The organism is Allosphingosinicella sp. (genome assembly GCF_046295735.1).
Taxonomy (GTDB): Bacteria; Pseudomonadota; Alphaproteobacteria; order Sphingomonadales; family Sphingomonadaceae; genus Allosphingosinicella.
On record NZ_JBKBMQ010000011.1, the window covers coordinates 1 to 53847 of the forward strand.

General features: G+C 69.3%; 62 protein-coding genes (1 of these 62 only partly in view). 34 read left to right on the forward strand and 28 right to left on the reverse strand.

Annotated elements, in window-relative coordinates; genetic code table 11:
• The 7 genes from ACK4K7_RS11210 to ACK4K7_RS11240 form a co-directional block, all read left to right on the forward strand.
• Positions 1 to 1395 (forward strand): putative bifunctional diguanylate cyclase/phosphodiesterase (locus ACK4K7_RS11210; RefSeq protein WP_431866053.1); only part of this gene is annotated, 1395 nt, incomplete at its 5' end.
• 80 nt (positions 1396 to 1475) lie between these two features.
• Positions 1476 to 2267: a diaminopimelate epimerase gene (gene dapF / locus ACK4K7_RS11215; protein WP_431866054.1), complete on the forward strand. Its 792-nt coding sequence runs from the start codon at positions 1476 to 1478 to the stop codon at positions 2265 to 2267.
• Entirely contained in the window at positions 2264 to 3559 is a 1296-nt protein-coding gene (gene mtaB, locus ACK4K7_RS11220) for a tRNA (N(6)-L-threonylcarbamoyladenosine(37)-C(2))-methylthiotransferase MtaB (protein ID WP_431866056.1), read from the forward strand. Before dapF ends, mtaB begins: the two co-directional genes overlap by 4 nt.
• 23 nt (positions 3560 to 3582) lie before the next feature.
• The gene (ftsY, locus tag ACK4K7_RS11225; RefSeq protein WP_431866250.1) at positions 3583 to 4482 is read left to right on the forward strand and encodes a signal recognition particle-docking protein FtsY; all 900 of its coding nucleotides are present in this window, start codon (positions 3583 to 3585) and stop codon (positions 4480 to 4482) included.
• A gap of 67 nt (positions 4483 to 4549) precedes the next feature.
• Positions 4550 to 5155 carry a septation protein A gene (locus ACK4K7_RS11230; RefSeq protein WP_431866057.1) on the forward strand — a complete coding sequence of 202 codons (606 nt, stop codon included), beginning with the start codon at positions 4550 to 4552 and terminating at the stop codon, positions 5153 to 5155.
• Positions 5152 to 6099, forward strand: coding sequence for an ABC transporter ATP-binding protein (locus ACK4K7_RS11235; protein ID WP_431866059.1), 948 nt, complete (start codon positions 5152 to 5154; stop codon positions 6097 to 6099). Before ACK4K7_RS11230 ends, ACK4K7_RS11235 begins: the two co-directional genes overlap by 4 nt.
• The gene (locus ACK4K7_RS11240) at positions 6096 to 6872 is read left to right on the forward strand and encodes an ABC transporter permease (RefSeq protein WP_431866061.1); all 777 of its coding nucleotides are present in this window, start codon (positions 6096 to 6098) and stop codon (positions 6870 to 6872) included. The genes ACK4K7_RS11235 and ACK4K7_RS11240 overlap by 4 nt, the downstream gene beginning before the upstream one ends.
• Before the next feature lie 94 nt (positions 6873 to 6966).
• On the opposite strand, the gene ACK4K7_RS11245 is transcribed toward ACK4K7_RS11240, so the two are convergent.
• From ACK4K7_RS11245 to pspF, 3 genes are all read right to left on the reverse strand, one after another.
• Positions 6967 to 7593, reverse strand: coding sequence for a superoxide dismutase (locus tag ACK4K7_RS11245; protein WP_431866062.1), 627 nt, complete (start codon positions 7591 to 7593; stop codon positions 6967 to 6969).
• Between the two features lie 148 nt (positions 7594 to 7741).
• Entirely contained in the window at positions 7742 to 8302 is a 561-nt protein-coding gene (locus tag ACK4K7_RS11250; protein WP_431866064.1) for a tetratricopeptide repeat protein, read from the reverse strand.
• Positions 8303 to 8345: 43 nt separating this feature from the next.
• A complete protein-coding gene (gene pspF / locus ACK4K7_RS11255; RefSeq protein WP_431866066.1) occupies positions 8346 to 9404 on the reverse strand; it encodes a phage shock protein operon transcriptional activator in 1059 nt (352 codons plus the stop codon).
• Between the two features lie 185 nt (positions 9405 to 9589).
• Between pspF and ACK4K7_RS11260 the strand changes: the two genes are divergently transcribed.
• From ACK4K7_RS11260 to ACK4K7_RS11305, 10 genes are all read left to right on the forward strand, one after another.
• Positions 9590 to 9748 carry a hypothetical protein gene (locus tag ACK4K7_RS11260; RefSeq protein WP_431866068.1) on the forward strand — a complete coding sequence of 53 codons (159 nt, stop codon included), beginning with the start codon at positions 9590 to 9592 and terminating at the stop codon, positions 9746 to 9748.
• Between the two features lie 115 nt (positions 9749 to 9863).
• Complete coding sequence (gene pspA, locus ACK4K7_RS11265; RefSeq protein ID WP_431866070.1) at positions 9864 to 10562, forward strand: phage shock protein PspA; 699 nt, start codon at positions 9864 to 9866, stop codon at positions 10560 to 10562.
• A gap of 3 nt (positions 10563 to 10565) precedes the next feature.
• Entirely contained in the window at positions 10566 to 10880 is a 315-nt protein-coding gene (gene pspB / locus ACK4K7_RS11270; RefSeq protein ID WP_431866072.1) for an envelope stress response membrane protein PspB, read from the forward strand.
• Positions 10877 to 11263 carry an envelope stress response membrane protein PspC gene (gene pspC, locus ACK4K7_RS11275; protein WP_431866073.1) on the forward strand — a complete coding sequence of 129 codons (387 nt, stop codon included), beginning with the start codon at positions 10877 to 10879 and terminating at the stop codon, positions 11261 to 11263. Before pspB ends, pspC begins: the two co-directional genes overlap by 4 nt.
• 30 nt (positions 11264 to 11293) lie before the next feature.
• Positions 11294 to 11584 (forward strand): hypothetical protein, encoded by a 291-nt coding sequence (locus ACK4K7_RS11280; protein WP_431866074.1) that lies wholly within the window; start codon positions 11294 to 11296, stop codon positions 11582 to 11584.
• A 22-nt stretch (positions 11585 to 11606) separates the two neighbouring features.
• Positions 11607 to 11939 carry a hypothetical protein gene (locus tag ACK4K7_RS11285; RefSeq protein ID WP_431866076.1) on the forward strand — a complete coding sequence of 111 codons (333 nt, stop codon included), beginning with the start codon at positions 11607 to 11609 and terminating at the stop codon, positions 11937 to 11939.
• 48 nt (positions 11940 to 11987) lie between these two features.
• Positions 11988 to 12245, forward strand: a complete 258-nt coding sequence (locus tag ACK4K7_RS11290) for a hypothetical protein (RefSeq protein WP_431866077.1) — start codon at positions 11988 to 11990, stop codon at positions 12243 to 12245.
• A gap of 13 nt (positions 12246 to 12258) precedes the next feature.
• Entirely contained in the window at positions 12259 to 12471 is a 213-nt protein-coding gene (locus ACK4K7_RS11295; protein WP_431866079.1) for a hypothetical protein, read from the forward strand.
• A 40-nt stretch (positions 12472 to 12511) separates the two neighbouring features.
• On the forward strand, positions 12512 to 12925 hold the full coding sequence (locus tag ACK4K7_RS11300) for a SufE family protein (protein WP_431866081.1): 414 nt from the start codon (positions 12512 to 12514) through the stop codon (positions 12923 to 12925).
• On the forward strand, positions 12922 to 13365 hold the full coding sequence (locus ACK4K7_RS11305) for a PaaI family thioesterase (protein ID WP_431866083.1): 444 nt from the start codon (positions 12922 to 12924) through the stop codon (positions 13363 to 13365). Before ACK4K7_RS11300 ends, ACK4K7_RS11305 begins: the two co-directional genes overlap by 4 nt.
• Before the next feature lie 9 nt (positions 13366 to 13374).
• On the opposite strand, the gene ACK4K7_RS11310 is transcribed toward ACK4K7_RS11305, so the two are convergent.
• The 5 genes from ACK4K7_RS11310 to dapA are packed head-to-tail and all read right to left on the reverse strand — an operon-like array spanning position 13375 to position 18016.
• A complete protein-coding gene (locus ACK4K7_RS11310) occupies positions 13375 to 13734 on the reverse strand; it encodes a response regulator (protein ID WP_431866085.1) in 360 nt (119 codons plus the stop codon).
• Between the two features lie 38 nt (positions 13735 to 13772).
• Positions 13773 to 16118, reverse strand: a complete 2346-nt coding sequence (locus tag ACK4K7_RS11315; RefSeq protein ID WP_431866086.1) for a response regulator — start codon at positions 16116 to 16118, stop codon at positions 13773 to 13775.
• Positions 16115 to 16666, reverse strand: a complete 552-nt coding sequence (locus ACK4K7_RS11320; protein WP_431866088.1) for a DUF2062 domain-containing protein — start codon at positions 16664 to 16666, stop codon at positions 16115 to 16117. The genes ACK4K7_RS11315 and ACK4K7_RS11320 overlap by 4 nt, the downstream gene beginning before the upstream one ends.
• Positions 16659 to 17141 carry an SsrA-binding protein SmpB gene (gene smpB, locus ACK4K7_RS11325; protein WP_431866089.1) on the reverse strand — a complete coding sequence of 161 codons (483 nt, stop codon included), beginning with the start codon at positions 17139 to 17141 and terminating at the stop codon, positions 16659 to 16661. Before smpB ends, ACK4K7_RS11320 begins: the two co-directional genes overlap by 8 nt.
• Complete coding sequence (gene dapA / locus ACK4K7_RS11330; protein ID WP_431866091.1) at positions 17141 to 18016, reverse strand: 4-hydroxy-tetrahydrodipicolinate synthase; 876 nt, start codon at positions 18014 to 18016, stop codon at positions 17141 to 17143. Before dapA ends, smpB begins: the two co-directional genes overlap by 1 nt.
• Positions 18017 to 18205: 189 nt before the next feature.
• Between dapA and ACK4K7_RS11335 the strand changes: the two genes are divergently transcribed.
• The gene (locus tag ACK4K7_RS11335) at positions 18206 to 20179 is read left to right on the forward strand and encodes a lytic transglycosylase domain-containing protein (RefSeq protein ID WP_431866093.1); all 1974 of its coding nucleotides are present in this window, start codon (positions 18206 to 18208) and stop codon (positions 20177 to 20179) included.
• 204 nt (positions 20180 to 20383) lie between these two features.
• Positions 20384 to 20863, forward strand: coding sequence for a transcription elongation factor GreB (gene greB, locus ACK4K7_RS11340; RefSeq protein ID WP_431866095.1), 480 nt, complete (start codon positions 20384 to 20386; stop codon positions 20861 to 20863).
• Positions 20864 to 20872: 9 nt separating this feature from the next.
• Here the strand turns inward: greB and ACK4K7_RS11345 are convergent, their stop codons facing one another.
• The gene (locus ACK4K7_RS11345) at positions 20873 to 21286 is read right to left on the reverse strand and encodes a hypothetical protein (protein ID WP_431866096.1); all 414 of its coding nucleotides are present in this window, start codon (positions 21284 to 21286) and stop codon (positions 20873 to 20875) included.
• Between the two features lie 126 nt (positions 21287 to 21412).
• The gene (locus tag ACK4K7_RS11350; protein ID WP_431866098.1) at positions 21413 to 22192 is read right to left on the reverse strand and encodes a polyphosphate kinase 2 family protein; all 780 of its coding nucleotides are present in this window, start codon (positions 22190 to 22192) and stop codon (positions 21413 to 21415) included.
• A gap of 117 nt (positions 22193 to 22309) precedes the next feature.
• Here ACK4K7_RS11350 and ACK4K7_RS11355 point away from each other — a divergent pair, with 117 nt between their 5' ends.
• Positions 22310 to 22747, forward strand: a complete 438-nt coding sequence (locus tag ACK4K7_RS11355) for an MAPEG family protein (RefSeq protein WP_431866100.1) — start codon at positions 22310 to 22312, stop codon at positions 22745 to 22747.
• A 3-nt stretch (positions 22748 to 22750) separates the two neighbouring features.
• Here ACK4K7_RS11355 and ACK4K7_RS11360 read toward each other — a convergent pair whose 3' ends face one another.
• The 3 genes from ACK4K7_RS11360 to ACK4K7_RS11370 form a co-directional block, all read right to left on the reverse strand.
• The gene (locus tag ACK4K7_RS11360; RefSeq protein WP_431866102.1) at positions 22751 to 22900 is read right to left on the reverse strand and encodes a hypothetical protein; all 150 of its coding nucleotides are present in this window, start codon (positions 22898 to 22900) and stop codon (positions 22751 to 22753) included.
• Between the two features lie 53 nt (positions 22901 to 22953).
• Positions 22954 to 23835 carry a serine hydrolase gene (locus ACK4K7_RS11365; protein ID WP_431866103.1) on the reverse strand — a complete coding sequence of 294 codons (882 nt, stop codon included), beginning with the start codon at positions 23833 to 23835 and terminating at the stop codon, positions 22954 to 22956.
• Positions 23836 to 24017: 182 nt separating this feature from the next.
• Entirely contained in the window at positions 24018 to 25646 is a 1629-nt protein-coding gene (locus ACK4K7_RS11370; protein WP_431866105.1) for a phosphoenolpyruvate carboxykinase, read from the reverse strand.
• A gap of 159 nt (positions 25647 to 25805) precedes the next feature.
• On the opposite strand from ACK4K7_RS11370, the gene ACK4K7_RS11375 reads away from it, so the two are divergent.
• From ACK4K7_RS11375 to ACK4K7_RS11405, 7 genes are all read left to right on the forward strand, one after another.
• On the forward strand, positions 25806 to 26513 hold the full coding sequence (locus tag ACK4K7_RS11375) for a response regulator transcription factor (protein ID WP_431866107.1): 708 nt from the start codon (positions 25806 to 25808) through the stop codon (positions 26511 to 26513).
• Positions 26500 to 28053, forward strand: a complete 1554-nt coding sequence (locus tag ACK4K7_RS11380) for an ATP-binding protein (RefSeq protein WP_431866109.1) — start codon at positions 26500 to 26502, stop codon at positions 28051 to 28053. Before ACK4K7_RS11375 ends, ACK4K7_RS11380 begins: the two co-directional genes overlap by 14 nt.
• A complete protein-coding gene (locus tag ACK4K7_RS11385) occupies positions 28050 to 28493 on the forward strand; it encodes an HPr kinase/phosphorylase (RefSeq protein WP_431866110.1) in 444 nt (147 codons plus the stop codon). Before ACK4K7_RS11380 ends, ACK4K7_RS11385 begins: the two co-directional genes overlap by 4 nt.
• Positions 28490 to 29410, forward strand: a complete 921-nt coding sequence (rapZ, locus tag ACK4K7_RS11390; protein WP_431866112.1) for an RNase adapter RapZ — start codon at positions 28490 to 28492, stop codon at positions 29408 to 29410. The genes ACK4K7_RS11385 and rapZ overlap by 4 nt, the downstream gene beginning before the upstream one ends.
• A gap of 20 nt (positions 29411 to 29430) precedes the next feature.
• The gene (locus tag ACK4K7_RS11395) at positions 29431 to 29838 is read left to right on the forward strand and encodes a PTS sugar transporter subunit IIA (protein ID WP_431866113.1); all 408 of its coding nucleotides are present in this window, start codon (positions 29431 to 29433) and stop codon (positions 29836 to 29838) included.
• Between the two features lie 3 nt (positions 29839 to 29841).
• Complete coding sequence (locus ACK4K7_RS11400; protein ID WP_431866114.1) at positions 29842 to 30108, forward strand: HPr family phosphocarrier protein; 267 nt, start codon at positions 29842 to 29844, stop codon at positions 30106 to 30108.
• 193 nt (positions 30109 to 30301) lie between these two features.
• On the forward strand, positions 30302 to 31093 hold the full coding sequence (locus ACK4K7_RS11405; protein WP_431866116.1) for a TrmH family RNA methyltransferase: 792 nt from the start codon (positions 30302 to 30304) through the stop codon (positions 31091 to 31093).
• Positions 31094 to 31105: 12 nt separating this feature from the next.
• Here ACK4K7_RS11405 and ACK4K7_RS11410 read toward each other — a convergent pair whose 3' ends face one another.
• Entirely contained in the window at positions 31106 to 32626 is a 1521-nt protein-coding gene (locus ACK4K7_RS11410) for a DNA recombination protein RmuC (protein ID WP_431866252.1), read from the reverse strand.
• A gap of 120 nt (positions 32627 to 32746) precedes the next feature.
• Here ACK4K7_RS11410 and ACK4K7_RS11415 point away from each other — a divergent pair, with 120 nt between their 5' ends.
• Positions 32747 to 33187, forward strand: a complete 441-nt coding sequence (locus ACK4K7_RS11415; RefSeq protein ID WP_431866118.1) for an ion channel — start codon at positions 32747 to 32749, stop codon at positions 33185 to 33187.
• Between the two features lie 16 nt (positions 33188 to 33203).
• On the opposite strand, the gene def is transcribed toward ACK4K7_RS11415, so the two are convergent.
• Together def and recR are read right to left on the reverse strand one after the other, a co-directional pair.
• Positions 33204 to 33746 (reverse strand): peptide deformylase, encoded by a 543-nt coding sequence (gene def, locus ACK4K7_RS11420; protein ID WP_431866119.1) that lies wholly within the window; start codon positions 33744 to 33746, stop codon positions 33204 to 33206.
• Between the two features lie 44 nt (positions 33747 to 33790).
• The gene (gene recR / locus ACK4K7_RS11425) at positions 33791 to 34387 is read right to left on the reverse strand and encodes a recombination mediator RecR (protein WP_431866120.1); all 597 of its coding nucleotides are present in this window, start codon (positions 34385 to 34387) and stop codon (positions 33791 to 33793) included.
• A gap of 65 nt (positions 34388 to 34452) precedes the next feature.
• Here recR and fmt point away from each other — a divergent pair, with 65 nt between their 5' ends.
• A complete protein-coding gene (fmt, locus tag ACK4K7_RS11430; RefSeq protein ID WP_431866121.1) occupies positions 34453 to 35358 on the forward strand; it encodes a methionyl-tRNA formyltransferase in 906 nt (301 codons plus the stop codon).
• Positions 35355 to 36095 carry a tRNA pseudouridine(38-40) synthase TruA gene (truA, locus tag ACK4K7_RS11435; protein WP_431866122.1) on the forward strand — a complete coding sequence of 247 codons (741 nt, stop codon included), beginning with the start codon at positions 35355 to 35357 and terminating at the stop codon, positions 36093 to 36095. Before fmt ends, truA begins: the two co-directional genes overlap by 4 nt.
• Positions 36096 to 36098: 3 nt before the next feature.
• Here the strand turns inward: truA and ACK4K7_RS11440 are convergent, their stop codons facing one another.
• The 12 genes from ACK4K7_RS11440 to ACK4K7_RS11495 form a co-directional block, all read right to left on the reverse strand.
• On the reverse strand, positions 36099 to 38018 hold the full coding sequence (locus tag ACK4K7_RS11440) for an XrtA/PEP-CTERM system amidotransferase (protein ID WP_431866124.1): 1920 nt from the start codon (positions 38016 to 38018) through the stop codon (positions 36099 to 36101).
• A gap of 2 nt (positions 38019 to 38020) precedes the next feature.
• Positions 38021 to 39553, reverse strand: coding sequence for an exosortase A (xrtA, locus tag ACK4K7_RS11445; RefSeq protein WP_431866126.1), 1533 nt, complete (start codon positions 39551 to 39553; stop codon positions 38021 to 38023).
• On the reverse strand, positions 39550 to 40743 hold the full coding sequence (locus ACK4K7_RS11450; RefSeq protein WP_431866253.1) for a TIGR03087 family PEP-CTERM/XrtA system glycosyltransferase: 1194 nt from the start codon (positions 40741 to 40743) through the stop codon (positions 39550 to 39552). The genes xrtA and ACK4K7_RS11450 overlap by 4 nt, the downstream gene beginning before the upstream one ends.
• Positions 40740 to 41774: a FemAB family XrtA/PEP-CTERM system-associated protein gene (locus ACK4K7_RS11455; RefSeq protein ID WP_431866127.1), complete on the reverse strand. Its 1035-nt coding sequence runs from the start codon at positions 41772 to 41774 to the stop codon at positions 40740 to 40742. The genes ACK4K7_RS11450 and ACK4K7_RS11455 overlap by 4 nt, the downstream gene beginning before the upstream one ends.
• A complete protein-coding gene (locus ACK4K7_RS11460; protein WP_431866129.1) occupies positions 41771 to 42616 on the reverse strand; it encodes an XrtA system polysaccharide deacetylase in 846 nt (281 codons plus the stop codon). Before ACK4K7_RS11460 ends, ACK4K7_RS11455 begins: the two co-directional genes overlap by 4 nt.
• Before the next feature lie 10 nt (positions 42617 to 42626).
• Entirely contained in the window at positions 42627 to 43688 is a 1062-nt protein-coding gene (locus ACK4K7_RS11465) for an XrtA/PEP-CTERM system-associated ATPase (protein WP_431866130.1), read from the reverse strand.
• 23 nt (positions 43689 to 43711) lie between these two features.
• Positions 43712 to 45358: a hypothetical protein gene (locus ACK4K7_RS11470; protein ID WP_431866131.1), complete on the reverse strand. Its 1647-nt coding sequence runs from the start codon at positions 45356 to 45358 to the stop codon at positions 43712 to 43714.
• Positions 45355 to 46281, reverse strand: a complete 927-nt coding sequence (locus tag ACK4K7_RS11475) for an exopolysaccharide biosynthesis protein (protein ID WP_431866133.1) — start codon at positions 46279 to 46281, stop codon at positions 45355 to 45357. The genes ACK4K7_RS11470 and ACK4K7_RS11475 overlap by 4 nt, the downstream gene beginning before the upstream one ends.
• Positions 46282 to 46289: 8 nt before the next feature.
• Positions 46290 to 47840: an XrtA system polysaccharide chain length determinant gene (locus ACK4K7_RS11480; RefSeq protein ID WP_431866134.1), complete on the reverse strand. Its 1551-nt coding sequence runs from the start codon at positions 47838 to 47840 to the stop codon at positions 46290 to 46292.
• Positions 47841 to 47843: 3 nt separating this feature from the next.
• On the reverse strand, positions 47844 to 48488 hold the full coding sequence (locus ACK4K7_RS11485; RefSeq protein ID WP_431866135.1) for an XrtA/PEP-CTERM system exopolysaccharide export protein: 645 nt from the start codon (positions 48486 to 48488) through the stop codon (positions 47844 to 47846).
• A gap of 185 nt (positions 48489 to 48673) precedes the next feature.
• Entirely contained in the window at positions 48674 to 49900 is a 1227-nt protein-coding gene (locus ACK4K7_RS11490) for a pyridoxal-dependent decarboxylase, exosortase A system-associated (protein WP_431866136.1), read from the reverse strand.
• Entirely contained in the window at positions 49897 to 51375 is a 1479-nt protein-coding gene (locus tag ACK4K7_RS11495) for an acyl-CoA ligase (AMP-forming), exosortase A system-associated (protein ID WP_431866138.1), read from the reverse strand. The genes ACK4K7_RS11490 and ACK4K7_RS11495 overlap by 4 nt, the downstream gene beginning before the upstream one ends.
• A 50-nt stretch (positions 51376 to 51425) precedes the next feature.
• Here ACK4K7_RS11495 and ACK4K7_RS11500 point away from each other — a divergent pair, with 50 nt between their 5' ends.
• The 4 genes in view from ACK4K7_RS11500 to ACK4K7_RS11515 are tightly spaced (at most 35 nt apart) and all read left to right on the forward strand, a layout consistent with a single transcriptional unit that may run on beyond the window.
• Positions 51426 to 52427, forward strand: coding sequence for a GNAT family N-acetyltransferase (locus ACK4K7_RS11500; RefSeq protein ID WP_431866139.1), 1002 nt, complete (start codon positions 51426 to 51428; stop codon positions 52425 to 52427).
• A 35-nt stretch (positions 52428 to 52462) separates the two neighbouring features.
• Positions 52463 to 52741 (forward strand): acyl carrier protein, encoded by a 279-nt coding sequence (locus tag ACK4K7_RS11505; protein WP_431866141.1) that lies wholly within the window; start codon positions 52463 to 52465, stop codon positions 52739 to 52741.
• Positions 52738 to 53415 carry a hypothetical protein gene (locus ACK4K7_RS11510; protein WP_431866142.1) on the forward strand — a complete coding sequence of 226 codons (678 nt, stop codon included), beginning with the start codon at positions 52738 to 52740 and terminating at the stop codon, positions 53413 to 53415. The genes ACK4K7_RS11505 and ACK4K7_RS11510 overlap by 4 nt, the downstream gene beginning before the upstream one ends.
• On the forward strand, positions 53400 to 53847 hold the 5' portion of the coding sequence (locus ACK4K7_RS11515) for a hydrolase 1, exosortase A system-associated (protein WP_431866143.1). The gene runs 332 nt beyond the window's last position; only the first 448 of its 780 coding nucleotides appear in the window; its start codon is at positions 53400 to 53402; its stop codon lies beyond the right edge, outside the window. The genes ACK4K7_RS11510 and ACK4K7_RS11515 overlap by 16 nt, the downstream gene beginning before the upstream one ends.

Here is a 53847-nt window from a genome sequence, read left to right on the forward strand (position 1 = left end):
CGCGAGGTCGAGGAGCGCACCGCGGCGGAACGGCGTGCCCACTCGCTCGCCTCCTCCGATCCCCTGACCGGCTTCCTGAACCGCCGCTCGTTCGCGCAGGCCGCCAACGAGCTGATGGCGTCGTCGCTGAAGCGCCGCCAGGCGGTGGCGATGTTGATCATCGACATCGACGGCTTCAAGAACGTCAACGACATTCACGGCCACCTCACCGGCGACAATCTCCTCCGGATGACGGCCGAGGTCATCCAGAAGACGCTGCCGCGCACCGCCGTCGCGGCGCGGCTCGGCGGAGACGAATTCGCCGCCGCCTTCCTGATCGACCCGGCGGCACCGGCGGAGGTGGACCGGATCGCCGAATATGTGGTGGACCGGCTCGGCAAACCGTTCGATCTCGCCGGCGTCCACACCCATGTCAGCGCCTCGGTCGGGATCGCCCGCTCGGGTCCGGACTGCACCAGTGTCGAGGCGCTCACCCGCCGCGCCGACATCGCCATGTACCAGGCCAAGAAGCTCGGCCGCGGCCGCTTCGTCTGGTTCGACGCGAGCATGGAGCGCGAGCTGCAGAGCCGCAACGCGATCGAGGCGGGCCTGCGCACCGGCATCCCCGCCGGCGATTTCGTGCCCTTCTTCGAACAGCAGATCGATCTCGTCAGCGGCAGCCTCCACGGGCTCGAGATGCTGGCGCGCTGGAATCATCCGGAACGCGGCATCGTCTGTCCCGACGAATTCATCACCATCGCGGAAGAATGCGGCCTGATCGGAGATCTGTCGCTCGCCGTGATGCGCCAGGCTTTCGAGGAAGCCAAGAGCTGGGACCCCAGCCTTACCCTGTCCGTCAACATATCGCCGGTGCAGCTCAAGGACCCCTGGTTCGCGCAGAAGATCACCAAGCTTCTGGTCGAAACCGGCTTCCCGCCGGAGCGGCTGGAAGTCGAGATCACTGAAAGCTCGCTTTTCGAGAATCTGGGGCTCGCCCAATCGATCGTCGCCAGCCTCAAGAACCAGGGCGTCCGCTTGGCGCTCGACGATTTCGGCACCGGCTATTCCTCGCTCGCCCATTTGCGGGCGCTTCCGTTCGACCGGATCAAGATCGACCGCAGCTTCATCGCGTCGATCACGGAGAATACCGAAAGCGTCGCGATCGTCACCGCGATCACCCGGCTCGCCGAGAGCCTCGGGCTCGCGGTCACCGCCGAAGGCATCGAGGACGAACTGGTCGAGGCGCGCCTGCGTTCGATCGGCGACTATCAGGGCCAGGGCTATCTGTTTGGCCGGCCGGTGCCCGCCGCGGAGGTGCGCAAGCTGCTCGCGTCGCGCGCGCTCCTCCCCAGCCCGCGCACCGCGCCCATGCCCACCGCGATCGAAGAGCCGCTGCGCCGCTCCGTCCGCAGGTGACGGCGGCGGGGGTTCCGGCGCTCCCCTGCCCCTCCCGCCAACTGGACTTGCCTTCGCCCGCTCCCTAGATGCGGGGGCGCATGAACCGGCGCTTCCATAAAATGCACGGGCTCGGAAACGACTTCGTGATCTTCGACGGCCGCGAGGAGGCGCTCGCGATGGATGCCGCGCGGGCGCGGGCGCTCGCGGACCGGAAGACCGGCATCGGCTGCGACCAGCTGATCCTCCTCGAGCCATCGGACGTCGCGGACCTGCGCATGCGCATCTTCAACGCCGATGGCGGCGAGGTGGAAGCCTGCGGCAATGCCGCGCGCTGCGTCGCGTTGCTGGCGGGCGGCGAAAGCCGGATCGAGACGAAGGGCGGCGTCATCGCCGCCTCGGCGAACGGGAGCGCCGCCACCGTCGACATGGGCGCGCCCAGGTTCGGCTGGGAGGACATTCCCCTCGCTTACGCCATGGATACGGCCGACATGCCGGTCGGCTGGGAAGCGCTGCAACGCCCCGCCGCCGTCAATGTCGGCAACCCGCACATCGTCTTCTTCGTCGAGGATGCGGCGGCGGTCGATCTCGCCCGGCTGGGGCCGATGATCGAAAACGACCCGCTCTTCCCGCAGCGGGTCAACGTCAATGTCGCGCGCCTCGCGGGCGGGGCCATCGACCTGCGCGTCTGGGAGCGCGGCGCGGGTCTGACCCAGGCCTGCGGCACCGGCGCCTGCGCGACCGCCGTGGCGGCGGTCCGGCGCGGCCTAGCGCGCGGCCCGGTCGAGGTGCGGCTGCCAGGCGGGCCGCTCCTGATCGACTGGGCGCCGGGCGGCACGATCCGGATGAGCGGCCCGGCGACCCCCGTCTTCGCCGGAGAGGTCGCGCTGTGAGTGGACCGGAGCTGATCACGCTCGGCTGCCGGCTCAACGCGGCCGAAAGCGAGGCAATGCGGGCGCTCGCCGCCGGCGCCGACGATCTCGTCATCGTCAACAGCTGCGCGGTGACCGGCGAGGCGGTGCGCCAGACGCGGCAGGCGATCCGCAGGGCCAAACGCGCGCGGCCCGAGGCGCGCATCATCGTGACCGGCTGCGCCGCCCAGGTGGAACCCGAGACCTTCGCCCGCATGCCCGAAGTGAGCCGGGTGATCGGCAATCGGGAGAAAATGGACCCCGCGTCATTCCGGCGAACGCCGGAATCTCACGACCTCACGCTCGACGACGGGAGAGAGATCCCGGCCTTCGCCGGGATGACGGGGGGCGCCGAAGTGCGCGTCTCGGACATCATGGCGGTGCGGAAGACCGCGCCTCATCTCGTCGCCGGCTTTGCCGAGCGGGCGCGGGCGTTCGTCGAGGTGCAGAATGGCTGCGACCATCGCTGCACCTTCTGCATCATCCCCTACGGCCGCGGCAACAGCCGCTCGGTGCCCGCCGGCCTGGTGGTCGATCGCGTCAAGGCGCTGGTCGGGGAAGGCTTTCGCGAAGTGGTGCTGACGGGGGTGGACGTCACCTCCTACGGGCCGGACCTGCCGGGCGCGCCGACGCTCGGTCTCCTCGTCGAGCGGATCCTGCGCCATGTGCCCGATCTGCCGCGCCTGCGCCTCTCTTCGCTGGACTGTATCGAGCTCGACCCGCGCCTGTTCGAAATCGCGACGGGCGAGCCGCGCTTCATGCCGCACCTCCATATGAGCTTCCAGGCCGGCGACGACATGGTGTTGAAGCGCATGAAGCGCCGCCACGGCCGCGCCGACGCGGTGGAGACGGTCGCCCGCTTGAAGGACCGGCGCCCGGAAATCGCGATCGGCGCGGACCTCATCGCCGGCTTCCCTACCGAGACCGAGGAGATGCACGCCAACAGCCTCGCCCTGATCGAGGAGTGCGACATCGTGATGGCGCACATCTTTCCCTTCTCGCCGCGCGCCGGCACGCCCGCGGCCCGCATGCCACAGGTCCCGCAGCCCGTCGTCAAGGCGCGCGCCCGCGCGCTGCGCGAGGCTGCGGCGCGGCGGCGGGCGGCCTGGCTCGACCGGCTGGCGGGGACCCGCCAGCGGGTGCTGGTCGAGCGCGGCGGCACCGGCCATGCCGAAAATTTCGCGCCCGTCCGCGTGGACGGCGTAGAAGGCGCAATCGTGGAGGCGAACATCACCAGAGTGGAAGACGGAATGCTGATCGGAGTGACTTCGTGACCGACACGCTTTGGCTGGACCGTATGCGCGCCGGCTTCCGCAAGACCTCGGACCGGCTGGGCGATAATCTGACGGGCCTGTTCACCCGCGAGGCGCTGGACGACCGCACCCTCGACGACATCGAGGAGGCGCTGATCGCGTCCGACCTCGGACCCACGACGGCCGCCAAGGTGCGTGCGCGATTGGCCGACGAGCGGTTCGAGCGCGGCCTGTCCGAAGCCGCCGTGCGCGAGGTGGTGGCGCAGGAGCTCGAGAAGATCCTGGCGCCGGTCGCCAAGCCGCTCGAGATCGAGGCCTTCCCGCGGCCGCAGGTGATCCTCGTCGTCGGCGTCAACGGTTCGGGAAAGACCACGACCATCGCCAAGCTGGCGCACCTGTTCATGGAACAGGATTATTCGGTGCTGCTCGCTGCCGGCGACACGTTCCGCGCCGCCGCCATCGCGCAGCTTGAAGTCTGGGCCGGGAGGATCGGCGTTCCGATCATCACCGGCCCCGAAGGCGGCGACAGCTCGGCGATCGTGTTCGACGGCGTCAAGAAAGCGACCGCCGAAGGGATCGACGTGCTGATCGTCGACACGGCCGGCCGCCTCCAGAACAAGACGCATCTGATGGACGAACTCGCCAAGATCCGGCGCGTGCTCGGCCGCCTCAACCCCGCCGCGCCGCACGACGTGGTGCTCGTGCTCGACGCCACCACCGGGCAGAATGCGTTGAGCCAGATCGAGGTGTTCCGCGAGGTGGCGGGCGTCACCGGCCTCGTCATGACCAAGCTCGACGGCACCGCCCGGGGCGGCGTCATGGTCGCGGCCGCCGATCGCTACGGCCTGCCGATCCACGCCATCGGCATCGGCGAGGGGCTGGACGATCTGCGCCCCTTTGACCCCGCGGAAGTCGCGCGCGCCATTTCGGGAGCCGGCCGATGAGGACGATGGTCTGGAGCCTCCCTCTCCGCTCCCTGCCCGGGGCGATGGGCACCGAAGGAGCCATCCAATGACCGTAGAGCAGAAGGAAGCGCCAGGCGCCGGCGCGCGGCTGCTGATCGACCTCGGACCGCTGGTCGTCTTCTTCGCCGTCAATTTCATGCGCGGCATCTTCACCGCGACGGTCGCCTTCATGGTCGCGATCACCATCGCGATGGCGATCTCGCGCTTTCGCTACAAGCACATCTCGCCGATGCTCTGGTTCTCCGGCCTGATGGTGCTGGTGCTGGGCGGGATTACGCTCTGGCTGCAGGACGAGACCTTCATCAAGATGAAGCCGACCATGGTCTATGCCGCCATCGGCGCGGTGCTGCTGTTCGGCCTCCTCACCAGCCGCAACCTGCTCCAGCTCGTGCTCGGATCGGCCTATCCCGGCCTGTCGGAGACCGGCTGGCGCAAGCTCACCCGCAACTGGATCGGCTTCTTCCTCGCCATGGCGGTGGTGAACGAAGCCGTCTGGCGCACGACCAGCACCGATTTCTGGGTCGGCTTCAAACTGTGGTTCTTCCTCCCCGTCACCTTCCTGTTCGCGCTCGCCAACATCCCGATGCTGATGCGGCATGGGCTGATGCTGGAGCCGAGCAAGGACGAACCGCCGATTCCGCCGACACAATGACCGCGCAGCCCCCCGTCATCCGCATCCGCGGACTCGCCAAGCGCTATGCCGGCGGCCACGAGGCGCTGAAGGGCGTCGACCTGGACATCACCCGCGGCGATATCTTCGCGCTGCTCGGCCCGAACGGCGCCGGCAAGACCACCCTCATCAGCATCGTCTGCGGCATCGTGACGCCGAGCGCCGGCGAGGTGCTGGTGGACGGCCACCACATCGCCCGCGACTATCGCGCCGCCCGCTCCCGGATCGGTCTCGTCCCGCAGGAGCTCCACACCGACGCGTTCGAGACGGTATGGGCGACGGTCACCTTCAGCCGCGGCCTGTTCGGCTGTCCGCCGAACCCGGCCTATATCGAGAAGCTGCTGAAGGACCTGTCGCTCTGGGACAAACGCAAGTCGAAGATCATGGAGCTGTCGGGCGGCATGAAGCGCCGGGTGATGATCGCCAAGGCGCTGTCCCACGAGCCCGAGATCCTGTTCCTCGACGAGCCGACCGCCGGCGTCGACGTGGAGCTGCGGCGCGACATGTGGGCGCTGGTGCGCCGGCTGCGCGAGACCGGCGTCACCATCATCCTCACCACCCATTATATCGAGGAGGCTGAGGAGATGGCCGATCGCGTCGGCGTGATCAGCCGCGGCGCGCTGATCCTGGTCGAGGAGAAGCATGCGCTGATGGCGAAGCTCGGCAAGAAGGAGCTGACCCTGACGCTGGCCGAGCCGCTCGCCGCAATCCCCTCCGAGCTGGCGCAATGGCCGCTGGAGCTGGCCGGCGACGGGCATGAGCTGCGCCTCGTGTTCGACGCCAATGCCGAGCGGACCGGCGTTCCGTCCTTGCTGCGGCGGATGAGCGAACTCGGCCTCGCCTTCAAGGATCTCAACACCCGGCAAAGCTCGCTGGAGGACATTTTCGTCAGCCTGGTGAGCGCGCCGCGGGAGGAGGCAAGGTGAGCGCGCGCGGCTTCAACTATCATGGCGTATGGGCCATCTACCGCTTCGAAATGGCGCGGGCGCTGCGCACCATCGTGCAGTCGATCGTGACGCCGGTGATCACCACCTCGCTCTATTTCATCGTGTTCGGCGCGGCGATCGGCGCGCGGATGGAGGCGATCGACGGCGTCTCCTACGGCGCCTTCATCGTGCCGGGCCTCATCATGCTGTCGCTGTTCACCCAGTCGATCTTCAATGCGAGCTTCGGCATCTATTTCCCAAAATTCACCGGCACCATCTACGAGCTGCTGTCGGCCCCGGTCTCGACGCTGGAGATCGTGCTCGCTTATGTCGGCGCCGCGGCGACCAAGTCGATGCTGCTCGGCCTCATCATCATGGCGACGGCCGCCTTGTTCGTGCCGCTGCAGATCCTCCACCCGCTGTGGATGGCGGCCTTCCTCATCCTCACCGCCACCACCTTCAGCCTGTTCGGCTTCATCATCGGGGTATGGGCGAAGAATTTCGAGCAGCTGAGCCTCATCCCCATGCTGGTCGTGACGCCGCTCACCTTCCTCGGCGGCGCTTTCTATTCGATCGACATGCTGCCCGAGCCCTGGCGGACCGTGACCTTGTTCAACCCGGTCGTCTATCTGATCAGCGGCTTCAGGTGGAGCTTCTACGGCACGGCCGACGTCGGTGTCGGCGTCAGCCTCGCGATGACCGCCGCCTTCCTGCTGATCTGCCTCGGCGCGGTGTGGTGGATCTTCAAGACGGGCTACCGGCTGAAGAGTTGAGCACATCCTCCCCGAGCTATGCTCGGGGAGGGGGACCATGCGAAACACCGCCTTTGGCGGCGGTCCCCCTCCCCCAGCGAGCTGGGAGAGGAATTTACCCCTCCTGGTCGGCGCGCTTGTGGCCTTCGCCGTCCATGTTCCGGGCGACGAATTCCCAGTTCACGATGTTGCCGAGCACCTTCTCGGCGAAGTCCGGCCGGGCGTTGCGATAGTCGATATAATAAGCATGCTCCCACACATCGAGCGTCAGCAGCGGCTTCATGCCGTCATAGACGAGCGGCGTGTCGGCATCGTGCAGCGAGGTGATCTTGAGCTGGTCGCGGTCGAGCACCAGCCACGCCCAGCCGTTGGAGAAATGGCCGACCGCCTCCTCCTTGAGCTTGGCGAGCAGATTGTCGGTCGATCCGAAGGCGTCGTCGATCATCTCGGCCAGCATGCCGGTGGGCCGCTGGCCCTCGGGCGGGGCGAGGCACTGCCAGTAGAAGCTGTGGTTCCAGATCTGCGCGCTGTTGTTGAACAGCGGGCCATCGCCGCGCTCCTTGGCGGCGCGGACCACCTCGACCAGCGAGGCGCCCGCCAAGCCCTTGGCGTCGAGCATTCCGTTGGTCTTGTCGACATAGGCCTTGTGGTGCTTGCCGTGATGGTAGTCGAGCGTCTCGGCCGACATATAGTCGCCGAGCGCCTCCTTGGCGAACGGGAGATCGGGAAGCGTGAACGCCATGAGTCTGGTCCTCCTGTCTGTGCGAGGACGCTGCTAGCGCGCAACGGCCGCCCGTGCAGCCCCTTTCGAGACGAGGGCGCAACAATTTCGGTTGGACCGATCGGTCGAGACGAACGGAAGCCGGACCTGGCGGCCCCGGCTGACGGGATCAGCGCTGGCCGCGCACCTGGAAGCGGCTGAGCTCGATCCGCGGTTCCTGCCATTCGGGTTCGATCTGGCTGGCGCGCTGATAGTCGGCGAAGGCCTCGCGGACGTTGCCGAGCGCCTCGTGCGCGACGCCCCGGGCATAATGGGCGAGCGCCGGCCGTTGCGTATTCTTCTCGAGCGCCACGGTGAACAGGGGCAGCGCGTCGCCGACATTCTCCCGCCGCATCAATGCGACGCCCTTGTTGAGATAGGCTTCGGCCTGGTTCGGATCGCGGGCGAGCGCCATATCGAAGTCGAGAATGCCGCTTTCTACATTGCCGCGGCGCACCTTGAGGATGCCGCGGTTGACGTAGGTGGCGACGACTTCGTAGCCGACCAGCGCTTCCTGGGTGAGCGCCATGTCGCAGCGCCTGAGATCGCCGGGAGTCGGCGTCAGCGGGGAGCGCGCGGCTTCGTAGCAGAGCCTGGCGGATGTGGTGCCGACCGCCATCACGGCGGCGGTGGCGGGGACGGCGAACGCGGCAAGCGCGACGGCGGTCAGGGCAGCGAACCTCGGCATCATCGGGTCCTCCTTGCGAATGCCCGATTATATCACGATCGCGCGCTCAGGACAGCAGTTCGTGGCGCCGCAGCGCGTGGCGCAGCTGATCATAGGTCAGCTGTAAGGCGGCCGCCGCAGCCCGTTGATTCCACCGGCATTTTTCGAGAGCGGCGGTGAGGATCGCCTTTTCATATTCGGCGACGGCGAGCCGATAGTCGGTGCAGGAAAGCGGGTCGTGCCCGCCCGAAGCCGGTACCGGCAGCGGCGGCAGGATCTCCTGAGTCTTGGGGGGTTCGATGCGCGCCACCGCGCCCGCCGCCGCATCGGCGCGCGGCCGCGGCTGAGGAAGCCAGGGCGAGTCGAACGGGTCGAACTGGATCTCGTCGACCGGCCGTTCCGGATCCTCCCAGCGGTAGACTGCCCGCTCGACCACGTTCCGCAGCTCGCGGACGTTGCCGGGCCAGTCATAGGTCTGGAGCGTGGCGGCGGCGCGCTCGCTGAAGCCGGGCCAGCGCGGCCATTCGAGCTCCAGCGCCATCCGCCGCGCGAAATGATCGGCGAGGATCGGGATGTCGCTCTGACGGGCGCGCAGCGGCGGCAGGGTCACCACCTCGAAGGACAGGCGGTCGAGAAGGTCGGCGCGGAACCGCCCCTCCTCGGCGAGCCGCGGCAGATGCTCATTGGTGGCGGCGACGATCCGTACGTCCACCTCGACGGGACGGCTGGCGCCGATCCGCGTCACCTCCCCATATTCGACGGCGCGCAGCAGCCGCTCCTGCGCGCCCTGCGACAAAGTGGCGAGCTCGTCGAGGAACAGGGTCCCGCCATGCGCTTCCTCGAAGCGTCCGGCCCGTGCCTTGGTGGCGCCGGTGAAGGCGCCGGCTTCGTGCCCGAACAGCTCCGCCTCGATCAAAGTCTCGGGCAAGGCGGCGCAATTCATGATAATGAGAGGCCCGTCCCAACGGGAGGACAAGTGATGCAGTCGCTCGGCCACCAGCTCCTTGCCGGTCCCGCGCTCGCCGATCACCAGCACCGGACGGTCGAGCGGCGCGGCGCGGCTGGCGCGCTCGATCGCGTCCAGGAAGGTGGAGGATTGGCCGACCAGCTGTGTTGTCCGCTCCATTCCCGATTGTTGGGACAATTTCCCACATCTTGGCAAGAGGAAAATGGCGCAGCAGCCGCTGCTCTCGCCGTTTTTCGCGGTTTTCCGGGGCTCCCGGCACTTGGCACGGCTCTTGTAAATCTGTTGGCATCGCCGCCGGACGAACGGGGCGAGCAACGCAACGCCAAGGTTCAGGGAGACCGACAATGTTCAACATCGAGTTCAGCCGGGTCGCCACTGCCGCCCTCGGCGCCATGTTCTTCGCGACCCTCTTCGTCGGCGCGGCGGTCGGACCGGCCGCCGCCTTCGACCGCGCGGCCCCGGCCGTCTATGCCGCCGCCCAGGCGGACCGCGCCGATGGGTAAGGTGGTGATCGTCGGCCGGGGAGAGCTTTCCCCCTTGAGCCCTCCCCGGCCTTCGTTCAGGCCTGAGCCGACGCGGGCGTTCGAAGCCCCCAGTTCAGTCAAGGAGCTTTTTAGCATGGGCATCTTTTCGCGGACACGCGACATTATCGCCGCCAACGTTACCGACCTGCTCGACCGGGCCGAGGATCCGGCCAAGATGATCCGCATGATCATCATGGAGATGGAGGAGACGCTGGTCGAAGTCCGCGCCTCGGCCGCGCGCACCATCGCCGACCAGAAGGAAATGCGCCGCCAGATCGCGAAGCTCGACGCGCTGCAGGACAGCTGGACCGAGAAGGCCGAGCTGGCGCTGTCGAAGGACCGCGAGGATCTCGCCAAGGCCGCCTTGGTCGAAAAGCAGAAGGCCGGCGACATGGCCGAGCAGCTCAGGATCGAGATCGCCGTGCTCGACGATGCGCTGCGCGCTTCCGAGGCGGACATCGCCAAGCTCCAGACCAAGCTGCGCGAGGCCCGCACCCGCCAGACCGCCATCATGAACCGCATCGAGACCGCGCAGAACCGGGCGCGGCTGCGGGAGGCCTATGGCGGCTCGAAGGTCCAGGATGCCTTTTCTCGCTTCGACGTGCTGGAGCGCCGCGCCGACCTCGCCGAGGGCCGGGCGGAGGCGCTGAGCCTCGGCGGCCCGGGCAAGAGCCTGGAGGACGAGATCGCGGAACTCAGGAATTCGGACAAGGTCGATGCCGAGCTCGAGGCGCTGAAAGCCTCGATGGCGCGGCGCAACGCGGGCGGCGACGCCCAGGAACAGGAGGGTTGATCGATGGAGGACGTGTTTCTCCCCATCATGATCGTGGCCATGCTCTTCATCGGGCTGCCGTGGATCATTTTCCACTATGTCACGAAGTGGAAGAGCGCTTCGACGCTGACCGCCGAGGACGAGAATCTGCTCGACGAGCTTCACGACCTCGCCCGCCGGCTCGACGATCGCATGTGCACGATCGAGCGGATCGTCGCCGCCGATAATCCCAACTGGCGCCAGATCGGCTGCGACCCGGTGGACGAGGCGCTGGAAGACCTGCGCGCCCGCCGGCTCGAAGCCGGCCGCTCCAACCAGCCTACGAGGAGGATCTCATGAACGCGCCCCGCCGCACCCAATTCTACCTCGACAAGTCCAATGCCAAGTGGAAGGGCGTGTGCGCCGGCCTCGCCGATTATACCGGGGTCGACGTTACGCTGGTCCGGATCGGCATCGTCATCCTGACCGTGCTCGGCGGCTTCCCGTGGACGCTGATCGCTTATCTGATCGCCGCCTGGATGGCGCCGGTGAAGCCGCGCGAGCTGGACTATGAAAGCCGCGAAGACGCGAAGTTCTGGCAGGGCGTGCGGACCAACCCGCGCCGCACCGCGCGGGACGTCCGCTCTCGCTTCCGCGAGATCGACCGCCGCCTCGCCGACGTCGAGACCTACGTCACGAGCTCGAACAGTCGGCTGTCGCAGGAAATCGAAAGCCTGCGCTGAGCACGGCAGGATCAATCAAGGGGACAGATCATGAGTTGGGGAAGCCCGGCCTTCGTACTCGCCATCATCGCCATGTCCTTCGGAGCATGGATCATCACCAGCTGGATCCGCGCCAGGCACGGCTATCCGATCGAGAATGAGTGGGGCGGGATGACCCACCCGGTCGACCCGGGCCGCGAACGGAAGGTCGAGACGCTGACCGAAGAGAATGAGCGGCTGCGCGGTCAGCTCGGCCGCCTGGAGGAACGGCTTGCGGTGCTGGAGAGGATCGCCACCGATCCCGCCGAGCGCACCGCGCGCGAAATCGACAGCCTGCGCTGAGCGGCGCGAAAGGGAGAATGAAATGGCCGAAGAGATCATCATTCCGCATCTGCCCTGGATCATCGGCGGCGGGCTCGTGCTTGGATTCCTCGCGATCAGCGGGTGGATCTTCACCACCTGGCTGAGGATCAAGCACGGCTATCCACTCGAAAACAGTTGGGGCAAGGCGCTCGAGCCGCGGGTGACCACCGAGACCGCCGAGCGGCTGAAGCTGATCACTGCCGAGAATGCCCAGCTCCGCGCCGAACTCAGCGCGGTCAAGGAGCGGGTCGCGACTGTCGAGCGGATCGTCACCGACGACGGCCACCGGCTGACCCAGGAAATCGAGGCGCTGCGCATCGACCGGCGCAACTGAACCGACGTCGGGCCGCGGCCCTTCGCCGCGGCCACAGGGGAGAAGGACATGCAGAGTTCGCATTTGATGGTGGTCCTGATCGTGTCGATCGTGATGATCGCCAGCGTTTTGAGGGCCAAGTACGGCTATCACCATCGCCGCTCCCGCCGCGGCGGCGAGAATGCCGAGGCGCTGGAGAGCGCGGAGACGGCGCGGCTCAGGGACGAAGTGAAGGCGCTGAAGGACCGCGTGATCGTGCTGGAGCGGATCGCCACCGACAAGAACCACCTGCTCGAACAGGAGTTCGAGCGGCTTCGGGATCGCTGAGGGAGCAGGGAAGATGACGACCGACCCCGCCTTGATCGCCGCCTTTGGATCGACCGCGGTCGCCGCCGTGGCGCTCGCCAGTGCCGCCGCGCTCAAGGGCTGGCGCGGCTGGCTTGAGCTGAAGCGGATGGAGCTGACCGGCGGCGGCGGCGGGGTCGCCCCGGACCTGCGCGACCTGCGCGCCCGCGTCCGCCGGCTGGAGGCGATCGCCGACGGCGGGGAATAAAGCCGTCGCGCGGCCGGGCGGAAGCCGCTAAGGGGCGGCCATGTCCTTCGGAACGCTCGACGATGTCTATGCCGATTACGAGTTGCTGGAGCCGGACGACCGCTACCGGCTGCTGATCGACCTCGGCCGCGCGCTGGAGCCGATGCCCGAGGCGCTGAAGACCGACGCCACCTTGGTGCGCGGCTGTTCCGCCTCCGTCTGGGTCTATCCGATGCCGCGCGAGGACGGACGGCTCCACTTCCTGGCCGACAGCAACGCGGCGATCACCAAGGGCATCGTCGCGCTCATCCTGCTCGCCGTCCAGGACAGGCCGGCGGACGAAGTGGCGGAACTGGACGTGGCGGGCGCCCTCGCCCGCTTCGACCTGCAGAACCAGCTGAGCTCCAACCGCACCCAGGGCATACCGAACATGATCGCCCTCATCCGCGACACCGCCCGGCGGCTCGCGGCATGACCCGGGAGGAGTTGCTGGCGCGGCCGAGCTTCGATCCGAAGCTGTTCCTTTCCTACGTCCGCAAGGTCGGCCACGGCGGCGCGCTCGGCATCTATTATCACGATCATGGCGCCGACTGGTGCGAACTCGGCCTGCCGTATGACGAGCGGCTGATCGGCATGCCGGAGACGGGGGTGCTCGCGTCGGGGCCGATCATCAGCCTGATGGACATGGCCACCAGCCTCGCCATCTGGATACGCCTCGACAGCTTCCGCCATCAGGCGACGCTGGACCTTCGGGTCGATTATCTGCGGCCGGCCGCGCCGGGTCGCGACGTGATCGGACGCGGCGAATGCTACGGCATCACGCGCAGCATCGCCTTCGTGCGCGGCACGGCCCATGACGGCGACCCGTCCGATCCCGTGGCCCATGTCACGGGCACGTTCATGTTCACCCGCTGACGCGGAAGGTCAGCCGGCGAGCGCTTCGTCCAGAGCCGGTTCGATGGCGTCGATCGTGTAGGGCTTGTTCAGCACGGGCACGCCGGCATGGCGCGCGGGCGGCGGTTCGACATGGCCGCCGGTCGCGAGGATGAAGGGCGTGCCGCTGTCGGCCAGCCGATCGGCCACCGGCCAGACATTCTTGCCGTCCTTCAGGTGCACGTCGACGATCGCGACCTCGAACCCGCCTTCCTCGACCCGGGCGAGCGCCTCCTCGACGCTCTCGCAGGTGCCGACGACCTTGTGACCGAGCGAATCGAGGAAGTCCTCGAGCATCATCGCGATCAGCGGCTCGTCTTCGATGATCAGGATCGACCGGCTTTCAGACATGACACGCGCCTACTGATTCGTTGCGCAAAGAGAAAGACTTATTTCGCATTCAGCGTGTCGCGCGCCGCCTCGGCGAGCTTCTGGACGGAGAAGGGTTTGGCGAGGAAGGACACCCGGTCGATGTCGATCGACTGGCGCAGCTGCTCCTCCGCATAGCCCGAAATGAATAGGATCGGGAGATCGGGGTGCATCTTGCGCGCGGCGCGTACGGTGGTCGGGCCGTCCATCGTCGGCATGACGACGTCCGAGATCATGAGATCGATCTTCGGCTCGCGCGCCAGTATCTCCAGCGCCGCCTCGCCATTCTCGGCCGGCAGCACGGTATATCCGTGGCGGGTGAGCGCCCGTTCGGCGACGGCCCGGACCATGGTCTCGTCCTCGACGAGCAGAATGGTGCCCGTTCCCCACAGCTCGGCGGGCTTCTCCTTGACCTTTCGCGCCGTGCTCTTCGCCGATTCGGCGCGGTGAACGGGGAAGTAGAGCGTGAAGGCGGTGCCCTTACCCGGCTCCGAATCGGCGAAGATGAAACCGCCCGACTGCTTCACGATCCCGTAGACGGTGGAGAGGCCGAGCCCGGTCCCCTTCCCGACCTCCTTGGTGGTAAAGAACGGTTCGAAAATCTTGCCCAGGATGGACTTGGGGATGCCCGTTCCGGTGTCCGTCACCTTGAGCGCGGTATAATCGGCGATCGGCAGGATATCGCTTCCCATCCGGCGCACGTCCTCGGCCGGAACCGAATAGGTCTGAATGGTGAGAAGGCCGCCGCCGTTCGGATCCTTGGCGAGCATCGCGTCGCGGGCATTGACGGCGAGGTTCACGATCACCTGTTCGAGCTGCCCCGGATCGGCCCGCACCGGCCCGAGGCCCCGGCCATGCTTCACCTGCAGCTTCACCGTCTCGCCGAGCAGGCGCTTCAGGAGGTTCGAAACCTCGGCGATCACGTCCGGAAGCTGGAGTACCTGCGGGCGGAGCGTCTGCTGGCGCGAGAAAGCGAGCAGCTGCCGGGTGAGGCTGGCGGCGCGGTTGGAGTTGGAGCGGATCTGCTGGATGTCGTCATAGTCGCTGTCGCCCGGCGAGTGGCGCATCAGCATCAGGTCGCAATGGCCGATGATGGCGGTGAGGATGTTGTTGAAATCGTGCGCGACGCCGCCGGCGAGCTGACCCACCGCCTGCATCTTCGTCGCCTGCGCGACCTCCCGCTTCAGCCGCGCCTCCTCGCTATTGTCCTTGAGGCTGAGCAGCACGGCCGCGTCGCCGAGGCCGCGCGCGCCGGCGATGGTGAGCGCCACCGGTTCGTCCGGATTGCCGCGCAGCCGGACCGCGATGTCGCCGGACATGGCGGCGCCGCGGGCGAAGCGGCGGACCGAATCGGATACCGGCGCCTTGTCCTCGTCCACCAGGAGGTCGCCGGGCCAGGTCGGGCGCTCGTCCGGGCCCAGCCCGGCGGCGCGGCGGAACGCCTTGTTGAGATAGGTGAAGCGCCCGTCCCGGTCGGCGAGCGCGAGGCCCAACGGTAGGATGTCGAGAAGAGCGTGGATATTGCCGTTCTCCTCGCCCCGCAGCCCCTCCCCGCTTTCGTCGAGCAGCAGGAAGAAGGACAGGGTCTCCCCGGCGTCGTCGAGCGCGATCGGCACGATGCGCAGCGCCGTCGCGCCCTTCCCTTCGGCCGCGAAGCGGAAATGGCCTGTGTCGGCGCCGGCGAGGAAGCCGACCAGCGGCTGGCCCTCGACCGTTCCGCCTTCCTCCCCGACCGCCCGCACGGCGAAGGCGGAATTGGCCGCGAGGATGGTGCCTTCGCCGTCGGTCAGCACCGCCATCAGGCCGGCTTCGCCCATGCGCCGGCCCGGCTCGCCCGCGATCATCCGCCGCGCCTCGCGGGCGATGTCGAGATCGTCGGCGCGGTGCAGCGTCCAGAGGAGATGCCCGCCGGTCCGGCGGAGCTCCGCGCGCAAAGTCAGCGATCCGATCCGCAGCCGGTCGATCACCGCGGTCCCGTCGCGCCGCGCGGCCGTGGCGGCATCGCCGATCCGCGCGTCTTCGGCGAGATCGAGCGGCGCCACGGCACCGAACCATTGGCACCAGCTGTCGTTCGCGGCGACGAGCCCGCTCTGTCCGTCGGTGATCGCCGCCGCGGCGCGCGAGGCATCGAGAGCGGCGCGCAGCAGGCCGACGTCCACCGGCGGCTGCGGCGCGGTATCGCCCTCCCCCGACGCGGACCTCCGCCGCACCAGCAGGAGCAGCGCGCCCGCGCCCGTCAGGCCGGCGGCGAAGGCGGCGGCGAACAGCGGGTCGCCGATCCCCCACAGCAGCAGCCCCGCCGAAATTGCGGCGGCCGCGAGCAGCAGCAGGCTTCCCGCCGGGCGGCCGAGCGCGGCCGCGCTCATCGCCCGCCCGCCCCTGCCCGGCGCCGCCACTTGCGCGCCGTCCACCAGCGCCAGCCGAACGTCGCCGCCACATAGCCGATCAGCCCTGCCACGCAGGCGATCACGAGAAGCCCGCTAAGGAGCGCCGGCGCGGCATCCGAGAACATCCAGCCGATCCATTCGCCCGCGCCCGCGCCCCTGTCGTAGAGCGAGGAAAAGGTCTCGATATCGGCATGGAAGCCGAGCGAATTGCCGACGAAGATCGACGAGACGAGGATGAACGGCGTCGTCGCGGGGTTCGACAGGAAGGTCATCGCCGCCGCGATGGGGATGTTGGCGCGGAACGGCACGGAGACCAGAGCCGCCCCGATGATCTGGAGCCCGGGGATCATCAGGAAGATGCCGACCAGGATGCCGAGGCCGACCCCGCGCGGCACCGAGCGGCGGGTGAAGCGCCACAGGTCGGAGCGAAGCACCCGCGTTCCGAACGGCTTGATCCAGCGGCTTTGCGCCAGTTCCTCCCGCTTCGGCGCATGCCTGGCAAGCCAGCGGGACAGCCGTTCAGCCATGCTGGCGAAGCAGGCGGCCCTGCTCCCTCTTCCAGTCCTTTTCCTTCTCGTGCTCGCGCTTGTCCGGCGCCTTGCGACCGCGGGCGAGCGCGAGCTCCACCTTGGCCCGGCCCCGCGAGTTGAAGAAGACCGACAGCGGCACCAGGGTCATGCCCTGGCGGGCGACGGCGCCGAACATCTTGTTGATCTCGCGCGCGTTCAGCAGCAGCTTGCGCGGCCGCTTGGGCTCATGGTTAAAGCGGTTGCCATGGCTGAATTCGGGAATGTTCGCATTCACCAGCCACACCTCCCCGTCCTTCACCTCGGCATAGCTTTCCGCGATCGATCCCTCGCCGAAGCGAAGCGACTTCACTTCGGTGCCGGTGAGGACGATCCCGGCCTCGTAGACGTCCTCCACGGCATAATCATAGCGCGCGCGCCGGTTCTCGGCGACGACCTTCTTCTTGTCGAACGAGGCGTGGCGGGGGCGCACCATCAGACGAGCCCCGCATGCTCCAAGGCGGCATCGACCGCCTTGCGGCTCGCTTCGGACGGCGGCGTCATCGGGAGGCGGAGGTCGGCGGGCATATCCGGTCGGATCTTGTTCAGAGCATATTTGACCGGACCCGGTGAAGCGTCGGTGAACAGCGCCTTGTGGAGCGGGAACAAGCGGTCCTGAAGCTCCAGCGCCTGCTCCCGGTCCCCGGAGAGATAGGCGTCGTGGAACCGGGCGAACAGCCGCGGCGCCACATTGGCGGTCACGGAAATGGTGCCGACGCCGCCCATGGCGAGGAAGGCGAGCGCCATGTCGTCATTGCCGGACAGCTGGCAGAAATCGCGGCCGCACAGCGCCCGGTGGGCGGTGACGCGGGTCATGTCTCCGCTGGCGTCCTTGATGCCGACGACTGACGGGATCGTCGCCAGCCGGCCGAGCGTCTCCGGCGTCACGTCGGTCACCGTGCGGCCGGGCACGTTGTATACGACGATCGGAAGGTCGCTCGCATCCGCGAGCGCCGCGAAATGGGCGTAGATCCCCTGCTGATTGGGCCGGTTGTAATAAGGCAGCACGACGAGCGCGGCGTCGGCGCCTTCCTCGCGCGCGGCCTTCATCAACGCTTTGGCGTGCGCGGTATCGTTCGACCCGCAGCCGGCGATGACCGGAACCCGGCGGTTCGCGGTTTCGACGCAGGCGCGGACAACGCGGCGATGCTCGTCGGCGCTCAGCGTGGCGGATTCCCCGGTCGTGCCGCAGGGAACGAGCCCATGGCTGCCTTCGCCGATCTGCCATTCCACGAAGTCACGGAACGCGGCCTCGTCGAACGCTTCATCGCGGAAAGGCGTCACCAGAGCCGGTATCGACCCTTTGAACATGGCTAAGCTCCTTAACTCAGGGAACAAAATCGGGCATAAGCAAGAACGTGGTTTTCAGCCGGCGCTCGTTCAGCGCCTGATAAGGAGGGGGTAGTCATTCTGTCCAGCATGCAAAAGAAACTGGTTCCTTTCGCGCTCCTCGGTGTCTCCGTGGCGGCAGTGGCGGCAACGACGGTCGGTCCCGTCCAGATGAAGCCGGCGCCCGCCGTGCAGCAGGCGTCGTTCGTGCCGCTGGTGGCCGCGGTGCAGGCGCCCACGGCCCTGCCGGACTATCGCCGGTCGGACAATATCGCCGCGGATATCGCGCGCTGGAACAGCCTGCGCCAGTCGGACAGCCTTCCCTTCTCGGCCTATGCCAGCTTCCTCACCTCGCATCGCGGTTGGCCGGGCGAGAGCGCCATGCGACGCGCAGCCGAGCGCCAGATCGACCCCAACGTCAACTCGACGGCGGAGGTCATCCGCTACTTCGCCATGCATCCGCCGCTGACCGCGACCGGCCATGCCCGCTTCGCCTCCGCGCTGCTGGCCGAGGGCCGGCTCGAGGAGGCGCGCACCGCCGCCCGCACCGCCTGGCGCACCGGCGTGCTGCCGACCACCGACGAGGAGCGGATCCTCGGCCAGTTCGGCGCCGCGCTCACCCGCGAGGATCATGACGTGCGGATGGACGTGCTGTTGTCGAACGGCGCCACCACCAGCGCGCGGCGCATCCTCCCGCTCGCCTCGCCCGAACGCCAGCCGCTCTACGAAGCACGCATGGCGCTCCAGGCCAATTCCTCCGAAGCGCCGGGCCGGGTCCAGGCACTGGGCGCCGCGTTCGCGGGCGATCCGGGGCTGCTGATGGACCGCGCCAATTACATGCGCTCCAACGGCAATCCGCTCGGCGCGCGCCAGTTGATGGCGCAGCGGCGCAGCCTCGCCAATCTGCCGGCCGACCCCAAGAAGTTCATGGAAGCGCAGCTGCTGATGGCGCGCGGCGCCGCCAATGACAGCCAGTGGCAGATGGCCTACCAGATCGCGGCGCAGCTCGACGATCTTTATCCCGCGGGCACCGACATCTCGCAGAAGAGCTTCGGCGAGCGGGACGATTTCACCAGCCTCGCCTGGCTCGCCGGCACGGCCGCGCTTCAGCGGCTCGGCCGCCCCGCGGAGGCGATCGGCCTGTTCGAGCGCTATGCCCGCGCCGCCCAGTCGCCGCAGACCCAGACGAAGGGCCTCTATTGGGCGGGCCGCGCCGCGCAGGCGGCGGGGCAGCAGGACCGCGCACGGCAGCTCTACGCCGAGGCCGGCCGCCATTTCGACCAGTTCTACGGCCAGCTCGCCCTGGAACGGATCGGCCAGCCGCTCCCCGCCCCCAATACGCAGGGCCCGCCGCCGCCGAGCGCGGCCGAGCGTCAGGCTTTCGCCAACAATTCGCTGGTGCAGGCGGTCCGCTATCTCGGTCAGAATGCAGGCTGGCGCGACCAGTCGGAATTCGTCCGCGCGCTAGCGGCGTCGGTGAAGAGCGACCAGGAGCGCACTCTGGCGGTGGCGCTCGGGCAGGAGATCGGCCGTCCGGATCTTGGCGTGCTCGTCGCCCGCCAGGCGCGCAGCGACGGATCGTTCGACTACAAGCGCTGGGGCTTCCCCGAGATCCGGGTCCCGGCTGCCCAGGCTCAGCACTGGACGATGGTCCACGCGATCACGCGGCAGGAAAGCCTGTTCGACCGCGAGGCGGTGAGCCACGCCGGCGCCCGCGGCTATATGCAGCTGATGCCCGGCACCGCTCGCGAAGTCGCCACCCGGCTGGGCCTGCCCTACGAGCAGGCGCGGCTCACCCGCGACACCGACTACAACGTGATGCTCGGCTCGACCTATTTCGCGGGCCTGCTCAACCAGTGGGGCGGATCCTATCCGCTGGCGGTGGCGAGCTACAATGCCGGCCCCGGCAATGTGCGCCGCTGGGTGCGCGAGAATGGCGATCCCCGCACCCCGGGCGTCGACATGATCGAATGGATCGAAGCCATCCCCTTCTTCGAAACGCGCAACTATGTGCAGCGCGTTCTCGAAAATGCGGTGGTCTACGATCTGATGCACCCGAACCGCTCGGCCACGCAGGGCAACCAGCGCCTGTCCTTCTATCTCGGCAGCCGGGAACGCCCGCTGCTCGCGCAGGCGGCGGAATAGAGACGGGGAGCGCCCCTACCCTCTTGGCTCAAAGTCATCAAAACCGTTCGGGTTGAGCTTGTCGAAACCCGCTCCTTCCTCTTTCGCGGGAGAGAAGGAGCCGCCTTCGACAAGCTCAGGCCGAACGGTTCTTGTTCTCGCAAAAACCCGGCTCCGCCCCTCTTTCCTCTTCGCACCCAGCACGTGCCCGACTAGGTTCCGCCGATGGACCTGCGCCCCAATTACATCACACCCGCCGGCTATCGCGCGCTGCGCGAGGAGTATGAAGCCTTGTTCTCGCTCGAGCGCCCCAAGCTGCTCGAGACGATCGCCTGGGCGGCCGCGAACGGCGACCGGTCCGAAAATGCCGACTATCAATACGGCCGGCGGCGGCTGCGGGAGATCGACCGGCGGATCAACTTCCTGGCGAGGCGGATGAAGGCGGCCAAGGTGATCGACCCGGCGCGGCACGAGGACAGGAGCCGGGTCCTGTTCGGCGCCACGGTCACCCTGGCCGACGAGGACGACTCCGAGCGGGTGGTGACGCTGGTCGGCGAGGACGAGGCGGACGCCGCCCGGGGCCGCATCAGCTGGAACTCGCCGCTCGCGCGAGCGGTCCGCGGCGCCGCTGTGGGCGACCTGCGCCGGGTGGTCCTCCCCGCCGGAGAGAAGGAATATGAGGTGGTGGCGATCCGCTATCCCTGAGCCGCGCCGTCAGCGCCGGTCATGGTCCCGCGCCGCCTGCACCAACGCCACCCGGATCTCCGCGTCCGTCAGCCGCAGATCGCGGTTGGTGTCGGCATAGCGGCGGAACCAGATGTTCGCCCGGTGCGCGACCTCCGGGCTGACGAAGCCCTGGGCCGCCTCGGAGAAGCCGAGCGTCACCACGTCATTGCCTTCCCGCGTGTCGCGCAGCCAGGGATCGAGCACGCCGAGACCCGGCCCATGCAGCGGGCCGGCAAAGCGCTCGCGCGGGCCGCCGCGCCAGTCATGCCCGTCGTAGCGATAGTCGCCATAGGCGCCGGCGGGCCCATAGCCCGGATCGTAGCCGTAACCGTCATAGGCGCAGCCGGAGAGGCCGAGAAAAGCGAGCGCGGCCGCTGCGGCCGGGAGTGCGGACAGGCGCATGAGTCAGTCTCCCACGTTGGAAGGTTCATGGTTAACCGAAACGGAGACGATTCGTTTCTTTTTCGCGCATCGACAAGGCGCGGCCGCCCGCAACCTGTCCCGCCTGTACTAATACGGGACGGAAAATCAGCTTCTCCCGGCCAGAAACGCACGCGCCGCCGCTTCGCTTTCGGGCGCGATCGGCGGCGGATCTGCCGGCAAGGCCGGTTCCAGCGCCTCCGCGACGCTCCGCAAGGCGGCGATCCGCGCCGATTTCTTGTCGTTGCCGTCGATCACCGTCCAGGGAGCGGCGGGCGTGTCGGTGCGGTCGAACATGTCGGCGAGCGCCGCGAGATAGTCCGCACGGCGGTCGCGGTTGCGGAAATCCTCCGCGCTGATCTTCCAGCGCTTCCAGGGATGGGCGAGCCGCGCGGCGAATCGGTCGGCCTGCTCCTCCGCGGTAACGTGGAAGAAGAGCTTCACGAGGATCGCGCCGTCCGCGGCCTGCTGCGCCTCGAAGCGGTTGATCTCGTCGAATGCGCGGCGCCACTCGGTCTCGGAAGCGAAGCCCTCGACCCGCTCCACCAGCACGCGGCCGTACCAGCTTCGGTCGAAGATCGCCGCCTCTCCCCTCTTCGGCAGGCGCTGCCAGAAACGCCACAGATAGTGGTGCGCCTTTTCCTCCGCCGTGGGCGCGGAGATCGGCCAAACCTTGTAGACCCGCGGGTCGCATTTGGCGGTGAGCCGCTGGATCGCCCCGCCCTTCCCCGCCGCGTCCCAACCTTCGAACACCAGGATCGCGCGTTTCCGGTGAACGTGGAGCGAGACGAGCAGGCGCGAGATCCACTCCTGCAGTCCGGCGAGGTCGGCGGCATAAGCTTCGCCATAAGCGCCACCGGCTTCATAGTCGGAAAGAGACAGGACCATGGCCGAACCTAGCCCGAACGCCGCGGGCGGCGCCACGCCTTTCGCGGCTGCGCCCCAGCCACTTTACAGACCCGTAACAATCGACCACTCTCCGCCATCGCTTCGGGGGAGGTGTGCATGGACTATAGTCCCATTCTCGCGCCGGTGGTGGCGCTGGTCGCCTGGTCGATCGTCGTCATGTTCTGGATGGTCGCGACGCGGCTTCCGGCGATGAAGCGCAAGGGCATCGATCTCAAGACCGCGCGCGGCGGACGTCCCGGCGTGCTGGACGGCGTGCTGGACGAAGAGGTGCAGTGGAAGGCGCACAACTACATCCACCTGATGGAGCAGCCGACGCTGTTCTACGCCATCTGCCTCGCGCTGGCGCTGATGGGCGCGGGCGGCGGGCTGAACGAGGCGCTCGCCTGGGCCTATGTCGTCTTCCGGGTCGCCCACTCGATCGTGCAGGGCACGGTCAACATCATCCGCTACCGCTTCCTGCTGTTCCTGCTCGCCTCGCTGGCGCTGATCGGAATGACCGGAAGCGCGATCGTCGAGGTGCTGGCGCGCTGGTGAAGCTTATTTCTTCCGGTCGCGCGAGCTGAGATAACCGTAACCCCCGCCGACCAGGGCGCCGAGCAGCGGACCGACGAACGGAACAGGGATCGCCACCACCGCGCCGATCGCCGCCGCGATGGCCGTGCGCTTCGCAACCGGATTGTCGAGCATGATCCGTCTCCTTCAGTGTATTGATAGGGCAATACACCTGTGACGGAGGCGGGTCAATCCGCGGAGCCCGCTTCCGCGAAGGCCGCGGCCGGGAGGGGACCGAGCGACGAGGTCTGCAGCCGCGCGGCGTCCGCGGCGCCGAACGCGTCGTAGATCGCCCGCGCCGCGGTCGCGATCACGCCGTGCCGATTGTCTCCGCCGCGGCCGAAAAAGGCGACGGCGATGCGGCGACCGTCGGGAAGGGTGAGATAGCCGACGTCGCTGGTATAGCGGTTCAGAGTGCCGGTCTTGTTCTCCACGCCGGCCTCGCGCGGCATAAGCCCGCGGATGCGGTTGGCCCCCGTCGCGCAGCGGCGCATCATGTCGAGCAGCAGGTCGCGGCTGCCGGGCGACAAGGCTCGGTCGCCGTCGACGAGTCGCAGCAGTTCGAGCATTGCGACGGGCGTGCTCGAATCCCGTACGTCCCACAGGTCCCGGCGGGCGCTCAGCAGCTGGGCGATGTTGCGATCCACCCGGATGCCGCTGAGGCCGTTGGCGCGCAGCCAGCGATCCACCGCCTGCGGCCCGCCGAGCATGGCGATGAGCTGATCGGTCGCGCGGTTGTCGCTGCGCACCATCATCCGGTCCATCAAGGTGAGCGCGGTCGTGCCGCCGGCCGTTTCGTAGAGCGAGCGCCGCCCGGCATCGACCTCGGCGAGATAGGCGGCGGCGACCGCGATCTTCATCGTGCTCGCCATCGGGAAGGGCTCGTTGCCGTTGAAGCTCACCATACGCCCCGTGGCGAGATCGAGCGCGGCAAAGCCATATTCGCCCGGATTTTCGATGGCGGTGGCGGCGAGGCGCTGCTCGAGCTGCTGGAACTTGGCGGGATCGCTCGCCAGAGCCGGTTGAGCGGTGAAGGCCAGAAGCCCGGCGACAAACCCGATCAAACGCATTCCACGCACTCCCCGCGACAGTTCGGGAGGCATGATGTTTCACCCGGACCCTCGCGGCGAGGGTCAGGCGATGAAATCACAGGGAAATCGGACGAATTGCCGCAGCGCCTGCCGCGAAAGAGGCTGGGGCGCCGGAGCGGCGGACGGTCCGCGGCCCCGGCACCCCATACCGGCAAGTGCGGTCAGGCCGCGGTGACGACCGGCTCGCGTGCGTCCTGGGCGGCGTTGGGAGCCGCTTCGCGCACGCCCGCATCGACATGGTCGATGAACTTCGCGAAATTGTCGACGAACAGGCCGACCAGCTTCTCGGCGGTGGCGTCGTAATCCGCCTTGTCCGCCCAGGTGTCGCGCGGGTTGAGGATGGCGGGGTCGACGCCCGGCACGCTGACCGGCACTTCGAAGCCGAACCAGGGGTCCTTGCGGAACTCGGCGTCGTTGAGGCTGCCGTCCAATGCGGCGTTGAGGAGGGCGCGGGTCGCCTTGATCGGCATGCGGCTGCCGACCCCGTACTTGCCGCCCGTCCAGCCGGTGTTCACCAGCCAGCAGGAGACGCCGCCCTTGGCGATCCGCTCCTTGAGGAGGTTGCCGTAGACCGACGGGTGGCGCGGCATGAACGGCGCGCCGAAGCAGGTCGAGAAGGTCGCCTCCGGCTCGGTGACGCCGATTTCGGTGCCGGCGACCTTGGCGGTGTAGCCGGACAGGAAATGGTACATCGCCTGCTCGGGCGTCAGCTTGGCGATCGGCGGGAGCACGCCGAAGGCGTCGGCGGTGAGGAAGATGATGTTGCGCGGCGGCGGCCCCATATTCTCTTCCGAGGAATTGGGGATGAAGTCGATCGGATAGGCGCCGCGGGTGTTTTCCGCCTTCGAATTGTCGTCGAGGTCGAGCGAGCGGGTGACCGGATCGATCACGACGTTCTCGAGCACGGTGCCGAAGCGGCGGGTGGTGGCGTAGATTTCGGGCTCGGCCTCGGCCGAGAGGCGGATCATCTTGGCATAGCAGCCGCCTTCGAAATTGAAGACCGCGGTGTCCGACCAGCCATGCTCGTCGTCGCCGATGAGGGTGCGGCTGGCATCGGCCGACAAAGTGGTCTTGCCGGTGCCCGACAGGCCGAAGAAGACGGCGGTGTCGCCGGCCGGCCCCATATTGGCGGAGCAGTGCATCGGCATCACGCCCTTGGCGGGCAGCAGATAGTTGAGCACGCCGAACACCGACTTCTTCATCTCGCCGGCATATTTGGTGCCGCCGATCAGGATCATCCGTTCGCTGAGATTGACGGCGATCACCGTTTCGGAGCGGCAGCCGTGGCGCGCGGGATCGGCGCGGAAGCTGGGCAGGTCGATGATGGTGAATTCGGGGGAGAAGCCGGGCAGGTCGGCCGCCTCGGGGCGCACCAGCAGGGTGCGGATGAAAAGATTGTGCCAGGCGAGCTCGTTGATGACACGCACCCGCACCCGATGCTCGGGCTGGGAGCCGCCGAACAGGTCGGCGACGTAGAGCGTGTCCTTCTTCGCGAGCTCGGCGAGGAAATCGGCCTTCAGCGCCGCGAAATGCTCGGGCGCCATCGCCTTGTTGTTGTCCCACCAGATCGTGTCTTCGGTCTCGGCATCGCGGACGGTGAACTTGTCCTTGGCGGAGCGGCCGGTGTGGCGGCCGGTCTCGACGACCAAGGGGCCGTCCTTGGCGAGCAGGCCCTCGCCCCGGCTCACCGCCTGCTCGACCAGAGCGGCGGTCTCGAGATTCCAGTGGATGTCGGCGGGCGTCTCGATGCCCTGATCGGAAAGCGTGAAAGCGGGCACTCGGCTGGCCACGACCTGTCTCCCTTAACGTGCAAAAGAGGCGCCGCCGGAAAGGCGCGCCTTCTTCGAAGTGGCGTCCGCATATCGAAGCGGCCGGAATTCGTCAAAGGGTGGTGCTCAGCCGCCCGCTTCATTATTGCGGGGGGCTGGCGAACAGCGGGGCGGAGGATCATGTCGGTAACGGTCGCGCTGGTCGACGACGATCGCAACATCCTGACGTCGGTGTCGATCGCGCTCCAGTCGGAAGGCTTCACCACCCGCGTCTATTCGGACGGCGAGGCGGCGCTGAAGGCGCTCATCGACAATCCGCCCGACCTGGCCGTGCTCGACATCAAGATGCCGCGGATGGACGGGATGGAGCTGCTCCGACGGCTGCGCGAGAAGAGCGCGGTGCCCGTCATCTTCCTCACCTCCAAGGACGACGAGCTCGACGAGGCGCTCGGCCTCGCGATGGGCGCGGACGACTATATCGCCAAGCCTTTCTCCCAGCGGCTGCTGATCGCGCGCATCCGCGCGGTGCTGCGGCGCACCGAGATGCGCGCCATGCCGGAGGAGGAGACGCAGGCGGAGGAGCCGGTGCGGATCGAGCGCGGGCGACTGTCGCTCGACCCCGCCCGCCACCGCGTGACCTGGGACGGCCGCGACGTGACGCTCACCGTCACCGAATTCATGATCCTGGAGGCGCTCGCCCATCGCCCGGGCGTCGTCAAATCGCGCAACCAGCTGATGGACGTCGCCTATCAGGACGACATCTATGTCGACGACCGGACGATCGACAGCCACATCAAGCGCATGCGCCGCAAGTTCCGGGCCGTCGACGGCGGCTTCAAGGCGATCGAGACGCTCTACGGCGTCGGGTACCGCTTTGCCGAGGAATGAGGATCGCGAGCTGCGGCTCGGCTGGTCGCGCCGGCTGTCGCTCCGCCAGCGCATCCTCGCGGTCAACATCTTCGCGCTCGCGATCCTCGCCGGCAGCCTCTTCTATCTGGACAGCTTTCGCGCGCGGCTGACGCAGGCCCGGATCGAGCGGGCGGTGACCGAAGTGCGGATGATCTCCAACGTGCTGGCGGTGGCGCCGCGCGACGCGCGCCAGTCGCTGCTGGTCCGTCTCGGGCAGGATTCGGGCGAGCGGCTGCGCGTCTACGGCGCGGACGGGGAGAAAAGGCACGACAGCTGGGACGGCGCGCCCGCGACCTACGAGCTGCGCGATCCGGCGACGGAGCCGTTCCGCCACACCGCCGCGCGGGCGCTCGACACGATCGTCGACACGCTGGTCGGCGCCCGCGAGCCGCCGCCCTTCACCCCGCCCGCCGACGACCGCCTGCTGGCCTGGCCCGAGGCGCAGGCGGCGCTGCGCGACGGCGAGATCGTGACGATGCTGCGGCGGGCGCCGGAAGGCACCGCCTTCATCTCGGCGGCGGCGCGGATCGCCAACGAGGACAATGGCGTCCTCCTCCTCACCGTCAACGCGCGGGACATCCGCCAAGTGGTGCGCGACGAGCGGCTGACGCTCGCCATCATCCTGTTCGTCACCATCCTGCTGTCGGTGCTGCTGTCGCGCTTCCTGGCGCGCACCATCGCCAATCCGCTGCGCCGGCTCGCCATCGCGGCACACCGGGTGCGGCTCGGGCGGGCGCGGGAAGTAAACGTGCCGCTGATCCCCGAGCGGCGCGACGAGATCGGCCTGCTTGCCCGCGCGCTCCACGACATGACGGAGGCGCTCCGCCGCCGCATCGACGCGACCGAGGCGTTTGCCGCCGACGTGACTCACGAGCTCAAGAACCCGCTCGCCTCGCTCCGCTCCGCGGTCGACAGCCTCGACCGGATCGAGGATCCGGAGCTGCGCCGGAGGCTGCTCGACGTGGTGCGCGACGACGTCGCCCGTCTCGACCGACTGGTGGTCGACATCGCCGAGATTTCCCGGCTCGACGCGGAACTGTCGCGCACACGTTTCGAGCCGGTGGACCTGGGTGCCCTGATCGAATCGCTGCTGGGCCTTTGGGAGGGTCGCGAGGCGGGCGTGCGCATCGCCTTCGCCCGGCCGCGGGTCGGCACGGCGGTGATCCTGGGCGAGGAGGCGAGGCTGGCACGGTTGATCGACAATCTGGTGGACAACGCCCTCTCCTTCTCGCCGCCGGGCGGCCTGGTCGAAATCGGCGCAACCTCGATCGGCGAAGAGGTGGAGCTCAGCGTCGAGGACGAGGGGCCGGGCGTCCCGCCGGACGCGCGCGACGCCATCTTCAGCCGTTTCCACTCCGTCCGGCCGGATTCGGATTTCGGGCGCCATTCCGGGCTCGGTCTCGCCATCGCCGAGGCGATCGTCGACGCCCATGACGGCCGCATCCATGTCGAGGACCGGCATGACGGCCGTCCCGGCGCCCGCTTCGTCGTCCGCTTTCAGGGAGCTTTTGGAACATGAAGGTGCCGCTTTCCTCCGAGACCATCCATGCCTCCTGCGTCGCGATCGGCGGACGGGCGGTGCTGCTCGCCGGCCGGTCGGGCAGCGGCAAATCGGACCTCGCGATGCGGCTCATCGACCGCGGCGCGGCGCTGGTCAGCGACGATTACACCTTGGTGCGGCGGGTGGAGGGCCGGCTGCTGGCATCCCCGCCCGCGACCATCGCCGGCCGGATCGAGCTGCGCGGGATCGGCCTTCTCACCTTGCCCTTCACGAGCGACGCGCCCGTGGCGCTGCTGATCGACCTCGACCGCATGCCGGAGCGATTGCCCGAAGCCGACGAGCGGCGGACGATCGCCGGGGTCCCCCTGCCCGTCATCGGCCTGGCCGGCCTTGAGCCCTCGGCGCCGATCAAGGTAGAGCAGGCGCTGGCCTTATTCGGAACCCGCACCCGCACGTGAACCAGCGCCCCGCCCCCAAACGGATCCTGCTCGTCACCGGCCTGTCCGGCGCCGGCAAGTCGACCGCGCTGCGCACGCTGGAGGATATCGGCTGGGAAGTGGTCGACAATCTGCCGCTCAGCCTTCTTCACCATCTGCTGTCGACCCCGCCGTCCGCCAACGCCGCCGGCGACCGCCCGCTCGCCGCGGGCATCGACAGCCGCACCCGCGACTTCGACGCGCAGCATATCGTCGGCCAGATCAAGAAGCTGGCCTTCGAGCACGGCCATCCGATCGAGACGCTGTTCCTCGACTGCGCGGGGACCGAGCTGCTGCGCCGCTATTCGGAGACGCGGCGCCGCCACCCGCTGGCGCCCGACCGGCCCGCCACCGACGGGATCGCGGCGGAGCGCGAGCTGATGGCGCCGCTGCGCCGCTGGTCCGATCATGTGATCGACACCACCGACACCGACCCGCCCGCCCTCCAGCAGCAGATCCGCCGGCGCTTCGCCGGGCCGGGCAGCGTCCCCACTCTCTCGATCCTGTCCTTCGGCTTCGCCCGCGGCCTGCCCCGCAACGCCGACAATGTGTTCGACATGCGCTTCCTCAAGAACCCGCATTGGGTGGAGGGGCTGCGCGAGCAGACCGGGCTCGACCAGGCGGTGTGCGACCATATCGCCACCGATCCGGCCTATGAGGACGCGCTGACCCGCATCGAGGAGCTTCTGATCGCCCTCCTCCCCCGCTACGAGGCGGAGGGAAAATCCTATGTTTCCGTCGCGTTCGGCTGTACCGGGGGGAGACACCGCTCGGTCCATGTCGCGGAACGAATCGCGGCCAGGTTGCGCGGCGCGGGTTTTTCGCCCACGGTCGAGCATCGCGACCTCGCCTCGCCGCCGCGCGACGCGGTCGAGCGCGCTCAGGGGGCTGGGACTTAAGCTTTCGGGATGTTGCTTCAATGATCGGTCTGGTGCTCGTTACCCATGGGCGGCTCGCGCTCGAATTCATCGTGGCGATGGAGCATGTGGTGGGACCGCAGGAGCGGATCGAGGCGATCTGCATCGGCCCCGAGGACGATATGGAAGCCCGCCGCAACGACATTTCCGAAGCGATCGCGCGCGCCGACGCGGGCAAGGGCGTCATCATCCTCACCGACCTGTTCGGGGGCACGCCGTCCAACCTCGCCATATCGCTGATGAAATCCGAGGATATCGAAGTGATCGCGGGCGTTAACCTGCCCATGCTGATCCGGCTCGAGGGCGCGCGCAAGACGATGGACGTGAAGGCGGCGGTCGCGGCGGCGCGAGAGGCGGGCCGCAAATACATCTCGGTCGCGTCCGAGATCCTGGGCGAGACCGCGGCCTGAACGATGGCGAGCCGGAGCGTCGACGTCACCAACAAGCGCGGCCTCCATGCCCGGGCGAGTGCGAAGTTCGTCACCCTCGCCGCCCAGCAATCCGCCGTGGTTGAGGTAGAGAAGGACGGGCAGGCGGTGTGCGGCACCTCGATCATGGGGCTGATGATGCTGGGCGCCGCCAAGGGCGACACCATCACCATCCGGGCTGTCGGCGACGGCGCCGAGCAGGCGGTCGCCGCGCTGGCCGAACTGGTCGAAGCCCGTTTTCACGAGGAGTGAGGGCGGTGCGTGGGTCCTGCTCCCCGTCGAACTCCGGAGATGCTCCTCAGCCGTTCGGCCTGAGCTTGTCGAAGGCCGCTCCTTTCTTTCTCGGTGAGGCGGGAGAAGAGAGAAGGGGCGGCCTTCGACAGGCTCAGGCCGAACGGAGGGGGGAGACCGCCTGTGCTTTCCTTCTGACCCTCCCCCTCCCCGCATGAGGCAGATCACCGCTTTTTCGAACCCGCTGGTGAAGCAGGTGCGGGGCTTGCGCGACAAGAAGAACCGGCGGCGCGAGGGGCTGTTCGTCGCCGAAGGGCTTCGCATCCTCACCGAAGCGCGCGAGGCCGGCTGCCTGCCGCGCATCCTGTTCTTCGCCGGCGCGCGCCACCCGCTGCTCGACGCGCTGATCGCCGAGACGGAAGCGGCCGGCGGCGACGTGATCGAGACCAATGCCGACATCCTCCACAAGCTGAGCGGAAAGGACAATCCGCAGACCGTGCTCGGCGTCTATGCGGCGTTCGACACCAGCCTTGAGCGTGTCGACCGCGACGAAGCGGGCCTGTGGATCGTCGCGCAGGCGCTGCGGGATCCCGGCAATATCGGCACCATCCTGCGCACCGGCGACGCGGTCGGCGCGGGCGGGCTCATCCTGGTCGACGACTGCGCCGATCCCTTCTCGGTGGAAGCGGTGCGCGCGTCGATGGGCGCGCTGTTCACCCAGCGCATCGCCGCCGCGTCCTGGGACGCGTTCCTGACATGGCTGCGGGCGGGACCCGGGGAGCTGATCGGCACCAGCCTCAAGGCCAGCCTCGATTATCAGCAGCCGCGTTACGGCAAGCCCGCTTTCCTCCTGGTCGGCAACGAGCAAGCGGGCCTGCCCGAAGCCTATGAGGTCGCCTGCGACACTTTGGTGAAGATCCCGATGCTCGGCAAGGCGGACAGCCTCAACGCCGCGGTCGCGACCGCCGTCATGGCCTATGAGATCGTCAACCAGTGGCGGCGCTGACGCGGCGGGGGCCTATTCGGCGGCCGGGTCGGCGATCTCCACCACCGTCAGTTTGGTGAGCGGACGCGGCGCCGATTCGATCATCGGCAGCGGCTCGATCTCCTTGCCTCCTGAGGACACTTCCAGCGCCTCGAACCTCTTGGCCTGGGTCATCACCTGGCTTTCGAGACTGCCGACAAAGGCGTTGTAGGCGCCGTTCGCCAGTTCCAGGTTGCGGCCGAGCTTGGCGACATGGCCGCCCATCGTGGCGAGACGGGAGTGAAGCTCCTTGCCGAGCCGGGCGATCTCCGCCGCCTCTTCCGCCAGCTTCTCCTGCCGCCAGACGCTCGCCACCGTGCGGGCGATGGCGACGAGATTGGTCGGGGTGGCGAGCAGCACCCGCCGCTCGAACGCCCAAGCCCAGAGCCCGTCATCCTGTTCCAACGCGGCCGTCAGGAAATGCTCGCCCGGTATGTACATGACGACATAGTCGGCGGCATCGCCGAACCGGTCCCAGTAATTCTTGGAGCCGAGCTGCTGCGCATGGTTGCGGATCGAGCCGGCATGCGCCTTGAGGTGCAGCCGACGCGTCTCCTCGTCCGCCGCGTCGTTGGCGTCGAGAAAGGCGTTGAGCGAGCATTTGGCGTCGATGATCAGCTTGCGGCCGCCCGGAAGGCGGACGATCACGTCGGGGCGCAGCCGGCCGTCCTCCGTATCCACCGACACTTCGGTCTGGAAATCGGCGAAGGGCGAAAGGCCCGCTTGCTCCAGCACGTTCTTCAGGCTCTGCTCGCCCCAGCGGCCGCGCGCCTTCGGGCTGGACCGCAACGCATTGACGAGATTGCGGGTCTCGTCGCGGACCTGGGAATGGCCGTCGTGCAGCAGCTTCACCGCCGCCTGCAGCTCGCCATAAGAGGAATTGCGCGCCTTCTCGATCTGGTCGAGCTTCTCGTCGTAGCGCTTCAGGCTGTGCTCGACCGGCTGGAGCAGCGCCTTCAGCTTCTCCTCGCTTTCGGCATGGGCCCGGCCGAACCGCTCGGCCGCCTGCTTCAGCAGCTTGTCATGGGCGCCGTCCACCGCCTTCGACGCCAGCTCGGCGAAGCGCGCCTCGACCTTGGCTTCGAGTTCGGTGAGCTGCTTGAGCTGCGCGTCGTGGGCGCGCTGCCGTTCCTCCTCGCCGCGCTCGAACGCGGCCTTGGCCTTGGCGAGCGCCTCCTTGTCGGTACGCAGCCGCGCGAGCTCGGCCTCCTGGGCGGCGGCGCGTTCGGCCACCGGGCGCAGACTGTCCGCCTCCGACCGGGCGGCGGTGGCGGCGGTGCGCTCGGTGGCGAGCTGCGCCTCCAGCTCGGGGATGCGCCTCACTTTCTCGGCCTCGGCGGCGAGGTTCACCGCCGCCTCGTTGAACCGCCCGCGCCAGGCGTCGGCATCCGCCTTGGCGGCGTCCCGCTCCTCGCGCGCGGCGACAAGTTCCGCCTTCAGTCCAGCGGCGCCGCGGCCGCCCAGCCACCAGCCGAGCAGGACGGCGGCCAGCACCGCGATCAGCCCCGTCAGCATCGTCACTGTCGCATCCATGTCGCTTCACCCCCGGAACAGAACGAACAGCGAACTTAGAACAGCGCGCGACAATGCTCAAGCGGAACAGGACGTTGCGCGGTCCGTTGCCACGGCGGAACGATGAACGACGAGGTCGAAACGATCGCCCTGGGCTTCCAGCTCGGCGCCTCCGCGCTGCTGCTGGTGGCGAGCGTGCTGATCCACGGGCTGGGGCTGATGGGCATTTCGCGCGCCTTGGGGCTTCGCGACGAACGGCTGGAGGAAACGGAGTTCGGGACCGGCGCGCTCGGCATCATGACGATGGTGGCGCTGGCGCTGTTCGCGCTGCACGCGATCGAGATCGCGCTGTTCGCCGGTTTCTATCTGTTGATCGGCGCGTTCGAGAAAGTGGAGGAGGCGCTGTTCTTCTCGACCTCGGTCTATGCGACGCTCGGCTATACCGACGAGTTCTTCCCGCCCAACTGGCGGCTGGTCGGCGCCATTCAGGGGGTGATCGGCTTCCTGATGCTCGGCTGGTCGACCGCCTTCCTCGTCCAGAAGATGACGAAGCTGCGGCGCTGAAACCCGGCCGCGGGGGTCAGAGGATGGCGGCCTTCTCGCGCTCGCGGCGTGCCTTCATCACCTTGCGCACGACCATGTCGCGCTTCAGGCGCGAGAGATGATCGATGAAGAGCACGCCGTTCAGATGGTCGATCTCATGCTGAAGGCATACCGACATCAGGCCGTCGAACTCGCCTTCCCGGACCGCGCCGTCCGCGTCGGTCCAGCGGATGCGGACGACGTCCGGACGCTCCACCTCGGCATATTGCTCCGGGATCGACAGGCAGCCTTCATTGTAGGTCTTGCGGGCGTCCGATGCGTGGAGAATTTCCGGGTTGATGAAGACGTGCGGCCGCTTCACCGCCTCGCCGCCTTCCTCCTCCGGCTCCTGCAGGTCGATCACCAGCAGGCGGCGCGGCACCGCCACCTGCACGGCCGCAAGGCCGATGCCGGGCGCGGCATACATGGTGTCGAACATGTCCGAGATCAGCCGGCCGAGCTCGCGGTCGACCCGCTCCACCGGCTCGGACTGCGTACGCAGGATCGGATCGGGGATTTCGATGATCGGAAGCAGGCCCATGGCCGCGAGCTAGGAGCGCGGGCGGTGAGCGTCAAGAACGAAGCTCATGCCACCGGCCGCCGGGCGCGGAGGGCCTGGGCCAGCGTGCCTTCGTCGAGATAGTCGAGTTCGCCGCCGACGGGGAGGCCGTGGGCGAGCTGGGTGAGGCGGATCGGGAAGCCTTCCAGCCGCTCGGCGAGATAGTGGGCGGTGGTCTGCCCCTCCAGCGTCGCGTTCATCGCCAGCACCACCTCGTCGATGCCGCCCGCCGCGATTCGGGCGACCAGCCGGTCGATCGAAAGATCCTCCGGCCGCACGCCCTCCAGCGCCGACAGCCGGCCGCCGAGCACGTGAAAGGCGCCGGGGAACAGGCGCGATCGGTCGAGCGCCCAGAGGTCCGACACCTCCTCGACGACGCAGAGCAGCTTCGGATCGCGGCGCGGATCGGCGCAGATGGTGCAGGGATCGCGCGTGTCGACATTGCCGCAGATCGAGCAGGTGGACAGCCGCTCCGCCACGACCTCCAGTGCGCGCAGCAGCGGCACGAGCGCGGTTTCCCGCTTCTTCATGAGATGCAGCACCGCGCGCCGCGCCGAGCGCGGGCCGAGACCCGGGAGGCGGGCCAGCGCCTGGGCGAGCGCGTCGATTTCCGAAGAAGCCATGGCTGCCGAGCTAGCCGCTGCAGCCGGGCCTCGCAATGGCGGCGGCGGGCGGTTACATCCGCGCCATGCGCATCGCCTTCATGGGAACCCCGGATTTCGCCGTGCCGACGCTCGACGCTTTGATCGCGGCGGGCCACGACATCGCCGCCGTCTACGCACAGCCGCCGCGGCGCGCCGGGCGCGGCAAGGCGCTGTCCCCCTCCCCCGTGCAGCGCCGGGCGGAAGCGGCGGGCATTGCCGTCTTGACGCCGGCCTCGCTGCGCGATCCGGAGGAGCAGGCGCGCTTTGCGGCGCTCCGCCTCGATGTGGCGGTGGTGGCCGCCTACGGCCTGATCCTCCCCGAACCGATCCTCGCGGCGCCGCGGCACGGATGCCTCAACGTCCACGGATCGCTGCTGCCGCGCTGGCGGGGCGCGGCGCCGGTGCAGCGGGCGATCCTCGCCGGCGACGCCGAGACGGGCGTGTGCATCATGGGCATGGAAAAGGGGCTCGACATCGGGCCGGTCTACGCCCGGCGCGCCACTCCGGTCGACGGCAAAACCGCGGGCGAGCTTACCGCCGAGCTGGCGGCGATCGGCGGCGCGCTGATGGCGGACGTCCTCGACCGGATCGACCGGATCGTGCCGGAGCCGCAGCCCGACGCCGGCGTCACTTATGCGCACAAGATCGACAAGCAGGAGGCGCGGCTCGATTTCACTCGCCCGGCCGTCGAGGTCGAGCGGCAGGTGCGCGCCTTCAACCCCGCGCCGGGTGCCTTCTTCCTGTTCGGCGGCGAGCGGATCAAGCTGCTTGCGGCCGAAGCGGTCGGCGGCAGCGGCGCGCCCGGCGAGGTGCTGGACGAAGCGCTGCGCATCGCCTGCGACCAGGGCGCCATCGCCCCGCGGATCGTCCAGCGCGCGGGCCGGGCGCCGATGCGGCCCGACGAGCTGCTGCGCGGCTTCGCCATCCCGAAGGGAGCGATGCTCGGGTGACCCGTTTCCGCCTGACCGTTGAATATGACGGGCGACCGTTCATGGGCTGGCAGCGCCAGGCCCACGGCCCGTCCGTCCAGCAGGCGATCGAGGAGGCGATCGCGGCGATCACCCATGAAAAGGTGACGCTCCACGCCGCCGGCCGGACCGACGCCGGCGTCCACGCGCTGGCGATGACCGCCCATGTCGACATCGCCAAGCCGATCACCGCCTTCCGCCTCGCCGACGGCACCAACGCCAAGCTGCGGCCGCTGCCGGTCTCGATCCTCGCCGCCGAGGAAGTGGACGAGGATTTCCACGCCCGCTTCAGCTGCACCCGCCGGTCCTATCTCTACCGGATCGTCAACCGCCGCGCGCCGCTCGCGCTCGACGCCGGCAAGGCGTGGCGGGTGCCGGTGGTGCTCTATGCGGACGACATGAACCGGGCGGCGCAGGTGCTGGTCGGCCGCCACGATTTCACCACCTTCCGCTCCGTCCACTGCCAGGCGGAAAGCCCCATCAAGACGCTCGACCGGCTGACGGTGCGGCGCTTCGGCGAAGTGATCGAGGTGGAGGCGGTGGCGCGCTCCTTCCTCCACCACCAGGTGCGCTCGATGGTCGGCTGCCTGGAGCTGGTCGGCCGCGGCAAATGGACGAAGAAGGACCTGAAGGCGGCGCTCGAGGCGCGCGACCGGGCTGCGCTCGGCTTCAACGCGCCGCCCGACGGCCTCTATTTCGTCGCGGCTTATTACGAGTGAGGCTCAGGCGATCGCCGCCCGCACCTCGCGCTCGTCGCGGCGGCCGAGATTGAACAACCGGGCGAGGCTGCGCTCCAGCATCAGCAGCTGCCACAGGGTGCGGCCATGCTCCGCCCGTCCGCGGCGATGGTCTTCGGCCAGGCGGGCGATGGCGGCGGCGTCGAACCAACCCGTTTCCGCCAGCGCGGAGCCGTGGCCGGGGGCCGCGGCCTCGGCGGCGAGCGGGCCGCGGAACCAGTCCGACACGGGCGTCACGAAGCCCATCTTGCGCCGGTAGAGGATGTCGCGCGGCAAATAGGGTTCGAGCGCGCGCTTCATCAGATATTTGCCGGTGCCGCCGTGCAGCCTGTATCTGGCCGGCAACCGGGCGGCGAATTCGACGAGACGGTGGTCGAGCAAGGGCTCGCGCGCCTCGAGACTGACCGCCATCGACGCACGGTCGACCTTGGTGAGGATGTCGCCCGGCAGCCAGATCTTGAGATCGGCATATTGGGCGCGGCCGAGCGGATCGGCGGCCGGGGCGCCCTCCATCGCCGCGACCCAGCGGTCCTCCGCGCGATGGCCGTGGAGGGGGGCGCGGAAGATGCGGCGGCGCAGAGGCTCCGGCGTCACGCCGACGGCGCCGGCATAGGCTTCGGCGCCCGGGCGGCCGATCGCCTGAAGCGTCGTCTTGGCGCGGAACATGCGCGGCGCCCAGTCGAGCTTGGGATATAGGTCGCCAAACCCGCCGATCGCGCGGCGCAGCGGGCCGGGCACGAATGCGCGCGCGCGTTCCTCGGCCAGCCACATGCGATGCCGGCGATAGCCGGCGAACGCCTCGTCCGCGCCGTCGCCGGACAATGCGACTTTCACCTTCTCCCGCGCCAGTTCGCACACCCGGTATGTGCCGATGGCGGAGGCATCCGCGAACGGCTCGTCGAAGGCGTCGACCAAAGTGTCGATCAGCCGGAAATCGTCGGACGAAACGGTGCGCACCCGGTGCGCGGTCGCGAACCGTTCCGCCACCAGCGCGGCATGGCGGGTCTCGTCATGATCGGCGGCGTCGAAGCCGATCGAACAGGTCTCGACGGCGCGGCGGCTGCCCTCCGCCATGAAGGCGACCACCGCCGAGCTGTCGACGCCGCCCGAGAGGAAGGCGCCGAGCGGCACGTCGGCCACCATCCGCGACCGCACCGCCGCGCGCAGCCGCTCCACCATCTCCTCCTCCAGAGCCTTCAGCGGCCGGGAGGAGGGATTGGTGAAATCGACGTCCCAATAAGCCACCGGCCGCGGCACGGCGCGGCCGCGGCGGACGTGGAGGCTGTGGCCGGCCGGAAGCTTGGTCACTCCCTCGATGATCGAGGCGTCGTCGGGGACATAGCCCCAGGCGAGGAAATCCTCGATCGCCTGCGCGCTCAAGGTCCGGCGGAGGCGCGGATGAGCGAGCAGGCCCTTCAGCTCGGAAGCGAAGATCAGCGCGCCGTCGGAGAGGCGCGCGAGGAACAGCGGCTTCACGCCCAGCCGGTCGCGGGCGAGGAACAGCGAATCGTCGGCCGCGTCGTGTATCGCGAAGGTGAACATGCCGTTCAGCCGCGGGAGGCATTCCGCGCCCCACTGCGCCCAGGCCGCCAGAATGACCTCGGTGTCGCTGGCCGTCGCGAAGGAATGGCCCTTCGTTTCGAGCTCCAGCCTGACTTCGCGGAAATTGTAGATCTCGCCGTTGAAGGCGATGGTCAGCCGCCCGTCGGCCGAGCGCATCGGCTGCGCCCCGCCTTCCAGATCGATGATCGACAGGCGGCGGTGGCCGAAGCCGACACCGGGCCCGGTCCAGACCCCGCTGCCGTCCGGCCCGCGATGGGCGAGCGCGTCGGCCATCGCGCGGACGCGGCCCGGATCGACCGGCTTCGGAACGTCCGGGTGGAAGATGCCGGCGATGCCGCACATGGCTAGAGGCCCGCGGCGCGGTCGGCGAGCGCGTCCACCGGCCCCAATGCAGCGACGAAGGAGTCGATCGCCGGCCGCGCGCTCAGCCCCGTCCCCGGCGCTTCCGCCGAGACCAGGACCGCGACCGCGCGCTGCGGCCCGCCGAACAGGCGCGTCTTCATCGTTTCAAGCTTCACTGCCACCCCGCTGCCGGTCAGAATCCGCCCGACGCGGTAGAAGGTCAAGACTTCGCGTACAGTCCCGTGCGAGCCGATCCGTTCCGCCCGGCCGCCGGGCGGTTGCGCGGCGCCCGAGATCCAGGCCCAGCCGCTTTCCGGCGGCGCGGCGCCCTGGCCGTAGGCGACCATTTCGCGGCCGCGCTCCTGCCGCGCGAAGACGGCGACGGCGAGATCGACCTCGCGTCCCTGCGAATCGCGATAGTGGCCGATGCGGACGAGATCGGCCCCGGCATAGCGGGGCTGCCAGGGCCGCCCGGGATCGCCCGGCACCCGTTCCCAGCCCGGCACGTCGGGGAGCGCGAGTTCGGCCGGCGCGGCCCGTTCCCCCGCGGCGGCGATCCCCGCCGACCAGAGCAGGGGAAAGGCGACGATTGCGAGCAGCGCCGCCGTCACCGGGCGCAGCCGGCCGCGCGGACGATGCGGCAGCGCCGCCGGATCGAACCAGGGATCGGACACCTTGCGATCGAAGAAGGGCCAGCCGGCCGCCATCATCAGGGCGATCACGATCCCGAAGAAGATGCCGCCATAGACGACATGGTCGAACCCGACCGCGAACTCGACCGAGGTGAGATGGGCGACATAGACGGTGCCGAAGGCGCGCACGCCGTTGGCGAGGATCGGGATCACCGCCGAGGCGATCATGAAGGCCGCGCGACGCTTCCAGGAATGGAAGCAGACATTGGCGACCAGCGCCCCGTAGGCGATCATCGCGATCAGGAACTTGACCCCGGCACAGGCCTCCGCGACTTCGAAATAGCCGTCGGGCGTCGAAATGAAGATGCCCTCGAGATGCGCGGGTATGCCGGCGAGGCCGAGCAGGAACATGCAGATGTGAGCGGTGACATGCTGCATCAGCGGCACGATCTCCTCGCCCGCCGGGATCAGGAACAGGGCGTAGAAGATCGGAAAGGCGAGCGCGCGCGCCGCTGCCTGGCCGAGGCAGGCGATCACCGCGCCCTGCAGCATCAGGACCAGCCCGGCATGGCGGGCGAGCGCCACGCCGCCGGCATCGCCCAGCAGCCAGCCGAACGCCCCCGCCCCGACCAGCAGAAGCCCCGGCGCCCAAGGCGCGGGCGTGAGGTGCGCCAGCCCTTCGCGCCGCTGCCAGACCAGCCAGAAGATGATCGGCGGGATGAGCAGGCAGTGATTGTAGGTGGAGGCGTTCCACCAGATGTCCGCCATATGGGCGGCATCGCGGTGGAACAGGAGCAGGATCGCCGCCCAGGCGAGGCCGAGCGCCTGGAGATGGCGCCGCCAGGGCGAGCCGGCCGGCGCCGCCGCCGCTTCCCCGGTCCGGATCGGGAGCATCGCCGTCATGCCGCCGCCTTTCCGAGGCCTGGCAGGACGAGGGGCCCGAGCGGCGCCAGCCGCCGGTCCCAGCGATAGCCGTCCTCCATCCGCGCGCGGGCGGCGGCGCCGAGAGCGTCCGCGCCGGCGAGATCGGCGAGCAGCGCCGCGATCGCCCGCGCTTGCTCCCCGGCGGTGGCGGCGACGAGGAGGTCGCGGCCGGGTTCAGCTTCGATCCCTTCGAAGGCGGCCGGGGTGGCGACGACCGGGCGGCCCATCGCCATCGCCTCCAGCACCTTGTTCTGGATGCCGCGGGCGATGCGGAGCGGCGCGGCGACGAAATCGGCGCGGGCGAGCCAGCCGCGCACATCGGCCACCTCGCCGGTGACGATCACCCGGTCGGACGCCAGGGCGCGGAGTTCCGGCGCGGGATTGCGGCCGACGATCGCGAAACGCAGGCCGGGGACGCGCGGCAGGACTTCGGACGCGAACCAGCAGGCGGCATCGACGTTGGGCCGATAGTCCATCTGGCCGGTGAAGACGGCGAGCGGCCCCTCCCCCGCCTCCGCCGGTTCGGCGACGCCGGGGCGGAAGAAATCGAGATCGATGCCGTTCGAGACGGCATGCACGTTCGCGGCCCCGCTGCGGGCGCGGAACAAGGCCGCTTCGGCCTCGCTGACGAACAGGCAGGCGGCGGCGCGGGCGGCGACCGCGCGCTCGAAATCCGCGAGGCGCACCGCCTCCCGCCGGTTCACCCAGCGCATCGGCAGCGAACCGTCTTCGGCATAGGCTTCGAACTTGGCCGAATCGACGTCGACGAAGTCCATCACGAAGCGTGCGCCGGGCGGCACATATTGGGCCATCTGGCCGGAGAAGACGAACAGCGCGTCGGAGCGCGCCGCGAGGCGCGCGACGAAGTCGCCGAGCCGGCGGCTGCCGAAGGCGGTGAGCGAAACCGGCTTGCCCGCGATCAGGGCGCGCGCGCCCGCCGCCGCCTGGCCGCCTGCCCGCACCTCGACCAGCGCCTCGCCGAGCCGACCCCCGAGCGCCTCGCGCAGCGCCGGCAGATGCGCCGCGTCCGCGGCGTCGTCGGCGAAGCAGGCGAGGTGCACGGTGCCGAGCTGCGCCAGATGGCGCAGCATGTGCCAGGACCGGATCTTGTCGCCCCGGTCCGGGGGATAGGGAATGCGATGGGCGACGAACAGGATCTCAGCCATCAGCCGAGCCCCCGCGCGATGAGCGGCCCGAGGCGGTTGGCGACGGGCAGCGGCAGCTTCTTCCAGAGCGCGATCTGCAGGCGGTAGCGCGGCGACAGCGGGCTGGTCTCCCGCGCCGCGCCCCAATGGGCGTAGACGAGCGGCCGCGGCTCGAAGCCCCAATTCTTCTTGTAGGCGAAGGCGCCCGAGCCCGTCTTCGACCGGCCGAAGTCGAAGCGGGTGCAGCCCCGCGCGGCGGCATGACGCATCAGCGCGAAATACATGAGCTCGTTCGCGCGTGCCGCCCGTGCGGCGAAAGTCCCGCCGCCCCAATAGGGATAGACGCAATTCTTGAAGTAGAGACTGAGCACGGAGGCCAGCGCCTCCCCGTCCCGCCGCACCGTGAGGATGTCCGCATCGGTTCCGAATTCCTCCAGCACCGCCCGGAACAAGGCGGCCGGGAAAACCGGCGTGCCGAGATTGCGCACGCTTTCGGCATAGACGCGATGGTGGGTGGCCGTGTCGGCATCGATGTCGGCGGTGAGGCCGAAGCCCATCGCCCGCCGCACCTCGGCGCGCTGCTTGCGCGGAATCGCCTTCAGGATCGTCTCTTCGTCACCGGGCAGGTCGCGCACGAAGCCGGCATGGCTTCCGGAGACGGCGCGCCAGCCGTCGGGAACGGGTCCACCGCGCAGTTCGATGCCCGGACAGCCGACCCGATCCGCGAGCCGCTCCGCTTCTCCGGCAAGCGCGGCCGCGGCGGCCTCGCCCAGCGCGAGGATGCCACCTTCTACGGCGAAACCGGCCGAGACCAGGGCCGCCCCGAACAGCCGCGAGCGGATCTCGCTGAGCGGCAGCAGGCCGACGATGGCGCCGCCCTGATCGGCGACCAGATAATGGCTGCGGTGGCCGGTCGCGCTTTCGACCGCCCGGCTCCAGGCCGGACGGTGGAACGGCGTCGCCTCCGGATGATCGGCGAGAAAGGCTTCGATCCGCGCCTCGTCGGCGGGAGCCGCGGCGCGGATCAGCAGCGGGATCGGCGCGGGCGCGTTCATTGCAGCCGTTCCCGCTCCGCCTCGACCACCAGGTCGGTCCGCCCCCAGCGGTGGGCCGCGAGTATTTTCAGGAGCTTGGGCTCCATGGCGGACAAATTGGTATAATGCCGCAGCCGCGACTTGAGCGGCGCCGCGGCCAGCCGCGGCTGGTCCGGATCGATCTCCCACGGGTGGAAATAGAAGATGGCGGGCCGCGCCTCGACGCGGTTCACCCTGCCGATCGCCCAGTCCGAGAAAAGATAGGGAAGCAGGCGAAAGAAGCCGCCGCCGCCCGCGGCCATGCGGCGGCCGCCCAGTTCCACCGTGGTCACCGGCAGCTCGATCAGATCGGCGCCGGCGACGGGCCGGAAGGCGAAGCGCGGCGCCTCTCGCCAGCCATAATGGTCGTGCGCGACCGGCGCGACGCTGGAGGAATAGGCATAGCCCTCCTCCGCCAGCACCTCATGCGCCCAGGGCGTGCGTGCGTCGATCGAGAAGCTCGGCGCCCGATAGCCCGTGACGGCGCATCCGGCCGCGTCCTCGATCGCCGCGCGGGCGCGGGCGAGATCGGCGCGGAAGCTTTCCCGGTTCAGGGTGAAGACGCGGCGATGGTCCCAGCCGTGGCTGGCAAGTTCATGGCCCTCGGCCGCGATCCGCCGCACCAGCTCCGGGTGACGCGACGCCACCCAGCCCAGGGTGAAGAAGGTCGCCTTGACCCCCGCACGGTCGAACAGGGCAAGCACCTTGTCGCAGCAGCGCTCGACCCGGGGCGCGAAGCCGTCCCAGGCATCGCGCGCGATCACCGTCTCGAAGGCGCCGACCTGGAACCATTCCTCGACGTCCACGGAGAGGGCGTTCAGCATCGCGGCGCGCTCAGGCCGCGGTGCGGGCGCCGGGCTGCCGCTCGCCATTCTCCACCCAGTCGATCATCAGCATCAGGACGCGGCGCAGCGCCTGCTCCTGCTCGGCGAGCCGCGTCTCGAGCTCGGCGACCTGGCGCTCCCAGGCGGGATCGACCGGCTGCGGCTGGAACTGGGCGTCGGCCTGCGGCGCCACCGGCTCGGCGCGCGGCTGGAAGCGAAAGGGCAGCACCCGCTCCGAACGCGCGCGGCGCGGCTCGGGCTGGTCGGCGCTCATGTCGGCGACGGCGGCCTCGACCGAGGCGGCGGAAATGCGATCCGATCCGTCCACGGCCGCCTGCAGCATCAGCCGGTTGGCGAGCTGGTTGATGCGGCGCGGAATGCCGTCGGTGTGGCGGTGGATGGCGGCGAAGGAGTCCGCGTCGAACGCCGGGCGGCCGTTCCATCCGACCAGCTCCAGCCGGTGGCGCAGATAGGCTTCGAGTTCGTCGGCGTCCATCGGCCCGAGATGATGGCTGGCGATCACCCGCTGGCGCAGCTGCTCGAGCCGCTCGGCGCCGTTCAGCTTCTCCCGGAATTCGGGCTGGCCGAGCAGGAAGATCTGGAGCAATGCGCGGCCGCCGATCTGGAAGTTGGACAGCATCCGCAGCTCCTCGAGCGCGGAGACCGGCAGGTTCTGGGCCTCGTCGACGATCAGCAGCGTGCGCTTGCCGGCCCGGAACTCCTCTTCCAGCCTTTGTTCGACAAGGTCGAGCAGCCGCGCCTTCTCGACGCAGGCGACCGGGAGGCCGAGGCCCTGCGCCGCGAGGCGGAGCATGTCGTCCCCTTCGACCTGGGTCGAGACGATATGGATGGCGTTGAGCCGGGCGCGATCGATTGTCCCCATCAGATGGGCGACCAGTGTCGATTTGCCCGCGCCGACCTCACCGGTCACGACGATGAAGCCCTCGCCCTGGGCGAGGCCGTAGCCGAGATAGGCCATCGCCTTCTTGTGGGTGCGGCTGCCGAACCAGAAGCGCGCGTCCGGCGTGAGTTGGAAAGGCTGGGCCGAAAGTCCGTAATGATCGGTGTACATGTCGTGTCTCTCCAACCCCCCGGTCAGAAGCTGTAGCGAAGGCCGAGCAGGCCGGAGGCGACCGTGCTGTCGATGGTGCCCGCATCGCTGTGGTAGAGGCCGAGCGCCGCCCGCATCTGCAGCCGCTCCAGCAGGAAGGCGCGGTAGTAGTTGCCGGTGATGCCGGTGGCGAAGATGCCGTCGACGGCGCCGATGTCGCTGTCGTACCAGCTCGCGAACACGTCCACGCCGGCCGAGGCGCTGCGGCCGAGCGCGCGGTCGATGCCGCCGTTCAGGCTGAAGCTGCGGTCGGTGCGGGGACCCGCGGTGGCGAAATTGCCGCTGACCGGGCGGAAGTAACGGCGGTGGGAGAAGCCCGCGCCGACGCCGAAGGTCCAGGGCCCGCGCTCGCCCGAATAGATGATCGTGCCGCCGCGGTTGCGGAAGGTGGCGCCGCTGATCCGCTGCAGCGCCTGGTCGAAGCAGACGCCGGTGCCCGGATCCTCGCCGAAGACGCAGCCGCCGATCGCGCCGCTGAACGGATCACGATTGACGTCAAAGCCGCCCTGCAAACCACTGAGATCACTGATTAGAAGTCGGCCGAACGTGTCGACGCCGTCATAGACGCGAATGCCGAGGCCGTCGCCGTTCACGAACTGGTGCTGCAGCGATCCGGTGACGGTGGTGCCGCCATAGCGGCGGCCGCCGCGGGCCTGCAGTTCGGTGCGGGGGCTCGGCCGCCAGATGACGCCCACGTCCCAGATGATGCCGGACTGCTCATAGGCCAGAAGCCGCGGCGCGGTCGGGTCCGGGATCAGGCGACCGCCGGGAGTGACGACCGGGACACCACCTGAAGTTCTCACCACATCCAGTTGCGAAGATTGGATTTCTTCATAGCCGACGCCACCGGTTACGGCGAGCGTGGGGCCGACGGGCACGACCACGTCCGCCCGGGCATATTTGCCCTCGAACCGATTTTCGAGCTCGCCCGATTCCTCGCGCGCATAGCCCGCCGCGACGGTCCAGCCGACCGGTAGCTCGCCCGGCGCCATGCCGACGCTGGCCGAGGCGCTGTGCGCGACCGAATCGCCATAATCGATGCCGGCAAGGCTCGCATCGTCGATCGTGACATAGCCGAGCTTGTAGCTGGCGTTGACCGCGACCGGGCCGGCATGGGTCGACAGGGTCGGCCCGCCATAGACGCTGTAGACGGTGACGGCGGGATCGCGCGGCGTCAGCACCGAGCGGCCGTCGACGCCGGAGCGGGTGGCCATCGCCCCCGCCTCGAGGTTGAGCGCGTTCGGCACCGCTTCGACCGCGGCCATGACGATGCCGCTGTGCGCATCGCTCTGCGGCAGATCGCCGCTCCATTCGATCCGGCGCTCGTAGCGGTAGCTGGCCTGCACGGTGACCCGGCGGGTCTGCATCCGCCCGTCGACGCCGGCGGCGAGCGCCGTATAGGTGACCACGTCGCCGCCGTCGCCGAGCGCGGCGCTCACCACCTGGTTCACCTCCAGATAGGGCGTGATCTCCGCCCGCGGACGTAGCGGGACCCCGCGCGGGGCGGCGACCGGCGGGCCGGCATCGGCCGCGACGCCGGAGGGCGGCGGCGGCGGCGGAGCCGCGCCGGTCAGCGCGACGGCGATCCCGAAGGCGGCGAGCGCCCGGGCGGCAAGGCGAAGCCTGGTCATTGGCCATATCCGTAATAGGATCCGAACCGCCGCCCGGTGGCGGCGAAGCCCGCGCCGTTCAGGAGCAGGCTGAGGTTCGGACAGGCGGAAAGGAGGCGCACCGCCTCGCGCAGATCGGCCTCGACCGTGCGGTCGGCGCGGACGACGAGCACGACCTGGCCGACATGGGCGGCGAGCACCGAGGCCGGCGAGGCCATCAGGGTGGGCGGCGAATCGAACAGGAGGATGCGGCGCGGATCGGCCGCGGCGAGCCGCCCCAGCACCTCGCGGGTGCGCGCCGATCCGAGCAGCTCGGGAACGTTGTTGGCGGCGCGACCGGCCGGCAGGACCGACAGTCCCGGAATGTCGGTGCGGATCACCGCCCGCTCGGGATCCAACGCCGGGTCGGCCAGCGCGTCGACCAGCCCCGTCTCGCCTTCGAGGCCGAGGATGGAGAGCAATTCCGGCTTGTTGAAGTCGCCGTCGACGAGCAGCACCTCGACGTCCTTCTCGCCGGCCAGCGACAAAGCGAGGTTCAGCGCCGAGAAGGTCTTGCCCTCGTCCGGATTGGCCGAGCAGACCATCACCGCGCGGCGTCGCTCCTCGGGAAGGTCGGTCCGCGCCAGAGCGGCGAGCAGCTCGCGCTTCACGATCCGATATTCCTCGGCAAGGCCGGTCACCGGCGCGTCGGGCAGGATGAAGCCGGCCTCCGCGAGGGCGGCGCGGTCGACCGGCTGGACCGGCCCTGCCGGACGCGCGCGGCGGAAAGCGGGCTCCGGCCGGGGCCGTTCGGCGGCCTGCGGCGCCCGCGCCGGTTCCGGCGCGGGTTGGGCGCTCGGCTCGGCAGCCGGCGCGGCCGCGCGCAAGGCGGCGCTGAAATCGTAGATTTCGGCGGCCCGTTCGAGCAGCGAAGCCGGCTGGCGGATGGCGCTTTCCTTGTTCATCTTTCCCCTCACGCCACCGTGCTGCGTTGCCAGAATTCGACCAGGATCAGGACGGCATAGCCGGCGGCGAGCGCCCCTCCGGCCCCGCCGAGCCACACCAGCCGCTGCCGGCGCAGCGACTTCGCCCGGGCGGTCAGCACCTCGCTCACCGTTCCGAGCACCGGCAGGCCCGTTACCTGCTCAAGCCGGCCCTGGGTCGGGAAGGTGGTCTGGAGCTGGCCGAGCACGAAGGCGACGGCGACGCCCGCGCCCAGCGCCACGACCAGGACCAGGGTGAGGAGCAGCGGGCGGTTGGGCGCGACCGGGACGGTCGGCTGGCTGGGCGGATCGATGATGCGGAAGGTGACGGCGTCGGTGCGGGTCTGCACGTCGCTGCGCAGCCGCACCCGCTCGCGATCCTCCAGCAGCCGGTCATATTGCCGCTTCAGGACGTCATAGTCGCGATTTAGCCGCGCCTGCTCGGCGACGACGCCGGGCTCCGCCGCCTGGCGCCCGGCGAGCTGCTGCATGTCGTTCGACAGCTGGTTCTTGCGGGCCTGGGCGGCGGCAAGCTGCGCCTCGCGCTCGGCGATCATGGCGCGGAGCGAGGCGTGCGTCGGATTGGGGATGCCCCCTGCCCCGCCGCCGGCGCCCCGGGCACGCTCGCGATCCGCGTCGGCGCGCAGCCGGTCGATCTGGGCGCGGGTCTGGATGACATCGGGATGCTGATCGGTCCAGCCGCGGGCGCGCAGCTGGCCGAGCTGCGCCTCGAGCGAGGCGATCTGGGCGGAGGCCGGGCCGGCAACCCCGGGCGCCGGCGCGCTGCCGGGCAGGATGGCCGGCGTCGCGCCGAGCTGGCTGCGAAGGCCGGTCAGCGCGCTCTGCGACGAGACGATCTGCTGCTCCAGATTGGCGAGCTCCATCCGCGCGGCGGACATGCGCTGCTGCACCGATCCCTCGCCCGGCAGCAGGCCCATGAAGCGCTGCTCGAACTCTACCCGGCGCTGCTCGGCTTCCTGAAGCTGGACCTCGCGGCGCCGGATCTCCTCGTCCAGGAAGGACAGCGACTGGCCGGTCTCCTGCCGGTCGCCGGCCAGATTTTCCTCCACGAACAGGTCGAGCAGGTTCTGGACGATCGCGGTCGCGGTCTTCGCATTCTGCGCGTTGGAGAAGCCGGACACGCCGGACGTGGCGGTGATCTCGAACAGATTGTCCTGCTGCGCCACCACCTTGATGCTGTTGCGCAGCTTCTCGACCTCGCGGGCGAGGTCGCGTTCGCTCGCCACCTGGTTGTTGAGATCGGTGCGGCGCACCACCCGCTCGAGATTGGCGGTCGAGGTCAGCGTCTGCTTGACCCGGAACAGGTCGTTCTGCCGCTCGGCCGGCGTGATGCCGATCTGGTTCGGCAGGATGGTCTGCATCTGGACGTAGACGCGGCTCTTCGATTCATAGCTGTTGGGGATGAGCGCGATCGCCAGCCAGCCCGCGAGGCACAGCCCCCAGGCGACGGCCATGGCGAGCCAGCGGCGGCGCCAGACCTGGTGGATCGCGATCCGAAGCTGTTCGTAAAGCCCGTCCACGGCTCAGAACATGCTCTCGGGGATGATGATGACGTCGCCCGGCTCCAGCCGCACATTGGCGCTGGTATCGCCCCGCTTCAGCAGGCGGGCGATCTTCAGGTCATATTCGCGCTGGGCGCCGGTGGTGCGATCGTGGCGGACCAAACGGGCGCGATCGCCGGCGGCATGCTGGGAAAGGCCGCCGACCGCGATCATCGCGTCGAGCAGGGTCATGTTCGCGCGATAGGGTATGGAGGCCGGCCGCTCGGTCGCGCCCACAATCCGGATCTGCTGGGAGAAAGTGCCGAGCGGACGGTCCACCATGACCGAGACCAGCGGCTCCTCGATATATTGGTTGAGCACGCGGCGAATGTCTTCGGCGAGCTGCGCCGGGGTCTTGCCCACCGCCACCATGTCGGTGATCAGCGGCGTCGTGATGCGCCCGTCGGGCCGCACCTGCACCTTGGCGCCGAGCTCGGGATTGCGCCAGACGAAGACGGTGATCTCGTCCGAGGCGCCGATGATGTAATTTTCGCCCACTTCCTCGGCGCCGGCGACGAAGGTCGCGGCGGGAAGCGAGTTGCCGGCGGGGCCGCGCGTGGAGGCGCAACCGGCGAGCGCCACGGCCGAACCGCCGAGCGCGAGAATGAGCTTTGCAGATACGCGCATGTTCGTTCCTCTTCACCTGCCCGTCCCGCCGCCCCGTCCCGGGCAGTGGGACAGGACGCGGGATTTGGGCCCGATATGAGGCGAAGAGGTAAAATTACCGTTAGGAACGAGGGCCAAAGATGCGGCCGTCCCGTTGCGGGACGGACCGGCGCGCGAAGGTGAAGAACCGCCGAATTCCGCCCGGTTCAGGCGGGGCCGCCCACCACCATCTCCCGCGCCGGGGTCTGGGACAGGAAGGCCTGCGGGCTTGCCGAGAGACCATAAGCGCCCGCCAGGAACACGGCCACCAGATCGCCGGTCTCCGCGCGCGGCATCATGACGTCATCGGCCAGCCGGTCGAGCGGCGTGCACAGGCAGCCGGCGATGCTCGCCTCCTCCTCCGACGGAGCGCGGAAGCGGGAGGCGATCGCCACCGGAAAGTTGCGGCGGACCACCTGGCCGAAATTGCCGGAGGCGGCGAGCTGGTGGTGCATGCCCCCGTCGACGATCAGGAAGCGCTTGCCGTGGCTCTGCTTGCTATCGAGGATCCGGGTCAGATAGACACCCGCTTCGCCGACCAACCAGCGGCCGAGTTCGATCGCATATTCCGTACCTTGCGGGCCATATTTAAGGTTTTGGTGGAGAACGCCGCCGATCGCTTCGATGTCGAGCGGGCGCTCGCCGTGGAAGTAGGGGATGCCGAAGCCGCCGCCCAAATTGACCAGCGGCGGGGCGGCGCCCGCCTCTTCGCCGAGCCGGGCGGCGAGCGCGAGCGTCGCCGCCTGCGCCTCGATCAACGCCTCGGCCGACAAGGCCTGCGATCCCGCGAAGATGTGGAAGCCGCGCCAATCGGCTCCGGCCGCCAGGATGCGGCGGACGAGCGCGGGCACGCGTTCGGCATCGACCCCGAACGGCCGGGCGCCGCCGCCCATCCGCATCCCCGATCCCTTGATCTCGAAATCCGGATTGACGCGAACGGCGATCCGCGGCGTGCGCCCGGCCCGTTCGGCGGCGGCGAGCGTGCGGTCGAACTCGCCCTCGGATTCGCAGTTCAGCACCACGCCCGCGGACACCGCTTCTTCCAGTTCCTCGTCGCGCTTGCCGGGTCCGGCGAAGGAGATGTGGGCGGCGCCGGCGGCGCGCGCTGCCGCCATCTCGCCGCCGGACGCGACGTCAAGACCGTCCACGCGCCTCGCGATATGGTTGAGGAGCGGCGCATAACTGTTTGCCTTCATGGCATAATGCAGGCGAACGCCTGGAAAGGCTTCGCGGAAGCGGCCGATCCGGACATCGACCCTCGCGAGGTCGTAGACGAACAGCGGCGTGCCGCCCGCCTCCGCGACCAGCTCGTCGGCGCGGCGGCCGCCGATCAGCAGCATGCCGTCCGCATCCGCCTCGTAACCGGGCGGGATCGGCCCCATCGGCTTCGTCATGCCATCAGCTCTTGCTTCAGCCTCTCGCGGTCGAGCTTGCCGTTGGGGCTTCTCGGCAGCGCGTCGCGCCACAGGATAGCGGAAGGCTGCATAAAATTGGGTAACTGCCGCTTGAGCTCGGCGCGCAGCTCCGCCTCGCGCGCGCGGTCGCCGCGAAGGACGAGCGCGATCGCCTCGCCCAGCCGGTGGTCGGGATAGCCAAGCGCGACCGCTTCGGCGGCGATGCCGGTGGCGATGGCGGCTTCCTCCACCTCGGTGGGGCTGACGCGGTTGCCGGCGGTCTTGATCATCCCGTCGGCGCGGCCGACGAAGTAGATCAGCCCCCGCTCGTCGCGCCGCACCCGATCCCCCGACCAGACCGCGCCGTCGCGGAACCGTTCGGCGCTGCGCCCCGGATCGTTCCAATAGCCCTTGGCGACCAGCGGCCCGGCATGGACGAGCTCCCCTTCCTCCCCTGGCGCCGCCTCCGCGCCCTCGGCGGTCAGGACCTTCACGTCGGCGAAGGGAATGGCGGTGCCGATCGAATCCGGGTGGGTGTCGACCAGAGCGGGATCGAGGCTGGTCGAGCGGAACGCTTCGGTGAGGCCGTACATCAGGTGGATCTCGGCCGCCGGAAACAGCTCGCGCAGGCGGCGCACGATCGAGGCGGGCAGGCGGCCGCCGCTGTTGGTGAGGCGGCGCAGCGACAAAGCCGCGCGCGGCGGCCACACCGTCTCGACGAGCTGGACCCAGAGCGGCGGCACGCCGGCCAGGGTGGTGATCCCCTGCTGCTCGACGGCGCGGACGACGTCGCGCGGCCCGAGGAATTCGAGCGGCACCGCCGCCCCGCCGGCAGCCCAGGTCGAGAGCAGCTGGTTCTGGCCATAGTCGAAACTGAACGGAAGGACGGCGAGCGTCCGGTCTCCGCGGCCGAGCCCGAGATAATGCGCGACGGCGACCGCGCCGAGCCACAGATTGGCGTGGCTCAGCATCACTCCCTTCGGCCGCCCGGTCGAGCCGGACGTATAGAGGAGCGCCGCCAGCGCGTCGGGATCGGCATCCGACGGTGCGAGGCCGCCCTCCCCCGCCAGCATCGCGGCGCCTTCCTCCTCGGCGACAGCGGGACAGGGCAAGTCGCCGGCTTCCAGCGTCGCGAGCCGCGCCGCGCCGCTCAGCAGCAGCGAAGGCCCGCTGTCGGCGAGGATGTGAGCGACCTGCGCCCGCTTCAACAGCGGGTTGATCGGCACATGGACGAGACCGGCCCGGGCGCAGGCGAGCGGCAGCAAGGCGGTCATCCGCCCCTTGGGCAGCCAGCTCGCCACCCGCGCGCCCGCCTCCGGCACCCGCGCCCGCAGCGCCTCGGCCAGTGCCGCCACGGCCCGCTCCAGCCCGGCATAATCGAGCAGTCCTTCCCGGGTCAGCAGCGCCGGCGCGTCGGCCGCGCCGCGCAGCGTCAGGTGGTCGAGCGGCCTTAGGGTCGGATCGGGGGCTTGCACCTTGGCTCCTTGATGGCCCAGACAAGGGCGGTTGCGCGGAGGGGAATAGCGTGCTCGGCGTCGAGGTGGAACTGTTCGATGATCTGGACGCCGCCGCCGCCGATGCGCGCGGCGCGCTCGACCGGGAAGCGCGGGAACTGCCCTTCGACCGGCTGAGCTGGTACCGCCTCGTCGCCTGCCATTGTCCGCCGCCGGGACGGCTGATCGTCGCGCGCGGAGTCCGCTCGCATCGCAAGGGCTGGCTGTTCCTGGCGGTGGAGCCCGGCCGCGCCCGTGCCTGGACGAGTTGGTATTCGCTGCGCTGGGGGCTTGTCGGCGAAACTGGCGTCATGGCGGCGATCGCCGCCGCGCTACGGATCGGCGGCATCACGCGCGCCGACTTCGCGCCGGTCGCCGATACCGGCCCGCTGCGCGCCGGATTTCGGGAGGCGGGCTGGATCACCTTTCTGACGCCGGCGACGGCAAGCTGGCAGGTCGCGACGGCCGGGCAGGATTTCGCCGCTTATTGGGCGCGCCGCCCCGGCAAGCTGCGCAGCACCGCCGAGCGGAAAGCCCGCGCCGCCGGGCTCGACGTCCGGATCCTGACCGAGTTCGACCCGGAGGCCTGGGAAGAGTATCGCGCGGTCTACGAAGCGAGCTGGAAGCCGGAGGAAGGCTCCTTCGCCTTCCTGCGTGCCTTCGCCGAGGAGGAAGGGGCGGCCGGTACGCTTCGCCTCGGCATCGCCCGGAAGGACGGAGCGCCCGTCGCCGCCCAGCTGTGGACGGTCGACAACGGCACCGCCTGGATCCACAAGCTGGCTTATGCCGAAAGCGCCCGCGCGCTGTCGCCCGGCACCATATTGTCGATGGAGATGTTCCGCCACGTGCTCGACCGCGACCGGGTGGCGCGGATTGATTACGGCACCGGCGACGAGCCCTACAAGGCCGACTGGATGGAGGAACGGTACACTTTGTGGCGCGTCACCGCGTTCGATCCGCGCAGCCTTTCCGGCCTGGCGGGCGCCGCCCGCGCCGCCGCTTCGGCGCTTGTCCGCCGCGCGACGAGCCGTTAGTGCGCGTGCTGTCAACGACTTGGGGGCGTAAAGGGATGGCCGTGGCGCTCGACGATGCCGGCGAAGTTGAGACCACCTTGCGCGCGGTGCTGCGCGACGTGCTGGGGCTCGACGCCGCGCGCGTCGCCGCCTTCGGCCCGGCAACGCCGCTGTTCGGCGCGCTGCCCGAATTCGATTCGATGGCGGTCGCCGGGCTTCTGACCGAACTCGAGGACCGGCTCGGCATCCTGATCGAGGACCATGAGGTCGACGCCGACATGATGGAGACGTTCGGCGCGCTGCTCGCCTTCGCGAAGGCCAAGGCGCTCCAGTGACCTCGGGCGGTCTCCACTACGACCGCTATCATCATCAGGGCCGGGACGAATGGCTGATGCGGATCGGCGATCCGCGCGCCCGCCCCGTCCTGTTCGTACCCCCGCTGTTCGAGGAGATGAACCGCTGCCGCGCGCTGATCGCCGGCGCGATGCGGGTGCTGGCGGCGGGCGGCTGGTGCGGCTGGCTGCCGGACCTGCCGGGCACCGGCGAAAGCGAGCGCGCGCTGGAGGAGGCGAGCTGGGGCGGCTGGCGCGGCGCGGTGACGGCCGCCAGTGGCCAGGTCGCCGAGCTGAGCGGTCATCTGCCGGTGGTGGCGAGCCTGCGGGGGGGTGCCCTGCTCGACGATGCCGCCGACGCGCTGTGCCATTGGCGGCTCGCCCCCGCGACCGGCGCCTCGGTCGCCCGCGACCTGGCCCGGATCGGCCTCGCCGGCGGCGCGGAAAATGGCGGCTATCCCGTCCCTCCGCTGCTCCGTTTCGACCTCGAGGCCGCAGTCCCCGCGGCGGTCCGGCCGCTCCGCCTCGTGCGCCTCGCAACTGACCCGGGCGGAGCCGACCGGAAAGTCGAAGGCGCGGCCCTGTGGCGGCGCTCGGAACCTTCGGGATCGGATGAACTTTCGCGTCTAATCGCCTGCGATATCATGGAAGGGGCGGACGGATGCGCCGGCTCCTGACCTTCACATGCGACGGCGCGGAGCTCGGCGCCAGCCTCGACGGCGACGGCCGGACCGGCCTGCTCTTCGTCACCGGCGGCGGCCAGATCCGGGCCGGATCGCACCGCCTGTTCGAGCGGCTCGCCCGGGAGCTGGCGCGCGAGGGCCATGCCTGCTTCCGCTTCGATCGCCGCGGCGTCGGCGACAGCGGCGGGGCCGATCCCGGCTTTCGCGGCAGCGGCCCGGACATCGCCGCTGCGGCGGCGGCCTTCCGCGCCCATCATCCCGGGCTCGACCGGGTGATCGGCATCGGCCTGTGCGACGGCGCGACCGCATTGATGCTGTTCGGAGCGGAAGCGGGGCTGGACGGCCTCATCCTCCTCAACCCCTGGCTGGTCGAAGCGGAAGCCGACGCGCCTCCGCCGGCGGCGATCCGCAGCCATTATCTGAAAC

Bases quoted from the DNA above. Each gene is read 5' to 3' on its own strand.
- dapF (WP_431866054.1), top strand. From the start codon at position 1,476: ATGAACCGGCGCTTCCATAAAATGCACGGGCTCGGAAACGACTTCGTG.
- ftsY (WP_431866250.1), top strand. From the start codon at position 3,583: ATGCGCGCCGGCTTCCGCAAGACCTCGGACCGGCTGGGCGATAATCTG.
- ACK4K7_RS11230 (WP_431866057.1), top strand. From the start codon at position 4,550: ATGACCGTAGAGCAGAAGGAAGCGCCAGGCGCCGGCGCGCGGCTGCTG.
- ACK4K7_RS11235 (WP_431866059.1), top strand. From the start codon at position 5,152: ATGACCGCGCAGCCCCCCGTCATCCGCATCCGCGGACTCGCCAAGCGC.
- ACK4K7_RS11245 (WP_431866062.1), bottom strand. From the start codon at position 7,593: ATGGCGTTCACGCTTCCCGATCTCCCGTTCGCCAAGGAGGCGCTCGGC.
- ACK4K7_RS11250 (WP_431866064.1), bottom strand. From the start codon at position 8,302: ATGATGCCGAGGTTCGCTGCCCTGACCGCCGTCGCGCTTGCCGCGTTC.
- pspF (WP_431866066.1), bottom strand. From the start codon at position 9,404: ATGGAGCGGACAACACAGCTGGTCGGCCAATCCTCCACCTTCCTGGAC.
- ACK4K7_RS11260 (WP_431866068.1), top strand. From the start codon at position 9,590: ATGTTCAACATCGAGTTCAGCCGGGTCGCCACTGCCGCCCTCGGCGCC.
- pspA (WP_431866070.1), top strand. From the start codon at position 9,864: ATGGGCATCTTTTCGCGGACACGCGACATTATCGCCGCCAACGTTACC.
- pspB (WP_431866072.1), top strand. From the start codon at position 10,566: ATGGAGGACGTGTTTCTCCCCATCATGATCGTGGCCATGCTCTTCATC.
- pspC (WP_431866073.1), top strand. From the start codon at position 10,877: ATGAACGCGCCCCGCCGCACCCAATTCTACCTCGACAAGTCCAATGCC.
- ACK4K7_RS11280 (WP_431866074.1), top strand. From the start codon at position 11,294: ATGAGTTGGGGAAGCCCGGCCTTCGTACTCGCCATCATCGCCATGTCC.
- ACK4K7_RS11285 (WP_431866076.1), top strand. From the start codon at position 11,607: ATGGCCGAAGAGATCATCATTCCGCATCTGCCCTGGATCATCGGCGGC.
- ACK4K7_RS11290 (WP_431866077.1), top strand. From the start codon at position 11,988: ATGCAGAGTTCGCATTTGATGGTGGTCCTGATCGTGTCGATCGTGATG.
- ACK4K7_RS11295 (WP_431866079.1), top strand. From the start codon at position 12,259: ATGACGACCGACCCCGCCTTGATCGCCGCCTTTGGATCGACCGCGGTC.
- ACK4K7_RS11300 (WP_431866081.1), top strand. From the start codon at position 12,512: ATGTCCTTCGGAACGCTCGACGATGTCTATGCCGATTACGAGTTGCTG.
- ACK4K7_RS11305 (WP_431866083.1), top strand. From the start codon at position 12,922: ATGACCCGGGAGGAGTTGCTGGCGCGGCCGAGCTTCGATCCGAAGCTG.
- ACK4K7_RS11310 (WP_431866085.1), bottom strand. From the start codon at position 13,734: ATGTCTGAAAGCCGGTCGATCCTGATCATCGAAGACGAGCCGCTGATC.
- ACK4K7_RS11315 (WP_431866086.1), bottom strand. From the start codon at position 16,118: ATGAGCGCGGCCGCGCTCGGCCGCCCGGCGGGAAGCCTGCTGCTGCTC.
- ACK4K7_RS11320 (WP_431866088.1), bottom strand. From the start codon at position 16,666: ATGGCTGAACGGCTGTCCCGCTGGCTTGCCAGGCATGCGCCGAAGCGG.
- smpB (WP_431866089.1), bottom strand. From the start codon at position 17,141: ATGGTGCGCCCCCGCCACGCCTCGTTCGACAAGAAGAAGGTCGTCGCC.
- dapA (WP_431866091.1), bottom strand. From the start codon at position 18,016: ATGTTCAAAGGGTCGATACCGGCTCTGGTGACGCCTTTCCGCGATGAA.
- ACK4K7_RS11335 (WP_431866093.1), top strand. From the start codon at position 18,206: ATGAAGCCGGCGCCCGCCGTGCAGCAGGCGTCGTTCGTGCCGCTGGTG.
- greB (WP_431866095.1), top strand. From the start codon at position 20,384: ATGGACCTGCGCCCCAATTACATCACACCCGCCGGCTATCGCGCGCTG.
- ACK4K7_RS11345 (WP_431866096.1), bottom strand. From the start codon at position 21,286: ATGCGCCTGTCCGCACTCCCGGCCGCAGCGGCCGCGCTCGCTTTTCTC.
- ACK4K7_RS11350 (WP_431866098.1), bottom strand. From the start codon at position 22,192: ATGGTCCTGTCTCTTTCCGACTATGAAGCCGGTGGCGCTTATGGCGAA.
- ACK4K7_RS11355 (WP_431866100.1), top strand. From the start codon at position 22,310: ATGGACTATAGTCCCATTCTCGCGCCGGTGGTGGCGCTGGTCGCCTGG.
- ACK4K7_RS11360 (WP_431866102.1), bottom strand. From the start codon at position 22,900: ATGCTCGACAATCCGGTTGCGAAGCGCACGGCCATCGCGGCGGCGATC.
- ACK4K7_RS11365 (WP_431866103.1), bottom strand. From the start codon at position 23,835: ATGCGTTTGATCGGGTTTGTCGCCGGGCTTCTGGCCTTCACCGCTCAA.
- ACK4K7_RS11375 (WP_431866107.1), top strand. From the start codon at position 25,806: ATGTCGGTAACGGTCGCGCTGGTCGACGACGATCGCAACATCCTGACG.
- ACK4K7_RS11385 (WP_431866110.1), top strand. From the start codon at position 28,050: ATGAAGGTGCCGCTTTCCTCCGAGACCATCCATGCCTCCTGCGTCGCG.
- ACK4K7_RS11395 (WP_431866113.1), top strand. From the start codon at position 29,431: ATGATCGGTCTGGTGCTCGTTACCCATGGGCGGCTCGCGCTCGAATTC.
- ACK4K7_RS11400 (WP_431866114.1), top strand. From the start codon at position 29,842: ATGGCGAGCCGGAGCGTCGACGTCACCAACAAGCGCGGCCTCCATGCC.
- ACK4K7_RS11405 (WP_431866116.1), top strand. From the start codon at position 30,302: ATGAGGCAGATCACCGCTTTTTCGAACCCGCTGGTGAAGCAGGTGCGG.
- ACK4K7_RS11410 (WP_431866252.1), bottom strand. From the start codon at position 32,626: ATGCTGACGGGGCTGATCGCGGTGCTGGCCGCCGTCCTGCTCGGCTGG.
- ACK4K7_RS11415 (WP_431866118.1), top strand. From the start codon at position 32,747: ATGAACGACGAGGTCGAAACGATCGCCCTGGGCTTCCAGCTCGGCGCC.
- def (WP_431866119.1), bottom strand. From the start codon at position 33,746: ATGGGCCTGCTTCCGATCATCGAAATCCCCGATCCGATCCTGCGTACG.
- recR (WP_431866120.1), bottom strand. From the start codon at position 34,387: ATGGCTTCTTCGGAAATCGACGCGCTCGCCCAGGCGCTGGCCCGCCTC.
- fmt (WP_431866121.1), top strand. From the start codon at position 34,453: ATGCGCATCGCCTTCATGGGAACCCCGGATTTCGCCGTGCCGACGCTC.
- ACK4K7_RS11440 (WP_431866124.1), bottom strand. From the start codon at position 38,018: ATGTGCGGCATCGCCGGCATCTTCCACCCGGACGTTCCGAAGCCGGTC.
- xrtA (WP_431866126.1), bottom strand. From the start codon at position 39,553: ATGACGGCGATGCTCCCGATCCGGACCGGGGAAGCGGCGGCGGCGCCG.
- ACK4K7_RS11455 (WP_431866127.1), bottom strand. From the start codon at position 41,774: ATGAACGCGCCCGCGCCGATCCCGCTGCTGATCCGCGCCGCGGCTCCC.
- ACK4K7_RS11460 (WP_431866129.1), bottom strand. From the start codon at position 42,616: ATGCTGAACGCCCTCTCCGTGGACGTCGAGGAATGGTTCCAGGTCGGC.
- ACK4K7_RS11465 (WP_431866130.1), bottom strand. From the start codon at position 43,688: ATGTACACCGATCATTACGGACTTTCGGCCCAGCCTTTCCAACTCACG.
- ACK4K7_RS11470 (WP_431866131.1), bottom strand. From the start codon at position 45,358: ATGACCAGGCTTCGCCTTGCCGCCCGGGCGCTCGCCGCCTTCGGGATC.
- ACK4K7_RS11475 (WP_431866133.1), bottom strand. From the start codon at position 46,281: ATGAACAAGGAAAGCGCCATCCGCCAGCCGGCTTCGCTGCTCGAACGG.
- ACK4K7_RS11485 (WP_431866135.1), bottom strand. From the start codon at position 48,488: ATGCGCGTATCTGCAAAGCTCATTCTCGCGCTCGGCGGTTCGGCCGTG.
- ACK4K7_RS11490 (WP_431866136.1), bottom strand. From the start codon at position 49,900: ATGACGAAGCCGATGGGGCCGATCCCGCCCGGTTACGAGGCGGATGCG.
- ACK4K7_RS11505 (WP_431866141.1), top strand. From the start codon at position 52,463: ATGGCCGTGGCGCTCGACGATGCCGGCGAAGTTGAGACCACCTTGCGC.